Genomic DNA, 49809 nt, shown 5'->3' with positions numbered 1-49809 from the left:
ACCACCGCGAGTATTACCATACTTAATTCCAAGATCTAAACATATTTGACGACAACTTCTAGTTCCTGAAATATAATCTTTTGATGCCTTGATTTTATCTTCAAAAGAATATTTATATTGTCTTCCCATAAAAAATACCTCCAAAGTAGATTTTGGTTATTTACCATGTCTACTTTAGAGGTATCATATCAGACTATTATGTTCAGATTCAAAATACCACTTAGATGATATTACATCTTGCTATTTATCGGCACATTTTTCAACGATGGTACAGAAAAATATTATATAAAAGATAAAGATGGAAATGAGCAAGAAATACCTTTAGATGGAAAAGTGGAAAATAGAGATAATGTTGGTTATTATGAATTTAAAGAAGTAGGAGAAAATAAGATAATTGTTTATAGGAATTATGGAGATTCAACAATATATGAAATAGATTTATTTACAAATAAATTAGTAAGTAAATATAGTGTTGAAGGAGAATATATAGAAGATATTGAATATGGTAAAAGAAAATTAACTGTTAGAGGAATACATAAAGGTGAAAAAAATTTAGTAGTTATGCAATCTTTGATGTCAGATAGAAATGAAGAGAATTATTTTGATGGAATATCTATGATTAATAATAGAAAAGCAGTAACTTTCGCGAAAAATAATGGTTATGAGAATACTTCTATAAGTAATAGTGTATATTACTCTATTAGTAATGCTATTGTAAGTATATTTTCCTTAGTAATATTCTTTTTAACACTTATAATGATAATAAAAGAAATGATAACTTTTAAGGAAAAGCCAATAATAAAGATACTTTATGTAGTTTTTGCTTTAATATTTTTAAAATTGTTTCTTATAATTTCTAAAGTAAAAGTAGGAATACCAGTAGATTTGTTGCCTAATCAATGGTCAGATTTTGATTATTGGAGTGAGTTTTACAAACAGTATAGTGAAAAATTTAGATATATAATTTATATGAAGAAATACACATTTGATAGAGTTTATATTGATAATATTATAGGAGCAACATTTTTTGTTATAATTACCTTAATTTTATTTTTTATTATAAGACGATATTTTAAAATTGATACTTGGAAAAAGGTGTTAGTGGCAACAATGATATTATTAGTTTTTTCTTTTTTAAATATTGTGATAGTAAGTAATAAGTATAATGTTAATGTAAATAACTTGGCGTTATGGTTTATTGTGCCGTACTATTTATTTAGTAATTATATAATAAAAAACATATCTTATTCTATAAATAAGTTTATTGAATAATGAAATGGGGGTGTCGCACAAAGGAGTCAGATTAGAGTGCGACATCTTCATTTTTTATAATCATAATATGAAGGTTTAATATTTTTATTATATATATTTGAAAATATTTTAGCAGTGTAATAAGCGTCGTTGAATGCATTATGAAAATCTAAAAGATTTTCTATATTTAGTAGTGCAGTAGCATTTTTTAATCCAATTTTAGATCCTGGCGGAACATTGAAATATTTTGATGTGTAACTTTGTACATCTATATATTTTTTAGAAATCAGAGTGGATGGAATATCATAGAATTCTAATGTTTTAAATAGTTCTTTAATATCAGTTTCACCCCATACACAAAATATAGTATTTTTATTGCCTATAAACTTTAAGAAATCTTGGAATACTTCCTTAAATAACCTGCAAGATGAAACTTTTTCATTGGTTATATTAGTAAGTTCCTCAATGAAAGGGTGAATTATGGGATAGATAGTTGGTTTTATAAGTGAATTAAATGTATCAATTATCTCAAGATTTTTATTTAATTTTATGGCACCAATTTGTATTATCTCAAAAGGATATGTATTAAAGTTATCACGGACAACATCCATTTCCTTAGGATATTTTTGGTTGAATTCTAAATCATATATTATATAGTTCATTTTTCGAAATCTCCCAAATCTATTTATATATATTGATAATATTATATCATTAATATTAATAATAGAAAAAGTACTTCGATTTTAAAAGAATTAATCTATAATAAAAATTATTATGATATAATAATTTTTATTACATAGTATAGAAGGAGAAAAAAATATGAATAATAAGGTAGTATTAACATATGAAAATGGCGAATTTATAGTGTCTATAAATGATAATATAATTAGTAAAAATAGAGATATAGAGAAGTCTTTTTTTAGTTTTAAGCAAATAATAGATAATAATTCTAAAAAAGAAATTATAGAATGGTTAGATATAGAGAAAGAAATGTCCAAAATAGATAATGATAAATTAGAAATTAATAAGGAATATAAAACATTGTCTTTTGGAAAAATAAAATATTTTCATGGTACTGGTAAGCTATTTTATATGAATAATGGAGCGATGATACCACTTATAGGAGGTTATCAATTTTTTAAATTTGTAGTGTCTATGGAGAGCAATAATATAATAGAAGATAGTAATAAACTATTAGAATTATGTAAGGTTATTGTAGGAAATAATGCTACATATAGAGTGGAAGAAGCTTCTTTTGTTGTTTCATCAGCTAAATTTAATTATGGAGAAGCAGGATATAATTTTGCAACAAATAAAATTAATAAAGGTGCATCTACGGAAAATGGTTCTTTTGAAGAATATACAAAATATATTATAGAAATTTTAACTTTATAATCAGTGAATAGAGCTTACTATAGAGTTGTGAAATGTAAAGTTTTTTACTAAAGAGGAGAAGATAATGAGAAAGAGATCAATGAAGGTTGTAGTTATTTTTACAATAATGACTATGATGGTTTGTAATATGGCGCATCCGGTGACACCGATGGTTATTAAGGCTTTAAATTTGCCGTCTTATATGTTTGGAATATTTTTTGCTGCTATGGCCATAGGAAATTTTTTATGTTCACCGTTATGGGGAAAATTATCAGATAAGATGGGGAGAAGAAAGTTTTTAATAATAGGTATATTAGGTTATGGAGTAAGTCAATTAGGATTTGGATATAGTGAAAATCCTATAGTTATAGTAATATATAGATTTTTAGGTGGAGCATTTATTGTAAGTTTTTTAACTGTAATTTTAGCATATATAGCAGATATAACTGATAAGGAAAAAAGATTAAAAGGTATGATGTATTATGGTGCTGCATCTACAGTAGGGTCGGCACTAGGGTCTCTAATAGGTGGAGTAATTGGTAATAATAATTATAAAATTCCTTTTCTAATGCAATTTATATTAGCAATAGTAGTAAGCTTTTTAATATTTCTTTTTATAGAGGAAACTGTAGATAAGGAAAGTATAAATAATATAAAAATAGACAGTGAAATAAAGAAAAATAAAAAAATTACTAAGATTTTAGATAGAAAAATTTTATTTATGATGAGTCAGGTTGCTGTGTTCTATTTTGCAAGTACCAGTTATAATTCTACAATTAATTATTACATAGAGGACGCATTAAACTTACCATCTACTATAAATGGTATATTTTTAGCTTTTGCAGGAGTAGTAGCATTTTTAACGAATTTACTTTTAACTCCGATAGTTGGAAAAAAACTTGGAGAATTAAGAGGACTAAAGATAATGACATTATTACTTTCTGTGTTTATGGCAATAGCATCAATATCTACATCTAATATTATGTTTTTTATATTTATAATAGCATTTGTATCTTCTGCAAGTATATATCTTCCATTGCAGCAAAATATAATTTCTAAGTTATCAGTGAATAATCATGGTGAAGTAGCAGGAATTCAAAATTCATCAAGAGCTATAGGAATGATAATAGGATCTTTATATTCAGGATTTATTTTTGATTTTGGTAATAAGTTACCGTTCTTAACTGTTTCAATAATAACTATGATATCTTTTGTGATTTTGCAGTTTAAAAGCAGTATTTTAGAGTTAAAATAACTTTTCGACAAAAAATAGATTTTCGCAATTTGTGACATGATAATACAATTTATGGTATAATATTTTATAATAAGATCATACTAAGAATATAGTATGGTCTTTATTATAATCAAATATATTATATCTAGAAAGGTTATGAGAAAGATGAAAAAGAATATAATACGTAGTTATAATATAATACAAAAATCTAAAAAAAATAAAGAGTTACTAAAAAAGATTTCTATATATGATAATACATTAGAATATAAAACTTTAAGAGAGAGAGTGGCAATTTGTTTCTATATAATACAAGAATCATGGATGAAAAATGAGATTTCTAGAGCTAAAAATTATATGTCTGAAAAGTTATATAAACTTTATAGTAATAGAATTAATGAGTTAAAGATGAAGAATAGAATAAACATAGCAGAAGATATTATATTAGTAAATTCTAAACCAATAGAAGTAGCTATCGGTGAAAATGGAAATGGTGATTATATATGGATGTATGTAAAAGGAACTAGAAAAAGTTATCAGTTAGATGCAGGCACTAAATCTACCATAAAAGACACTTTGAATAAAGGGGTATTTAAAGAATATTGGAAGTTTATTCGTGGTAGTGAAGGGTGGATTTTAGATGAAACTTTGAAATTGGATGATATAAGTGAAAAGGTATATTTTAAAGAAAGACTATGTAGTTAGATTAAAAACTTCTCTTTAGTAAATACTAAGATAGATTAAAAGTAACTAAGGAGGAGATAAAATGGAGTTTCCCAAATCATTTCCATTGCAGCATCAAAATGTACAGCCAGGAATAGAAAAGGATATGAATCCTAAACCTATATATGATGGAAGCTATATGAAAATAGGAGATGTATTGAAAGATAAGGTAGCACTTATCACTGGTGGCGATAGTGGAATAGGTAAAGCTGTAGCTATAGCATATGCTAAGCAAGGTGCAGATATAGTTATTGTATATTTTAATGAAGATAGTGATGCTAAAGAAACTAAAAAAATAATAGATGAGATAGGACGAAAGTGTACATTAGTTGCAGGAGATATTTCTGATGTTAATTTTTGCAATGATGTTATTGAAAGTACTATTAATGAATATGGGAAAATAGATATTTTAGTGAATAATGCAGCGGTTCAATATCAATGTATGGATATAAAATCACTATCAGATGAACAATTTGATAAAACTTTTAAAACTAATGTTTACGGAAGTTTTTACATTACAAGAGCTGCTATGAAATATTTAAAAGCTGGAGCTTCAATAATAAATACAGCATCAGTAGTAGCATTTAAAGGTAATGATTTGTTAATAGATTATTCAATGACCAAAGGTGCTATCGTTGCTTTTACACGTAGTTTAGCCTTAGCATTAGCCAAAGGAAAAACAGGAATAAGAGTTAATGCAGTAGCACCAGGACCTATATGGACTCCACTTATTCCAGCGAGTTTTGATGAACAAAAAGTGGCTAATCATGGATCGGATACACCTATGGGAAGAGCTGGGCAACCAGTAGAATGTGCCGGTGCATATGTCTTTTTAGCTTCAGAGGCTGCATCGTATATAACAGGTCAAACAATTCATATAAATGGAGGGGAGATTGTAAATAGTTAGAGCGGAAAAAGTAGGATACTAGTATAGTTGAAATTTTAAGTGCTGAACTATGATTTTTCTTTAATAAAGCTTATAGGACGGAGGTGTCGCATTAACACATGAAAAGTAGTTAGCGATATCTCCTTTAATTATGACACAAGGCAGGACACGAGACAAGGCACAGGTTAGATGGCCAAGGCACAAGTAAGGTTAATTTTCCCCTGTGCCTTGTGCCATCATACTTGTGCCTTATGATTTTATTTTGTTGAAAAAACTGCCGCACTCTAATCTGACTTATTTGTGCGACAGTCACGTTTTTTTATAAATTGAGAATTGTGAATATAGTAATAAACACAAATATAGTGCAATAATATTTAAATATAGATAAATAGGGGGTAAATTATGGGGATAAAAATAGATATAGTATCAGGTTTTTTAGGATCAGGAAAAACAACATTAATAAAAAAGATTATAGATGATGCATTTAAGAGAGATAGAGTTGCTATTATTGAAAATGAATTTGGTGAAGTATCTATTGATAGTGAAATTTTAAAGAATAGAAATATTGATATTAAAGAAATTAATTCCGGATGTATTTGTTGTTCTCTTAGTGGGACATTTAAGGATTCTATTGAGGATATAATTGATGACTATAATCCTAATAGAATTATTGTAGAGCCATCAGGTATAGCTAAGCTTTCTGATGTAATAAAAGGATGTAAAGAAATCACAGCAAAAGAATCAATAGCAATTAATAATGTATTTACTGTAATTGATATTTCTAATTTAGATATGTATAAAGAAGAATTTAAAGAATTTTATATAGATCAAATTATAAATGCTAAGACAATAATTTTTACAAGGATAGATATTTGTGACTATAACAAAATTGAAGAGGCTATTGAAGAAATAAGAAAGATAAATAGTACAGCTAGTATAGTTAAGGTGCCCCTTAACATAATAGATGGTTTAGATATTTTAAAAATAGCAGAAAAAGATATAAGTAATATGCAAGAGAAGAAAATAGTAAAGTTAACTTCTAAAAATAAAAAGGGTACAAGGGCAGTAACAGTAGGAAGTAGAATTTTTGATTCTTGGGGAGAAGAAACATCAAAGATTTTTAATATAAATAAGATAGAAGATATATTTACGAAGATAGGTATAACTAAGGAGTGTGGAAATATATTAAGAGGAAAAGGGTTTGTAGAATTAGATAGTGGAAGGTGGATAGAATTTCATTATACACCAAGACAATTTCAGCTAAAAGCGGTGGATAAGCAGAATACAGGAAAAATTGCTATAATTGGTGAAAACATAGATAAAGAAAAATTACATTTATTATTTAAGTAAAGAAATAATTTAATATAGGCTATTAAACAAGGAGGTGTCGCATTAACATAAAAAGTTGTTAGCGATACCTCCTTTTATTATAATATGCAAAAGATTATGTATATTTATAGATGATTTTACGAGTAAAAGTTTACATGGAAATACTAATATTGACAAAGCTGAAATATAGGAGTATTACTATATATAAGGATATAAGCTAAAAATTAGTTAACTTATAATCATGTAATTATATTTATAAAAATTCATAGAATTGGGGGCTTTACAATGAACGGATTACTTATTATTGGAATCTCCATCGTGATTTTAGGTGGAGCATATCTTGTTTATGGTAGATGGCTTGCAAATAAGTGGGGAATTGACCCAAATGCTAAGACACCTGCTTATGAAAAGGAGGATGGAGAGGATTATATACCTACACCAAAGGCGGTAGTTTTCTCGCATCAATTTTCATCTATAGCTGGGGCAGGACCAGTCACAGGACCTATTATAGCAGCAATGTTTGGTTGGGTACCAGTTTTATTATGGATACTTATTGGGGGTATTTTTTTCGGAGCTGTTCATGACTTCGGAGCACTTTATGCATCAGTAAAGAATGAAGGAAAATCAATAGGATGTATAATAGAGCAATATATAGGAAAGACAGGTAAAAAGCTATTTTTACTTTTTGCTTGGATATTTTCATTATTAGTAATTGCAGCATTTGCGGATATAGTTGCAAATACATTTAATGGATTTGATGCTAATGGAAATAAGGTTACACCAAATGCAGCAGCAGCATCAATATCAATGTTATTTATTATAGTTGCAGTTGTTTTCGGATTGTTTATAAAATATAAGAAGCCAAGTCAAAAGCTTCAAGCTATTATTGGAATTGTTTTATTAATTGCTATGTTAGCTGTTGGTATTTTATGTCCACTTTATTTTAGCAAATCAGTTTGGACAGTAGTAGTTTTTATCTATTTATTTCTTGCATCTATAACACCAATGTGGCTTTTAATGCAGCCAAGAGATTATTTAAGTACATTTTTACTTTTGGCAATGATAATTGGTGCAGTTCTAGGTGTAGTAGTAGCACATCCTGCTATGAACTTAAATGCATTTAATGGTTTTAATGTTAATGGAAATCTATTATTCCCAACATTATTTGTAACTATTGCATGTGGTGCCGTTTCAGGATTCCATAGTTTAGTATCATCTGAAACATCATCAAAACAAGTAAAGAATGAAAAAGATATGTTAGGTATTGGATTTGGAGCAATGCTTATTGAATCATTATTGGCAGTTATTGCTCTTGTAGCAGTTGGATCTCTTGCTGTAGGTGGAAAAGCACCAAGTGGAACACCATTTGCTCTTTTTGCCCAAGCTATAGCTGGTTTCCTTGGAAAATTAGGAATACCAAATTATGTTGCAACTTGTGTTATGACAATGTGTGTTTCTGCATTAGCATTAACTTCATTAGATTCTGTTGCTCGTATAGGTCGTATGTCATTCCAAGAATTCTTTATGGATGATTCAAGTGATCCAAAAACAATGACACCATTTAAGAAACTTATGACAAATAAATATTTTGCAACAATAATTACTCTTGTAGTAGGTTTAATCCTTTCACTTGGAGGATATAATAATGTTTGGCCATTATTTGGATCAGCAAATCAATTGCTATCAGCATTGGTATTAATAGCATTGGCAGTATTCCTTAAAACAACAGGACGTTCTGGATTTATGCTATGGGGTCCAATGGGAATAATGTTAGTCGTTACATTTACTGCATTAGTAAGAGCTATTATAAATATTTTTAGTAAGATATTTGTATCTGGCAATTTTGTATTTTTGACAGATGGTCTACAATTAATATTTGCGATATTATTAATGGCATTAGGACTTATGGTAGCGATATCTTGTGGAAAGAAGTTATTTAAAAAAGAAGTGAAAAATGCATAATATAGTATAGAAATTCTTCAGTAATTTCTCAAATTATAAGTGCGGTGATACTAAAATTTGGTGTCACTGCACTTATTTTATATAGTAAAAATGTAAATTGTACCTTTAAGAAAACTTGAATTAGGAATATATATATAATTTCTTACAGACAATATTAATAAAAAGTCATAGTGAGGATTAATATGAGGTATAACATAGCAAAGAAATTAAATTTAAATATATATTCAATGGTTAAGAATGGTACTATAGCAGTTGTTACATTATTAGGCTGTGGAATATTTTTTGGAGTGAAAAATATAATGATAGCATTTCCTATAGCGTTAACTTCAACAGTGATGGGAAGACAAAACTTACAAGTGAAAACTGTAAATAAAATTGTAAAAATAATAATCATTGATATATTTATTGTAGTGGCATCATTTTTATCATCAATAAATATCTATATATCTATTCCAATTAACTTTATATCAATTTTTATTATAATGTATACTATTGTTTCACCATATGATTTAACTTATTATAAACCTTTTATAATGTTATATGTTTTTACTCAATATGCATCAATACCATTGAATCAATTACCTATGAGAATAGCAGCGGTGATTTTTGGAGTATTATTGGTGGCATTGGGCTCTGTTATAAAGAAAAAAGATGAAAAAGAGATTTTAGGAAATAGTATTGTAGAAGTTCTTCAGTTAATAGAAGAGCAATGCAAAAATATAAGCATTAGAAAATTTAATAAAGATATAGAAACACAATGTTCTAAGATAATGAGATCAGTAGCTTACAAGGTATATGTTACAAGGTATAAGAAATATTTAACTACTTATTTAGGAAGAATACAATTTAATTTGTATATAAATGTTGAGTATTTGAATATATCATTAGTAAAAATGTATGAAAAATTAGTATGTAATAAAATTAGTGTTAAAGTAATTAATAATTTTTTAACTATAATAATTCTTATTAATAAATATATAAATACTAATAGCAATGTAGAGGATATATTAAAGGAGATATATGTCTTAGAAGATTCTATAAAGGATAAGACTAATTATCTTGATGAAGAAATGAAGGCTATAGAGAGGATAATAATTAATATAGAAAGGCTTTATAATTTAGATAAGAAAGAAATAAATAAAATATATACTAAGTGGGAAAAAAGTGATGTAGATGATTTTGTTGTATACTTTAAAGAATATTTTAATAAGAGTAGTATAAGATTCAAGTTTTCAATGAGAATGGCGATAACTTTAACAGTATCATTGTATATAGGGGAGAAACTTGGCTTTTATAAAATAATTTGGGCTATCATAACAATTATGTCTATTATGCAACCATACTATGAGGATACTATATTAAGAGCAAGAGAAAGAATAAGAGGAAATATTTTAGCTATTATATTCACTTCAGTAATTATTAATGTAATAAATGAGAAATTTGTAACAATAATTATATTAATAGTTTCATTATATCTTTTGTATGGTTTTAAAGAGTATTATAAAATTTCATTATTTGCAGCAACAGCATCTATCTCTATAGCCTCATTAACAGTAAATATTAATATTTTAGTTTTATATAGAGTTATTTATGTTATTTTAGGGGTAGTTTTTGTAATGATTGCGAATAAGTTTATATTTCCTTATAGATTAGAAGATGGGATAAAACAACTTAAAGATAAAATTGATAGAATGAAGAATAATATTTTAAAAAGTTATAATCTAAAAGATGCGGAGTATGTAAGAGATTTTTTGATTCATTCTGTATTGCTTTGTGAAAAATTATATCTTAGAAATATGCAATATAAAGATGAAGAAGTAGATGATTATATAGTTAGAAGCAATAAATTTATTATTAATTACGGTTATAGTATATTATACAATTCTCGTTAAAGAAATATTATTAATGAAGCGATAATATAAATATAACAAAAACAAAGTATAGATTTACAAGTATTGACATTATATAGAAAATAGTGTTATAGTAATATTCGAAAGGAGATAGTTTTGAGAAAAAAGAGAAACAAAATATTAGTATCAATAGCTTTATTAGTTTGTATAATTATGGTAGGAGCTATTTTTATTAATAAAAAAGAAGAAATAACATATTCAAAAATTTATGGTGGAAAAGTAGAAGAGGATTTTGTAAAAGATATATATATATCAGAGAATAATTACATAGGGGATATGAAAGATATAGTAGAACCATATTTGGAAGATAATATGGAAGAAGGATATTTTAAAGGTAAAAATTCTAGTAAGATACACTATAAAAAATATGTAGTGGAAGATGCTAAAGGTGCTATAGCTATTAGTCATGGATTTTCAGAATCTTTGGATAAGTATACAGAGATAATCTATTATTTTCTAAAAAGAGGATATTCCGTTTTTGCAATGGAACACAGAGGACATGGCTTATCTACTAATTTAGGTAAAGAAGATAAGACACAAATAGATGTAGAAGATTTTGACTATTATGTAGAGGATTTTAAGACATTTTTAGATAAAGTTGTAATGAAGGAAAAAGGCGAAGAAAAGTTATTTCTATTTGCTCATTCTATGGGAGGAGCTATTGGAACATTGTTTCTCGAAAGATATCCAAATTATTTTGATGCAGCAGTACTTAGTTCTCCAATGTTAGAAATTAATACAGGAAGTACTCCAGCACCATTAGCGAAAGTTATCGCAAACTTTTATAATATTATTGGTAAAGGAGATAAATATGTATTAGGTCAAAAACCTTTTGATGGGAAATATAACTTTAATGACAGTGGTACAGATTCTAAAGCAAGATATGATTATAGTTATAATAATGTAATGGAAAACGAAAATTATCAAAAAGGTGGAGCCTCTTTTAGATGGCTTAAGGAATCTTTTGATGCAACAAAAGAAGCAATTAAAAAGGAAAATGCATCAAAAATAAAAGTACCTATTTTACTATTTCAAGCTGATAATGATACATATGTTAGACCTAATGGACAAGCTATCTTAGCTAATTCAGCTAAAAATTGTGATGTAGTTTTTGTAAAAGGTAGTAAGCATGATTTATATAGACATTCTGATAAGTATTTGAAAAACTATCTTAATAATGTATTCAAATTTTATGAAAATAATAATAAATAAAATAAATTTTTTTTTCCAATAAATAATTAAAAGATAGCAAAATACATTTTAAGGGATAAATCTTCACAAAATTTTAATTAGTTTAGTGAAGATTTTTTCTTATTATGAATAAAAAGTAATTATATTCAATATTAAACTATAGTATTAAAATCAAAAAAAAACAAAAAATACGATAAATACAAAATAGTGTATAATAGTTAATGATTTTGCAGAAAGGAAGTGAGGAAAGCGATTAATATAACAATCGCGAAAAAGATATGAAGAAACTTAAAATGAATTTATTAAAATTCCTATCAACTATGGTGATTGCAATTATGTCATTATCAATGATAGGTTATGGAACAGTTAATGCAGAAGAAACAAGTCTACCAGTATCTGAAAAGTTAGGAGATATTTTTATACATGAAGATGATTTTATTGATACTATGAAGACTGTTGTAGAACCTTATTTAGCATCTATTACTAAGTCAGGATATATTGTTGGAGAAAAAGAAGGAAAATTATATTATGAAACTTATACAGTTCCAAATGCTAAAGGAAGTATAGTAATAAGTCATGGTTTTACTGAAAACTTATCAAGATATAGAGAAATGGTATATTACTTTACAAAACAAGGATATTCAGTATATGCTATGGAACATAGAGGACATGGATATTCAGTAAATTTAGGAGTTAAAGATTCAACACAAATTAATGTTGAAAAATTTGATTATTATATTACAGATCTTAAAAAATTCTTAGATGAAATAGTAATGCCATCTAAAGGTGATGGAAAGTTATTATTATATGCTCATTCAATGGGTGGCGGAATAGGAGCTAAGTTCTTAGAAGATTATCCAGAATATTTTGATGCTGCTGTTTTAAGTTCACCAATGTTAGAAGTTAATACAGGAGATGTACCAAGTTGGGTAGCTAAAATTATTGCTAATGGTGCAGTAACTTTTGCAATGGCAGATAAATATGTAAGTGGACAAGGTCCATATGAACAAAAATATGATTTAGAAGCATCAGGTACAACATCAAAGAGTCGTTATGATTATGCATATGAAATCACTTGTAATACAAAAGAATATCAAAAAGGCGGAGCTAGTTATAGATGGTTACAAGAAGCTTTTAATGCAACTAGATCTATAACATGCAAGAAAAATGCATCAAAGGTAAATGTTCCAGTTTTATTATTCCAAGCTGATAATGATACATATGTAAATGATGGAGGACAAAATACATTTGCTAAATACGCAAAGAATTGTGAATTAGTATTTGTACCAGGTTCTAAACATGAATTGTATAAACAATCAGATGATCTTTTAACAGGATATTTAGATAAAGTTTTTGAATTCTATGACAATAATGTACAATAAGTAAAAGTTCCAAAGGTGCTTATAAAGCATCCTTGGAACTTTTTAAATTATTAAAATTACTTTTCTTTAAGATCAGACATTTCAACTTTTATTAGTTGTTCAAGAGGTTGAATACCTATATTATCATCGTTTGTAACATTAGTAATAAAAATAGGAAGGATGATATCAAATTTTGTACCTATATTTTCTATACTAAAAACTTCTATTTTACCATGGTGTAGCTTAACAAGACTATTAACAATGAAAAGACCTAGGCCACTTCCTTCGTTATGTCTACTAAGTGAGTTATCTACTTGATGAAATCTATTAAAAATGGTATCTATTTCATTGTTAGGTATACCAATACCATTGTCTTCAACAGAAATTATTACATTATCATCTTTTTTATGAATAGAAACGTATATTGTTCCTAAACTCTTAGTGAATTTTATAGAGTTGGAGATTAGGTTCAAAATAATACGTTCAATCATAATTCGATCTATAGACATTATTATTTCTTCTTCTTCAGTATCAAAAATTATATTTACGTTATGCTCTTTAGCTAAATCGATTATAGAAAGTGTAGTATTTTCAACAACTTCTACAATATTATCCATAGCAAAGTTAGGTGTCAAAAATCCAGATTCAATTTTTGTTATATCTATGATATTATTTATAATTTTTAAAAGTCTATTAGAGTTATTTTCAATATAATCTAACTTCAGAAGTAAATATTCTTTATCAAGAATAGATTTTTTTATTGAAAGAGAAATAAGTTTTGTTGTACTAATAATTATATTTAATGGAGTTCTTAGTTCATGAGATATAGTTGTTATAAAATCTGTTTTTAACTTATCATTTTCTAAAGCTTGATTTAATAAAATTTTATTCAACGTAGCCGTTTTTTTATCACGGATATATTTAAAAATTGCAAATATGAAAGCAAATAAAATTAGTATTAAGGTAGACCAAGTTAAGTATTTTAAAGGTTTTGGTAACAATAAATCAAATCTATTTTTATTAATATAGAGACTACCTTTTGGAAGTAGTAATGGATTAATATTATAATAGTTTAAAGCATCATAGTTAAATACAGTAACATCGAGGGAGTTATGTATAGAGTTTAAATTTTTTATATTCTCTCCAAGTAGTAATTTGCTAATAATTTCTCCAGCAATATATCCATGATTTTCACCAAATTTCATCACTCCGCCTACTGCTCCAGCATATAAGTATGATGGAACTTTTGTATAAATAGGGACATCGGTAATAGATTTTATTGAATTAATGATGATAGATAAATCAGATATAAGATTTCCATCTGTAGCTTTAAAGTCTCCCATAATTAAAACTGCACTCTGTGGAGAAGTAACTTTTTCTAATTTTGTAAGCACGTTATCTAAATACTCTTCTTCTATAAAATTTATTTCAATAGGTTTTGATGTTAAATAAGATACAGAATTTATATTTTCTTTTATAGTAGATGAATATTTACTTTTATCTGATATAATTATAAGATTTGATAATTCTGGATTTATATCAATAAGCATATTTAAGTATTTTAAGTTGTTTTCTATTTCAAATATTCCAGTTATATATTCATTTTCTTTTTCAGTTAAAGAAAAATTATCATTTATACCTATAGAAACCACAGGAGTTTTATAGGCAAAGCTGTTACTATTAAATATCATAGGCCGTATTAGAGTAAAGGCTTCGTCATCTACAGTTAAAACTAAGTCGATTTTTTTATTACTATATTTTAGGTTTAGCAAGTCTAAAAATCTATTTTCATATTCTTCACTAGAGTTGGTTTTTATATCAAGATATTCTAAATCATAATTTATATTTTCAAATGAGGATAAATTTTTCTTTAATCCATTTAAGATAGATTTTTCCCATTGATTTTCTGAGCTGTAAGAGTTGATAATAAGAATATTATAATCAATATATTCATTATTACAATATACTCTTATAGGAGTTAAAAAAATATATAGTACAAAAAATAAAAGTAAAGTAGTGGTTTTTATACTTTTATAGTGTTGTTTCATAAATTGCACCTACTTCATTACTCAAATTTATAAAGGCCAATGCTTTTTAAAAATTCTCTATCTATCTCATTTTTTATTGGAAGATTATGTTCTTCTCTGTATTCTAAAACTGCTTTTTCAAGAGTATAATCATAAATTCCATCAATATCATCAAAAAAATATCCCATGCTACTAAGGATCCTTTCTACATCATATACATCAGTGCCTTTATCATTAGGTTTTATAGTTCTTACATATGGAGAAAAAAGCCAACTTGGTCCAGCAGATACAACAACAGAAGTTTCATATTCAACTAAAAAAAATAATTCTTTAATATGATGATTGAACATTCTTATACATCCGTTCGAAGCATAGCTACCAATAGAATCAGGTCTACTAGTACCATGGATACCAAAGGTATCCCAAGGTGCATTTAGACCAAGCCAATAACCACCAAAAGGACCATCTTTAAGAGCCTTACTTGTTATTTTCCATGTTCCCATTGGAGATGGTGTAGTTTTTTTACCTAAAGCCACAGGATAGGTTTTAACTATCTCTTCTGTTGATTTATCTATTAATGAAAGAGTAAGACTATTAACATCTATAAAAATTAAATAGTCATCTTTTGAATGGGCAGTTGAAACTAGATTTTCAGCAAATACTTTAGGGGTAAAAAGTGTATTAAACATTATAATAAAAGGAAGTAATATATTAATAAATTTTTTCATACCTTCACCTACATATAAATTTAGTGTCATATATAAGATTAGAAAAAATCCATAAAAATATTCATCATATTGTTTTAAGTAATGTAAAAGGTTAGAAATACTTTTCGTATTTTTAACCTTTTTTAGTGTTGGTAGAAAAATATTAGTTTCATTATAATAATATATTACAAATCTTTTGGGTTATATAATTTACCTTCAAATAGTACCTTTGGTTCTATTTCAATATTAAATTCTCTTTCATAAATTCTTATTGCGGCAAGGTCTCTTTCATTAACGATAGATATGCAAGTTCCAGAAGCATTACCTCTTGCAGTCCTTCCAGCTCTATGTAAATATTCTTTTGCCTTCACAGGAAAATCCAAGTTAAAAATATGAGTGACATCAGCAATATCTAATCCTCTTGCAGCTAAATCAGAAGATACTAATATGTTATATTTTCCATGTCTAAATCCATCTAAAGCATTTTTTCTTTGCTCTTTAGTCATATTTCCATAGATTCCAATAGCATTCTTTTTATGATAATTTAATTTTTGTGTTATAAACTCAATTTCGTGACCTTTATTAAGGAATACAATAGCTTTTTTAGGTTTTGTTGCATTAATAAGTTTTCTTAATGTTTCAAACTTATCTTTTCGCTCACTTAAGATACACATGTGAGTTATATTAGGGTTTAATGATACTTTTGCTTCTGATTTTAATATAACAGGATCTTTCATAAGTTCTTTTGCTGAAGCTAATACTTTATCATTTATTGTAGCAGAGAAAGTCATAAGTTGACGATCTCTCATTGTAGTTTTTATAATTTCTTTTATTGGCGCAATCTTTTCTTCTACTAGAAGAGAATCTGCTTCATCTATAACAATAGTCTTTAATGTATGTGGTTTGAATTTCTTCTTTTTTATAAGATCTAAGATTCTTCCAGCAGAACCAACTACAATATGAGGTTTAGTTTCTTTAATTTTCTTTATTTGCTTTTCAATACTAGCTTCTCCAATTATGCTAAGTGAAGTAACAGGAATTTCAGAATTTTTAGCTAATAGCTTAATTTGTTCAGTTATTTGAATAACTAATTCGTGAGTTGGAGCTAAGATAAGAACCTGTGACTCTCTTTTAGAAGTATCTATTTTTTGAAATAAAGGAGCAACGAAAGCTAAAGTTTTTCCGCTACCAGTGTATGCTTCAGCAATGATATCCTTATTTTCTAAAACATTTGGAATTGCAAGAGATTGTATTTCTGTTGGTGTAGTTATTCCTTGTTTTTCAAGACCTAATATTATATTTGAATTTAAATTTAGTTTATTAAAATTATTTTCCATAAATAATCTCCCTTGTATAAAATCAATAACTCAAATTGTGATTAGTAGTTTACCACAAATATTTTATGATATGTAGTACATTAGTACTTTTCTCAAAATTATATCATGATTTAGTGAAAATATAAATGGAAAACAGTTTTCAGGGCACAGGTTAGAAGGCACAGGGTACAAGTAAGGTTAATTTTACCTAGGGGGAAAATATTATAAGTCCTGCGGACAGCAATTACTTTAAATCCAGAAATTTTAATCCAAGCTATATGAAGGTGCAACCTTCATTAGCCCCCTGTAATGGTTCTGTATCAAATATAATTAATTTAGGAAAACTGATCTATTCTTTGCTCCTAACTTCAGCACTTAAATTCTAAGAAATTCCGCAGGAATTTCCTCCAAAACTATTCACTATTCACTCTTACTTATTCACTAACACTGTGCCCTGATAAAAAAGCCCCATGAAAGTGTAACCTTCAGGAGCCCTTTTACATAAATAAAAATTTATTTAATAAACAACTTATCTAAGTTATAGAACACGGAACAATCATAATCATGGTGTATTTTTACTTCTATAACATCATGAAGTTTCTTTAGCTGTTTAATAATCTGTTCGATAAGTTCATCATCATTAACTAATAAGAACATAGTACTTTTGCTTCCATCGCCTATGCCTCCACATAATATTCCTTCTAAGTTGAAAGCTCTTCTAGCAAAGAGACCTGTTATATGAGACATTACTCCAGGATGATTATTTACTAATAGTTCTATTGTACAGTGTGGCTTAATTTCCATTACATTTTCCTCCAATCATTTCAGTATTTGCAGCTCCAGGAGCTACCATAGGATATACATTTTCAGTTTCATTTATAGGTATTGATATAACATAAGGTCCTTTTTTAGATAAAATTTCTTGTAGTTTTTCTAAAGGATTTTCTTCATTACCAAGGTCGCAAGCTTCAATACCGAATCCTTTGCCTATAAGTGTAAAGTCAGGATTGCTAATGAATTTTGATGCCATATAATGCTTATCATAAAATAACTCTTGTTGTTGTCTAACTAATCCAAGATGACCATTAACGAAAATTATTACTTTAACATTTAAATTGAAGTCTTTTAATGTAGCTAATTCTTGGATGTTCATTAGTATAGAACCATCTCCACTAAAGCAGATAATATTTTTATCATCATTAGCTAAAGCTGCACCGATAGCTGCTGGAAGACCAAAACCCATAGTACCTAATCCGCCAGAAGTTAAAAGGGTACGTGGGATATTAAAAGGATAACTTTGTGCTACCCACATTTGATGTTGTCCTACATCTGTTGTAACAATTGTAGTTTCTGGAACTATATCATGAATATATTTAATTATATTTATAGGATGAAAAGTATCTTCCTTTGGTGGAAGTACAAAAGGATATTTTTCTTTATAACTTTTTACTTCATTAAGCCAGTCAGTTCTAGGATTATCTTTTATATAATGAATAAGATCTTCTAAAACAATTCTAATATCTCCTACAAGGGCATAATAAGTGTCTCTTAGTTTGTTAATTTCAACTTCATCAATTTCTACATGAACTATTTTAGCATTAGGACAAAACTTTCTTATATTACCAGTAGCTCTATCGTCAAAACGTACACCAAATGCTAAAATGACGTCAGCTTCATTGATAAGTAAATTCGTATATCTGCTTCCATGCATACCTACCATTCCAAGATAAAGAGGATCATCAGTAGGAAAAGAACCTAGTCCCATTAAGGTTAGGGCAACAGGGATATTGCTTTTTTTAGCGAGGTTATAAAGTGCATCTGAACCATTGGAATTAATTATGCCACCACCAGCGTATATTATAGGCTTTTTAGAATTATTTATAATTTCAGCTATATCTTGAAGTTGATAATTTTCATTAATGTAATCTTTGTTGTAATTTAAATCAATTTCTGGCCAAGTATCAACTTCAATTTCAGCTAGTTGTACATCTTTTGGTATATCAATAACAATAGGACCTGGACGGCCATCCATAGCTAGCCTAAAGGCTTCAGGAATTATAGTGAAAAGTTCTTCTACGGAACGAATAATATAGTTGTGTTTTGTTATTGGTATAGTAAGTCCATAAGTATCAACTTCTTGGAAAGAATCAGTACCTATGCAGTCATAAGGAACTTGTCCTGTAATTGCAATGATAGGAATAGAATCTAGCTTTGCATCAGCAATAGCTGTTAATAAATTTGTAGCCCCTGGACCTGAAGTTGCGAAACATACAGCTGGTTTTCCAGTAGATCTAGCAACACCTTGAGCCATAAATGCAGCCCCTTGCTCATGTCTTGCTAAAATATGCTTTATATTACTTTTATAAAGTGCATCATATAGAGGAAGAATATATCCACCAGGAATTCCTGCTATTATGTTAATGCCATGTAATTCTAGTAATTTGATTGTAACTTCTGAACCATTATATTTCATAAAATACACCCCTTTTTATTTATAATAAAAAACCCTCCATCCTAATAAAAGGACGAAGGGTTTACTCCGCGGTACCACCAATTTTTGTATAAAATACACACTCAATATAATACAGGTAATATAAACCGATATTATTTCTCTTTTAACGGTGAGATTCCGTTTAAGTCTACTCTTTACTAAGTAAATTTTGATTAAAAACTCTAAGGCTACCTTCTATATATTCTTCATGAGAAATTTCCAGCAAAAACATTCTCTCTCTGTGTTTACGGAATATATATACTCCTCCTTGTCATAGTTTTTACAATATGATCTTGAAAAAATATTACAATAAAAACCTTTTAATGTCAATACAATAATTTAATATGTATAAAAAATACATAAAAAATAAATATTGACATGTAAACGGTGTAGTGTTATTATTGTTACATATTATTTGTAGAGGAGTGTTTAATGTGTATATTAAAGTTTTTAATTAAGTAACTTAATAATTAATTTATAAAGAATAATCATGTCTTTATAAATTGAACTTAATAAAAAACGCCATCATTAGACCTTATTATGAAGATAATAACCGTGCGTTTGCACGGTATTTTTATATCTTCTGAAAGAACGTGTGTTCGTGCGTGTGTGTGATGGTGAGAAGTGGAGGTTTATATGATCAAAGTAGAAAACTTATCGAAGGAATTTAAAACTAATAAAAAGTATCCAGGGTTTAAAGGAGCAATAAAATCATTTTTTTCTAGAGAATATGTTGTTAAAAAAGCAGTAGAAAATATTAGTTTTGAAATAAAAGAAGGGGAAGTAGTTGGATATATTGGAGCTAATGGTGCAGGAAAATCTACAACTATTAAAATGATGACAGGGATTTTAACACCAAGCAGTGGTAAAGTTCTAGTTGATGGATTAATACCTTATGAAAATAGAGAAAAGAATGCTAAAAAGATAGGTGTAGTATTTGGACAGAAAACTCAATTGTGGTGGGACTTACCTATATCAGAAACATTTACTCTTTTAAGAGATATATATGAAGTAAAAGAAGAAGATTTTAAAGAAAGAATGAAATTTTTAAATGATGTATTAGATCTTGAAGAATTTATGCTTACACCAGTTAGATCTCTTTCTTTAGGACAAAGAATGAGAGCTGACATAGCAGCGGCTCTAATACATAATCCTAAAGTAGTTTATCTTGATGAGCCAACAATAGGATTAGATGTTATGGTTAAAGAAAAGGTAAGAAGAGCAATAAAGGAGATAAATGAGAAATTTGGTACAACTATTATACTAACTACTCATGATCTTAATGATATAGAAGAATTATGTAATAGAATCATAATAATTGATAAGGGAAAGAAGATTTATGATGGAGGAATAAAGGAAATAAAAGATAAATATGGAGCAATGACATCGCTGGAGTATCAAGTAAAGGAATTAAATACAACTAATGATATAAAAATAGATACAGAGCAAAAGTTAGAAGAAGATGATTTAATAATTGTGACAAAAGAAAATAAGATTAATATAACATATAACAAAAATAAAGTTTCTTCATCTGAAATAATGAAATCTATTATGAATAAGTTTGAGGTAGTAGATTTTAGAATATCAGAAACAAGTATTGAAGATATAATTAAGAAGATATATAGAACTGGGGTGTAATTATGAAATGTTTAAAAAAGGTGAAAATGTATTTACCCTTTGCTATGAATTCTTTTCAAGCTCAGTTAGCATATAAAGCCAACTCTTTAATGTTTTTTGTTGGACAATCAGTAATTATATTGGTGTCATATTATTTGTGGAAAGCGATATATAGTAGCGCTGAAAATAGTATTATTAGTGGATTTAATTTTAATGAAATGATTATTTATATGTTATTAGCGTTTTTAATTAGTATATTAACAGATATAGATATATCAACAATAATGTATAGAGAAGTTAAGGATGGATCTATTGCAATAAACTTAGTAAGACCAATTAATTATTGTAAAAGAATGTTCTTTCAAGCACTAGGTAATATAATGTTTAACTTTGTATTGGTATTTGCAGTAGGTTTTGTATTAGTTACAGCTTTATTTGTTTCAGTAGAGCATAATTTCAATATACTAAATCTAATTTTATCACTAATTACAATGGTATTTAGTATTATTCTTACGTTTTTTTACAGGTATTGTTTCGGATTACTATCCTTTAAGATAACAAATATGTGGGGACTTGCTCAAATTATGAATGCAATCTTTAGATTATTATCAGGTGCTTTAATTCCATTATCATTTTTTCCAATGATATTGCAGAAAATTTTTGGTTTGTTGCCTTTTTCATCAATAATTTCAACACCAACATTAATATATCTAGGGAAAATAAAAGGGATAGAACTTATATTTTTTATAGGTCTTCAGATAGTATGGATAGGTATATTTATTTTATTATCAAGATGGATGTGGAATAAACTTATCAAGGAGTTAACTATTTTAGGAGGGTGAGTATGAGACGGTATATAAAATTATATATTAGATTTTTAGAGCAGTATATCAAAAGCTTAATGGAATATAGAGCTGATTTTATTTTAGGATTAGTAGGGTTTATACTTATTCAATTTACAGGGGTAATTTTTATTACATTAATATTTAAGGCTGTTCCAAGTTTACAAGGTTGGAGTTTTTATGAAATATTATTTATTTATGGTTTTGCACAAATTCCAAGGGGGATTGACCATGTATTCACAGATTATCTTTGGATTTTTTCTTGGAAAACTATAGTACATGGTGAGTTTGATAAATATCTTTTAAGGCCAATAAATCCATTATTTCAAGTTATATCAGAAAGTTTTCAACCAGATGGTTTAGGTGAAATAATAATAGGCTCTATATTATTAGTTATGTCATCAATAAAACTAGAATTAACTTTTTCAATAGGTAAAATTTTAAGTTTTATAGTAGTAGTTTTATTTGCTACATTAATATATACAGCTATTAAGCTAGCGGTAACATCTATAGCATTTTGGGTTAAGTTTGCACAATCATACTTATTTATGGTGTATCAAATTAGTGATTTTGCTAAATATCCTATGGGTATTTATCCTAATTTCATCAAAGCTATACTTACAGGAATTATTCCATTTGCCTTTACAGGTTATTTTCCAGGAGCATACTTTCTAGGAAAAGGAAGCTTTGTTATGGGGGTATGTCTTACAGTAGTAGTAAGTATATTAGCAATAATAATAGCTTATTCTATTTGGCTAACAGGAATGAAGAGATATGAGAGTTCAGGAAGCTAAAGTAATCAGATGGAGAAAATTAATAGTAAAAGATAAGGAGATATAAATGAGAATAGAAACAGAAAGACTTATTATTAGAAATTATGAATTAAATGATAAAGACGAATTATGTGAATATATGTTACAAAGAGTAAATAGTGAATTTGAAAGATACCCAGATTTTACAGCAGAAAAGGCTGACAGTGAAATAAAGTATCGTATGGAAAGTGATGAGTTCTATGCTGTTGAATTAAAGGATAGTAAAAAGGTAATTGGAAATATATATCTAGGAAAAAGGGATTTTAATAGTAGAGAGCTAGGGTATGTTCTAAATGAAAATTATCATAGACAAGGATATATTACTGAAGGATGCATAGCAGTAATTGAATATATGTTTAAAGCTGGAGTCCATAGAATTTACGCTGAATGTGCACCACAAAATACTCCTTCATGGAAGGTAATGGAGAAGGTTGGAATGGAGAGAGAAGCTCATTTTAGAAAGAATGTTTCTTTTCATAATGATGCTAACGGGGAACCTATTTATTGGGACACTTATGTTTATGCAATATTAAATAATATGTAAATAAGAAAGTTGTGAAAAATGGCAATGTTATTATAGTAACTATTTATTAGCAAATTCAAAGAGGTTTTTTATATCTGGTTAAGTACCATATTGATATACGTTGAATAATTTAATATATCATAATAAATACAATGAGTCTGTTGCACAATGAATTAAAGTTGTGCAACAGCTTTTTTTATAAAAAATAAAATAAAAAAACTATTGAATTAATATATAAAAATATATATAATCTAAAATGTTGTTTAGTAATTTTAAACTTAATGTTTTATATATAATTACATAAAAAGGAGGTGGAAGTTTGCAAATTGGAGAGAAAATAAAAAGACTTAGGATAGAAAAACAACTTACACAGCAAGAGTTAGCTAATAGATGTGAACTTTCTAAGGGATTCATTTCTCAATTAGAAAATGATTTAACATCTCCATCCATAGCTACCCTTGTAGATATATTACAAATATTAGGTACAAATCTAAAGGAATTTTTTAATGATCAAGATAATCATAGAGTAACCTTTAGTAAAGAGGATATGTTTGAGACGGAAGATGAAGAGCTTGGATATAAGCTTATGTGGTTAATTCCTGATGCACAAAAGAATGATATGGAGCCAGTAATGGTAACATTATCTCCAGGTGGACAGTATGTAGAGGAAGAGCCTCATGAAGGTGAAGAATTTGGTTATGTATTAAATGGAACAATAACATTACATATAGGGGATAAAAAGTATAAGGTTAAAAAAGGAGAAAGTTTCTATTTTAAACCAAGAGCAAATCACTTTATTTCAAATAATAGTAAAAGTGAGGCTAAGGTTATATGGATAAGTACTCCGCCATCATTTTAAAGTAGAGGTGTTTATTATGAGTGAGAAGATTATAGAAATTAAAAATTTGTCAAAGACCTTTGGAGATAATACAGTTTTAGATAATTTAACATTAGACATTGAGAAAGATGAATTTCTTACTTTGCTAGGACCTAGTGGATGCGGAAAGACTACTTTATTAAAGATATTAGCAGGGTTTGAATCTGCTGATGAAGGTGAAATATTGTTTAATGGTAGAAAAATAAATGATATACCTTCTTATGAGAGAACTATTAATACAGTTTTTCAAAAGTATGCGTTGTTTTCTCATATGAATGTATATGAAAATGTGGCTTTTGGGCTTAGAATAAAGAAATTACCTAAAAATGAGATAGATTCAAAGGTTAAGGAAATGTTGAAACTTGTAGCTCTTGAAGGTTTTGAAAAAAGAAAAATAGATTCTTTAAGTGGTGGACAGCAACAAAGGGTTGCAATTGCCAGAGCATTAGTAAATGAACCTAAGGTATTGCTTTTAGATGAACCATTAAGTGCATTAGATCTTAAACTTAGAAAAGAAATGCAAATAGAGCTTAAGAAGATACAAAAGAAGGTTGGTATTACATTTATATTTGTAACTCATGATCAAGAAGAGGCACTTACTATGTCAGATAAAATTGTTGTTATGAATAAAGGTGTTATTCAACAAATGGGAACTCCTCAGGATATTTATAATGAACCAGTAAATTCTTTTGTAGCAGATTTCATTGGAGAAAGTAATATTGTACCAGGAGTTATGCTTGAAGATTATAGCGTTAAATTCAACTATCATGTATTTCCATGTGTTGATAAGGGATTTAAAGAAAATGAAGATGTAGAAGTTGTTATAAGACCAGAAGATATAAAGATGGTTAATGAAGATGAAGGTATGCTAAAAGGTAAAGTATTATCATCTATTTTCAAGGGCGTTCATTATGAGATAGAAGTTAAAGGAAATGAAACAACATGGATAATACATAGTACAAAAACATATCCTGTTGGATCAATGATAGGATTAGATATACATCCTGAAGATATTCATATTATGAGAAAAGAGGTAGGTTAAATATGAAAAAGAAATCTTGGATAACTTATCCTTTAGTAGTATGGAGTGTTTTATTTATAGTAGTACCTGTATTATTAGTAATATTTTTTAGTTTTACTGAAAAAGTAGACGATAGTTATATATTTTCTTTAACTCATTATAAAAGATTAATGAATCCTGTATATTTTAATGTATTTTTTAGATCTATATGGCTTGCATTAATATCTACAGTTATTTGTTTACTAATTGGATATCCAATTGCTTATATTTTGGCAAAAAAACCTGAAAATAAGAGAAACTTTTTTCTTTTAGTATTTATTTTACCTATGTGGATGAATTTCTTGCTTAGAACTTATGCATGGATGTCTATACTAGGTAGAAATGGGATTATAAACAGCATTTTAACTACTATAGGACTAAAGCCGTTAGACTTATTATATAGTAATGGAGCAGTTTTACTTGTAATGGTATATAACTTTTTACCATTTATGGTTCTTCCTATATATACATCATTAACTAAGATGGATAAGGATGTTATTAATGCTGCTTATGATTTAGGAGCAAGATCATCTCAAGTATTTAAAAGAGTTATTTTTCCACTTAGTATACCAGGAGTCGTTTCAGGAATAACAATGGTATTTATGCCAGCTGTATCTACTTTTGTAATATCTAGATTATTAGGTGGCGGACAATATATGCTAGTAGGAAATTTAATAGAGCAACAATTTACAACAGTAGGGGATTGGAACTTTGGTTCAGCAATATCTATTTTTATGATGATATTAATTTTAATATCTATGGCTATTATGAATAAATTTACTGATGAAGGAGATAGAGAAGGAGGCGGATTATTATAATGAAAAAATTAACATCAAATATATATTTATTTTTAGTATTTATATTTTTATATGCGCCTATATTTACTATGGCTTTATTCTCCTTTAATAACTCTAAATCTATGTCAAGATGGAATGGGTTTACTTTTAAATGGTATAAAGAACTTTTTCATGATGAAAGAATAATGACAGCGTTATTTTATACTATTGTAGTAGCAATAATAGCAGCAACTATAGCAACAATTATAGGAACATTAGGTGCAATTGGAATAGATAGAATGACAGGTGCTAAGAGAAAGATTATAACTAATATAAATTATTTACCAGTATTAAATCCTGATATAGTTACAGCTGTAGCACTTATGTCTTTATTTGTATTTGTGAAATTAGATTTAGGATTTATAAGTATGCTTTTAGCACATATCACCTTCGATATACCTTATGTAGTTTTAGCAGTGCTTCCAAAGATAAAGCAATTACCTGATAATATCCAAGAAGCAGCTATGGATCTAGGAGCAAAACCAATGTATGCAATAAGAAAAGTAGTAATACCTCAAATAAAACCAGGTATTATGTCTGGATTTTTAATTGCATTTACTATGTCTATAGATGATTTTGTAATAAGTTTCTTTAATACAGGAAATGGTGTTACAAATTTATCAATTGAGGTATATTCTATGGCTAGAATAGGTATAAATCCAGCAATAAATGCATTATCAACTATAATGTTTATTTGTGTATTTATATTATTGGTGGTAGCTAATAGAAAGAAGCCAAATAGAAGAGGTGATATAAATGAGTAAGTATGTTAGAAGTATAAATATATTTTTAATAATTACTTTAGTATTATCATCAATGTTACTTTCAGGATGTGGTGGTAAATCTTCAGCAGATGTACTTAACATATATAATGTTGGAGATTACATAGATGAAGAATTGTTAGATAAGTTTACTAAAGAAACAGGAATTAAAATTATTTATGAAACTTATGATACTAATGAAATAATGTATCAAAAATTAAAAAATGGTGGTAATAAATATGATTTAGTATTTCCATCAGATTACATGATAGAAAAAATGAAGAATGAAGATATGTTGTCTCCTATAGATTTTAATAATATTCCTAATTTTAAAAATATAGACGAGGAATTTTTAAATCAATCTTACGATGTTAATAATGAATATAGTGTTCCTTATTTCTGGGGAACTTTTGGTATACTTTATAATACTACTATGGTGAAAGAAAAAGTGGATAGTTGGGATATACTTTGGGACAAAAAGTATAAGAAAAATATTCTTATGTTTGACTCGGTAAGAGATACTATGGGAATTTCACTTATAAGATTAGGTTACTCACTTAATACAACTAATTATAAAGAGTTAGAAAAAGCTAAGGAAGAATTATTAAAACAAAAGCCATTGGTTTATGCTTATGTAAATGATGAAGGTAAGGATAGACTTATCAATGATGAAGTAGCTATGGGAATAATATATTCTGGTGATGCTGTAACTTTAATGAATGAAAATAAAAACTTAAGATATGCAATTCCAAAAGAGGGAACTAATAAGTGGGTTGATGCTATGTGCATACCAAAAGATGCAGAAAATAAAAAGGAAGCAGAAATGTTTATTAATTTTATGTTAGACCCTGAAAATGCAAAGCAAAATATTGATTATGTAGGATATTCAACACCTAATAGAGCAGCTTATGAGATTTTAGATGAGGAAACAAAGAAAAATGAAGTTGCATATCCTAAAGATTCTGTTATGAAGAATACAGAAGTCTTTAAAGATTTAGGTGATTATATAAAAGTTTATGATGACTTGTGGTTGGAAATAAAATCAAAATAGACTAGTTAAAAATAATGCAGGATAAACTAAGATATGTTTCCAGTAGTAAACTAGTGTATAAAAATCTCCTCTGGGTAAATTAATATTACAAGGCGATAATAAAATCTCTTGTAAAAAGTATTATAATTAGAGGAGGACGAGAGTTATGTCAAGTTCATCACAAAAATTAGTACCAGAAGCAAAGAATGGATTATCAAAATTCAAACAAGAAGTTGCAAGTGAATTAGGAGTTCAATTCACTGATTATAATGGAAACTTAAGCTCTAAACAATGTGGATCTGTAGGTGGAGAAATGGTTAAGAGAATGGTTTCTGAATATGAAAACAAAATAAAATAATTAGTTATATAAACAGAAAAAGTTGTCGTGCAAAAGTGCGGCAACTTTTTTTTACATTAAAATATAAGTTATTGAATATAAATTACTAATCACTATTTTAAGGTTAGGTGTTTATGGGAAAAGAAAAGGTTTCAATAACTATAGAAAATCCAATGATAAATATTGAGGATACAAAAAATATAGATTTGATTGTAAAAATAAAAAATAATATGAATACTAATTTAGAAACTTTATTGATTAAGGAGGAGAGAAACCCGTATATTTCATGGATTAGTGAAAATAAGGAGATGGTTTTAGGAAAGCTAGATAAAGGAGAAAGTACTACCGTTTTGTTACCAGTTTCAATAGTGAATTTACCAGAAGTTATAAACAATCCTTTTAATATTAAAACAGACAGTGGGTATTTAGTAGAATATCAGGAGGTATATCCACCAATAAAATTTAATATAAGAGGGGAATATAGTTATCTAAATAATGATGAAATGTCTATGGATTTTGATTATAGCAACAATATATTAATAGGAAATACTAGTGTGGCAAATACTAGAAGTTATTTTTCTCAGATAATAGAATTGTCTTGTGATGAAAAAAATATAGAGTTTGTAAAGAATGTATCTGTTGAAGAAGAAATAAAAGCTATGGATAAGAAGAAAGAAGTTAAGGGAAAATCAAAAGTTGAGATAGAAGGAAATTTAAAAATAACAATAGATTATAAAGTTGCAAGTGAGGAAAACTTAAGGAGAATTATTAATAATATAAATTTTAAAAAGGTAGTGTTTGTTCCTAAAGATTTTGAAATAGATAAAAGAGCTTTAAATATAAAATTTAATTTGTTAAGTATGACTCATGTTGTAGATAACTTATTCAATTTGGAAGGAATTCTGTTTATAGTTGCTAATGGATATTCAAGGGGGATTATTGATGAGGAAATTAATAGCCAATCAAAATAGTATTTTAGATGATTCATGGGAAAATGAGAAGATAAAGAACATAAATGAATTTTTAAAGGAAATAGGATTTGAAGAAAAGAGTATATTAAAAGGAGTATGTGGAAATATATCATATTATAATAAGGATATAAATATGTTTGTTCCACAGGGAATAGATATTCCAAAAGATTCAATTATATTTTTACATTATCCATGTAATTATCTTGACCCTATAACAATTGAAATTTTAAAAAGTACAAAGGAAGATAGACAAAATAAAATAGTTACTTTAGTGCATCAATTAAATATTTTTAGTTATGATCTTAATTTGTATAATGATGTGGAATTTTTAAATGGTAGTGATTATGTATTTGTTCATACTAATGATATGGGAAGGTTTTTAAAAAAGAATGGATTAAAATCAGAAACAATACCTATCAATGGCTTTGATTATTATGTAGAGGGAGAACTTAAAGAAAGAAAAGATAGGGAAGAAACAGATAAGTATTCCGTAGATTATATATGTGATACAAGAAGTGATGAAGATTATATTCTAAGCAATTTTAATAGAATGAGAATGAAAAATTATTATGTAAATTACTATTCAGCCAAAAGAGGTACAGGAGGAGAACTGGCACCGATAACAGATATAAGATATTTGGGTAAGGTAGACTACAAAAATGTATATAAAGAGTTAAGTGGTGATTTTGGAATAGTGTATCCTATGTGTAATGCCAAATTATCTGATGAAAAGTCATTAAAGTTATTTACGTCAGTAGAAGAAACTATTTATATTCTTAATGGTATGCCATTAATTGTATTTAGTGATAATCCTAATGCATCATTTATAAAGAAAGAAGGCATTGGTATAGTAGTTAATTCTTTAGAGGATATAGATGAATCATTAGGACGTTTATCCAATAGAAGATACAATGAAATGAGAAGAAAAGTTAATAGAATAAGAGATAAATATTCAAGAGGATTTTATATAAAAAGGGCTATGGAAAATTTAGAGTCGATGTTATAAAAGCTTATAGATGCCTATTGGTTTAAAATAACTTTTAATATTATGTTACTTTTCCAAGATAATTATGATAAAATATCGTTGAAGTTTGGAGGAGTTTAATATGAACATGTATGAAGAAAAATATGTAGTAGTATTAGGGGCATCGGTAGTAGATATATTTGGATTTTGTTCTTGTAAGTATAAGCAATATGATTCTACACCAGGGAACATAAAAATGTCTTTTGGGGGAGTAAGCAGAAATATAGCTGAGAATATGGCTAGAATGGGGATAAATACGAAGTTCATCTCAATTTTAGGTGATGATGAAATGGGAAAAAGTATATTAGAACATTCTAAGAAAATAGGATATGATATGAGTGATTCATTGATACTAAAAGATAGTTCTACGCCAACATATTTAGCAATTTTGAATGATGAAGGTGAGATGGTTTCAGCTATTGCAGATATGAAATCAATTGATAAGTTAAATACTGATTTTATTGATAGCAAAGATGAAGTTATAAAAAATGCTGAGTATGTATTCTTAGATGCAGATAATCCTGAAATTTTAGAATATATCTTAAAGAAATATCAAGGAGATACAAAGTTTGTATTAGATCCGATATCAGCTTCAAAAGCTGAAAAAGTAAAACATCTTATAAAATATTTCCATACTATTAAACCAAATAGACATGAAGCAGAAGTACTTTGTGGTTTTAGTATAAATAATTATGAAGATTTAAAAAGAGCTGGTGAATATTTTATATCATTGGGAATAAAGAATGTCTTCATATCTCTAGACTGTGATGGAATATATTATGTTAGTACATGTGAAAGTGGAAAAATAAAAGCTGAAAATGTAGAAGTTAAAAATGTTACAGGAGCAGGAGATGCTTTTGTTGCAGGAATAGGATATGGATATATTAATAACTTAAAGATAAAAGAAATAGTTAAGATTGCAATAACTATGTCTTCTATTACAATTTCACATGAAGATACAATACATCCTTTTATGAATTTAGAATATGTTCTTAATTCTATAGGAAATTATAGTTGGGTTGAAAACTAAATAAATTTTAAAAAATCTATTCAGAAATTATGAGTTTTGAATAGATTTTTTAATATAATCGAAATTAATAAATAAATTTATTTTTTATTATTAAATTCGATAAAATATTTACAAAATAATAAAACTATGATAACATAATCTCAGTATTGATGTACAAGTGTGCGTACAAAACGTTCAGAGGGGCTATTTTCAATAAATATATGAGGTGAGAATAGTATGCAAAAGAAGAAGAAGGGACTTTTCGCAAGGTTCCTAGATGGAGTTGAAAAGGTAGGAAACAAATTACCGCATCCAGTAACAATTTTCTTTTTACTATGTCTTTTAATAATTGGGGTATCTGCAGTACTTGCAGCTTTTGATATATCATTAACATATACAAAGGTAGATACAAAGACTAGTGAAATAATTACAGTTACGGATTCAGTTAAAAGTTTATTATCGGCAGAAGGTATAAGATATATATTAACATCTATGGTTAGTAATTTTACAGGGTTTGCACCATTAGGAGCAGTTCTTGTTCCAATGCTAGGTGTTGGACTAGCTGAACATGTAGGACTTATTTCTGCAATGATTAAAAAGTTAGTTCTTGGTACACCAAAGGGATTAATAACAGCAGTTGTAGTTTTTGCTGGGGTTATGTCAAATGTAGCAGGTGATGCAGGTTATATAGTATTAGTACCACTTGGAGCAATTATTTTTGGTTCTTTTGGAAGAAATCCAATTGCAGGACTTGCAGCAGCCTTTGCAGGGGTTTCTGGTGGATTCAGTGCTAATTTAATATTAGGTACAATAGATCCATTACTTTCAGGTATTTCTACAGAAGCAGCAAAAATAGTAGATCCAGACTATTTTGTATCGCCAATGTCTAATTATTTCTTTATGGCAGTTTCAGTAGTATTAATAGTTGTTTTAGGTACTATTGTTACAGAAAAAATTGTTGAGCCAAGACTTGGAAAATATGAAGGCAAAATAGATGAAAATGAAAGTGTTACTACAATTACTAAAGATGAAAAAAGAGGTTTAAGATTTGCATTAATTTCATTTTTAGCTATAGTTGCAGTAGTTTTATTTATGACTGTTCCTACAAATGGAATCTTAAGAAGTGAAGCTGGAGAGTTAATTTCAGCAGGATCTCCTTTTATGGATTCTATTGTAGTAATAATATTCTTAGTGTTTATTGTACCTGGTATAGCATATGGTATAGGTGCAAAAACTATTAAAAATGATAAGGATGTTGAAAAAGCATTATCAATATCAATAAAATCAATGTCAGGATATGTTGTAATGGTATTCTTTGCAGCTCAATTCGTTAACTATTTTAATTATAGTAATATAGGTACACTTATTGCAGTTAAAGGTGCAGAACTATTACAATCACTTAACTTCCAAGGGTTACCGTTATTAGTTTGCTTTATTTTAATGTGTGGCTTCATAAACTTATTTATGGGATCAGCATCAGCAAAATGGGCAATAATGGCACCAATATTTATCCCAATATTCATGGGAATTGGATTATCGCCAGAAGCAACACAAGTTGCATTTAGAATTGGAGATTCAGTAACAAATCTTATTACACCACTTATGACGTACTTTGCTCTTATAGCAGTAACACTTCAAAAGTATGATAAAAAAGCAGGAATGGGAACACTAATATCAACAATGGTTCCATATTCAGTTGTATTTACTATTGGATGGACAATTCTTCTTATAGTATGGTACTTAATTGGATTACCACTTGGACCAGGAGCACCGATATTTTTAGGATAATGTATATACAGAGAGAGACTTTGTGATATTTGTTTAGATTAAGGAGCTATCGCGTTAACAAATGAAAATTTGTTAGTGATAGCTCCTTTTTTATCAAGGCACAAGTAAGGCTAATTCACAATTCAGTGCACAGTTTCAGTTAATTTTCCCCGATGCGGAAGATATTTTAGTCCTTAGGGCGGCGAGGTAGAATTATCTAGTGCATGTATAAAACTATTATACTTAAGTGTTATTTCTCATAAATCATGAGCTTCTATTTCAAGCTATATGAAGGTGCAACCTTCATTATCCCTTTGTGATAGTTATATATCAAATATAAATATCTTAAGGAAGCTAAAACTTACTATATACCCAAAAATCCATCACTGTGCCTTCATACTTGTGCCCTGACTTCTATTTTGCTGAAAAAACTGCCGCACTCTAATCTATAAGTTCTTTGTGCGACAGTCCCATCAATAACTGTGAACTGAAAACTGTGCACTGATATATACCTGTGCCTTAAAAAGCTGTTACCTTCATATGAAATATGAATCATAATATTATTTTAAATGTGCATAATAAAAGTTGTGTTAAATATGTATGGATATGTTTTGAAATTATTTATAGTATTTTCACATAAATATATTTTAGAGAAAAATGAAAACTTTTTCAAAAAACTAAAAAGATGATTATCAGAATAGTTTAAATTGTTAGAATATTATGATAAAATTTTTTTAGAAGTTATGAAAAGTAAGGAAAAGTTAAGTTTTAGGAGGACGTTATGGAAGTTAGAAATATTGAAGAATTAATGAATAAAATAGAAGAAGTAAGGGACGCACAAAGAGAATTTTCAACATTTACTCAAGAACAAGTAGATGAAATTTTTAGGCAAAGTGCTATGGCGGCTAATAATGCTAGAATTCAATTAGCAAAGATTGCAGTAGAAGAAAGTGGAATGGGGATTGTTGAAGATAAGGTTATAAAAAATCATTTTGCATCAGAATACATTTATAATCAATATAAAGATGAAAAAACTTGTGGGGTAATAGAAAAAGATGAGTTTTTTGGAATTACTAAGATAGCAGAACCAATAGGTGTTGTTGCAGCAGTAGTTCCTACAACAAATCCTACTTCAACAGCGATTTTTAAAGCACTAATAGCTTTGAAAACTAGAAATGGTATAATTTTCTCACCACATCCAAGAGCAAAAGGGGCTACTATTAAGGCTGCAAGAATTGTGTATGAAGCTGCAGTTAAGGCAGGTGCACCAGAAGGAATAATTGGATGGATTGATGAGCCATCAGTAGAACTTTCACAAACACTAATGAGAGAAGCTGATATAACTTTAGCTACTGGAGGACCAGGAATGGTAAGGGCAGCATATTCATCAGGGAAGCCTGCTATTGGTGTAGGTGCTGGAAATACTCCTGCAATTATAGATTCTTCTGCTCATATTAAAATGGCTGTATCATCAATATTATTATCAAAAACTTTTGATAATGGTGTAATATGTGCATCAGAGCAATCAGTAATAGTGTTAGATGATATTTATAACAACGTAAAAAAAGAGTTTCTTGAAAGAGGAGCTTATATATTAAATGAAGAAGAAGTAAATAAAGTTAGAGATATAATTCTTATAAATGGTGTATTAAATGCTAAGATAGTAGGGCAATCAGCAGTTAAAATTGCAGAAATAGCAGGTATTACTGTTCCTGAGAATACAAAAGTGTTAATTGGTGAAGTAGAATCAGTAGAATTAGAAGAGCCATTTTCACATGAAAAGTTATCACCAATTCTTGCAATGTATAAAGTAAAAGATTTTGAGGAAGCTCTAGAAAAAGCAGCTAGACTTGTAGAACTTGGTGGATTTGGTCATACATCAGTTTTATATGTAAATCAAAATGTTGAGAGAGAAAAAATTAAGGCATTTGGAGCGAGAATGAAGACTGGTAGAACAATAGTGAATATGCCTGCAGCACAAGGTGCCATCGGTGACTTATACAATTTTAAGCTTGCGCCATCACTTACTCTTGGATGTGGATCATGGGGTGGTAATTCTGTTTCAGAAAATGTAGGAGTTAAGCATTTATTAAATGTTAAGTCAGTAGCTGAGAGGAGAGAAAATATGCTTTGGTTTAGAGTACCGGAGAAAGTTTATTTTAAATTTGGATGCATGCCTGTAGCATTACAAGAATTAAAAGATATGAAGAAAAGGAAGGCATTTATTGTTACTGATAAAGTGTTATATTCTTTAGGTTATATAGATAAAATTACAGATGTGTTAAGAGATATGGATATAGATTTCAAGGTATTCTTTGATGTTGAACCAGATCCAACTTTAAAAATAGCAAGAAAAGGTGCAGAGGAGATGAAGTCATTTGTTCCAGATACAATTATTGCAGTTGGTGGTGGATCACCAATGGATGCAGCTAAGATTATGTGGGTTTTATATGAACATCCAGAAGTGAAGTTTGAAGATTTGGCTATGAGATTTATGGATATTAGAAAAAGAGTATATAAGTTCCCAACTATGGGAGAAAAGGCTATGATGATAGCTGTGCCTACTTCTGCTGGAACAGGTTCAGAAGTTACACCATTTGCAGTTATAACAGATGAAAAAACTGGAGTTAAGTATCCATTAGCAGATTATGCACTTACACCAGATATGGCTATAATTGATGCTGAACTTATGATGAATATGCCAAAGGGACTTACAGCAGCTTCTGGTATAGATGCGCTAACACATGCTATAGAAGCTATAGCATCAGTGCTTGCATCTGAATACACAAATGGATTAGCATTAGAAGCTATAAGAATAATATTCAAGTATTTGCCACGGGCTTATGATGAAGGAACTACAAATGTTAAGGCAAGAGAAAAAATGGCTCATGCAGCAACAATGGCAGGAATGGCATTTGCTAATGCCTTTTTAGGAATTTGTCATTCAATGGCTCACAAATTAGGTGCATTTCATCATGTTGCACATGGAGTTGCCAATGCTTTACTAATTAATGAAGTAATTAAATTTAATGCTGTAGAAAATCCAAGAAAGCAAGCTGCATTTCCACAATATAAATATCCAAATGTTAAAGCAAGATATGCAAGAATTGCAGACTTTTTAAATCTTGGAGGTAAGGATGATGATGAAAAGATAGAAAATTTAATAAAAGCTATTGATGAACTAAAAGCAAAAGTTGATATGCCAAAGGATATAGCATCAACTGGAATAAGTGAAAAAGATTTTTATGCATCACTAGATGAAATGTGCGAGCAAGCTTTTGATGATCAATGTACAGGAGCTAATCCAAGATATCCGTTAATAAGTGAAATTAAAGAGATGTATATAAATGCGTATAAAATGAAATAGCAATTAAAGGAGGAGGTGGTGATATTGCCTTCTTTTTTATATTAATAACTTGGTTATAAGCTATATTTCAATATGATTAAGGAGTAAGTTTAAGAAGGTAACCTACGTTACGGAAAAAAGTTTCACTATAATATATACTAATGATAGAAAAAGCGAATAAGGAGATATTGATATGAACGCAATAGACTTAATGAAGGAAGAACATAGATATATTGAACGTATGCTTAAAGTTATAAGAGAAGTATCTTTAAGAATTTTAAAAGGAGAAAAAGTGGAATATGATGATTTATATTCTATTATAGGTTTTGTTAGAGAATATGCAGATGGACATCATCATAATAAAGAAGAAGTATTATTATTTAATAGAATGATAGAAAACCTAGGATCTACAGGGGAAGTTATCGTAAGAAATGGTATGCTAGTAGAACATGATTTAGGTAGATTATATATAAAAAATTTAGAAGAGGCTATCGGAAGATTAAAAGATGGCAGTGAAGATGCTAAATTAGATATAATTGCGAACTTGATATCTTATACAGACTTGTTAAAACGTCACATTGACAAAGAAGATAATGTGGTATATAATTTTGCAGCCAGAGGACTAAAAGAAGAAATTCTTATAAAGCTAGATGATAAATGTATAAAATATGAAGTAGAAAATGAAGCAATAAAAGCAAAAAATATATCTTTATTAGAATCATTAGAGAAAAAATATTTATTTTAATAGAATACAGTAAGCTATAAGAAAAGTATTATAAGATAGTGGCATATTTTATAATACTTTTTTGTTGTCTTAAACATGGAAATAAGAAAAAATATAAAAAAATATTAATAAATATGCAAAAAGTGTGTAATTTTATTCATAACAATGATATTATAATAAGTAGGAAAAGATGGTTTCGGATTTTAAAGATGGAAGTATCAACTTGTATTGGGGGAATTAGTCTTGAAGGATGTAAAGTTTAGATTTATAGAAATATATTCAAAAGAATATGAAGAAATAAAAATTATGAGATATGAAGCTCTATTTAAAGATTGTAAAACAAATCATTATCATGAAGCGGCAGATATAGAGTATGACAAAAAAAGTATGCATTTTGCTGGATATGATGGAAATAATTTAGTTGCATATTGTAGACTTACTGTAGAAGGTGATATTGGGAAAATATCAAGGGTATTTGTATCAAAAAAATATTTAAAACAAGGATTTGGAAAGCAATTAATTAATAATCTTATAGATAGATGTTTAGACATGGAAATAAAAAAGCTAGAATTAAACTCAAGAGAAAGTTCATTAAAGTTTTATGAAAAATTAGGATTTTATAGAAGTGGAGAACTTATAGTTTCTAAGGAAAGCATGCTAACATTAATACCTATGGTTAGAGAAGTAAGTAGGTATACAGTTGTAGAGAAGGGTATTAATACAGAAAAAACTATGGTATAATAGGAAGACTATATTTCATAGAAAAGGTGATAAAATAATGATAACAGTTACAAATGTAAGTTTACGTTACGGAGATAAAAAGTTATTTGAAGATGTTAATTTAAAGTTTACTGCAGGTAATTGCTACGGAGTTATTGGAGCTAATGGAGCAGGAAAATCAACTTTCTTAAAGATATTATCAGGTGATGTTGAACCAAACACAGGGGATGTTTCTATAGATCCAGGTGTTAGAATGTCAGTGTTAAAACAAGATCACTATGCATTTGATGAATTTACTGTTTTAGATACAGTTATAATGGGTAATAAAAGATTATTTGAAATAATGAAAGAAAAAGATGAGTTATATGCTAAACCAGATTTTTCAGAAGAAGATGGAATAAAGGCGTCTGAGTTAGAAGGAGAATTTGCTGAACTTAACGGATGGGAAGCAGAATCAGAAGCTGCAATGTTACTTCAAGGTTTAGGAATAGGATCAGATCTTCATTATACTTTAATGAGTGAGTTAGCTGGGGGAGAAAAGATAAAAATCCTTTTAGCTCAAGCATTATTTGGTAAACCTGGTATACTAATTCTAGATGAGCCTACTAACCACTTAGATATAAAATCAATAAATTGGTTAGAAGAATTCTTAATTAACTTTGAAGGTACAGTTATAGTAGTATCTCACGATAGACACTTCTTAAATAATGTATGTACTCATATAGCAGATGTAGACTTTGGTAAGATTAAGATATTTGTAGGTAACTATGATTTCTGGTATCAATCAAGTCAATTAGCTCTTCAATTAGCAAAAGAGCAAAATAAGAAAAAGGAAGAAAAAATTAAAGAACTTCAAAACTTTATTGCTAGATTCTCTGCCAATGCATCTAAATCAAAACAAGCAACTTCAAGAAAGAAAATGCTTGATAAGATTTCTTTAGATGACATTCAACCATCAAGCAGAAGATATCCATTTGTAGGATTTACTCCAACTAGAGAAGTTGGTAATGATATATTAATGGTAGATGGTTTAAGTAAAACTATAGACGGTGTTAAAGTACTAAATAATGTGAGTTTTACTATAAATAAAGATAATAAAGTAGCTTTTGTTGGTGATGAAATATCAGTAACAACTTTATTTAAAATTTTAGCTGGGGAAATGGAACCAGATGAAGGATCAATTAAGTGGGGAGTTACTATAACAACAGCATATTTCCCTAAAGATAACTCAGAATACTTCAATGGTTGTGATTTAAACCTAGTTGATTGGCTTAGACAGTTCTCAGATGAGAAGAGTGAAAGTTACTTAAGAGGTTTCTTAGGTAGAATGTTATTCTCAGGAGATGAGCCATTAAAGAGTGCTTCAGTATTATCAGGGGGAGAAAAGGTTAGATGTATGTTATCTAGAATGATGTTATCTGGTGCTAATGTTCTTATGTTAGATCAACCTACAAACCACTTAGACCTTGAATCAATAACTGCTGTTAATAATGGTCTTGTTAATTATAATAGTGTAGTATTATTTAGTTCTCATGACCATGAATTCTTACAAACTGTTGCAAATAGAGTAATAGAAGTTACTCCAGAAGGATATTTAGATAGATTATCTACTTATGATGAGTTCTTAGAGTTCAAAGGAATGTAATATATTCAAATAAATTGTAAAAAACCGTTGGTAAATACTTGCCAACGGCATTTTTATAAGCGATACTATTTATAGGGAGAAATAAATAAATACGAGGTGAATTGATTTGAATAGAATTTTATTAATTGAGGATGAAACTTTAGTAAGTGATGTAATAAAAAAGTATTTAGAAAAAGAAGGATATGAAGTATATGTTACTGATAATGGGGCAGAAGCATTGAATCTTTTTAGATCTTTAAATCCTTCAATGATAATATTAGATTTAATGTTGCCTGATATGGATGGAGAAGATATATGCAAAGAGATAAGAAGAGAATCAGATGTATATATTATTATGTTAACAGCAAAGAGTTCTTTAGAGGAAAAAATTGAAGGACTAGCTATTGGAGCTGATGATTATTTAGTAAAGCCATTAAGTCCTAGAGAATTAGTTGCAAGAGTAAATGCTGTATTTAGAAGAGTTGGAAAAGAAGATGAAGACGTTATTATTGTCCATGATGGAGAAATCGTTATAAATAATGAAGAAAGACAAGTTTATAAAAAAGGAGAAGCTATAGATTTAACACCAAATGAATTTGACATACTATATACATTAGCAAAAAATAAAGGAAAAGTTTTTTCAAGAGAAATGCTTATAGAAATTGTATTTGGTATGGATTTTGAAGGATATGATAGAACAGTAGATACACATATTAAGAACATAAGAAAGAAAATAGAAGATGACAGTAAAAATCCTAAATATATTCATACAGTAGTAAAGGTAGGATATAAATTTGATGAAAAATAAGACGACATTACAGAGAAGAATGTTATATATTATAATAATCTCTTCTATAATTACTATAATAATCGCTTCTCTTTTAATTAATAAAACTATGAGCAATAAGTTTAATGAATATATTGAACAGGTTGGAGAAAATAGTAATAAAAAAATAGTTGAAAGTATAGAAGCTGAATACAATAAGTATCAGGTTTTAGATGAAAGAGTAGGCGAAGCACTTTATAGAGATGCATATATGGGTAATTATTATTTGACACTAATAAATAAAAATGGTGAAGTAGTGTGGAAAATGGACGAAAATGACATTATCGCTTTGAGTGAAGAAAAAGCTAGTAAAAAAGATTTAGGTGTGTATGATGCACCTAAGTATCAATTAGTAAGTGGTGATAAAGAAGTTGGTTATGTTATTATCGGGAGATATTCATCACTACTTACTTCAGAAAGAGAAGTGAACTTTAAGAGTTCAATAAATAGAAACGTAATAGCCAGTGGATTTATGGCAATACTTATAGCCATTGCTTTGGCGATAATTGAATCTAGACAATTGAGTAAACCAATAGAAGAATTATCAAAAACAGCGGAAGAAATATCGAAAGGTAACTTTTCAGTAAGAAGTTATGAGTTTAGTAATATAAGAGAAATAGAGGCTTTGAGGGAAAGTATAAATAACTTAGGAGAAAGCTTATATAATGGTGAAGTTGTTAGAAAGAGGTTAGTTAGTGATGTATCTCACGAACTTAGGACACCACTTAACATATTACAAAATAACTTAGAAGCAATGATAGATGGAATTATACCTATTTCTACAGAAAAGTTAGAAATAATAAATGATGAAGTTGTTAGATTTTCTAAGTTATTAGATAACTTAAAAGTTCTTAAATCTTTTGAAGAACATTCTATCAAGATGAATTTAAAACATTTAGATTTAAATAAAATTTTAAGAAGTACTTGTGAGAATTTTAGGTTATCATTTGAAGACAGAGAAGTATCTTTAGAATATATAGAAGAAGGCAAAGCAGTAATCATTGGAGATGAAGTTAAAATAAGAGAAGTATTAGTTAATATACTGAGTAATTGTTTGAAATATGTTAGACCAAAAGGCGTAGTAAAAGTACATTTAAAGGAATTAACAGATACCATAGAAGTTATTGTATGGGACAATGGTATGGGCATAAACAAAAATGACTTAAAATTTGTTTTTGAAAGACTTTATAGAGCTGATAAAAGTAGAAACAGTGACGGATTAGGTTTAGGTCTTACAATATGTAAGTCAATTATGGAGTCTCATGGTGGAAAGATATTCTTGGATAGCAAAGAAAACCATTGGACAGAAGTAAAGTTGGTATTTAATAAGATAAAATAATAATATTAAATAGGCAGTCGTTATAGAAATAGGCGAAAGCCTATTTTTAGTGCACTGTTATAGAAATATATAAATAATAAATTGTCATGTATCACATTCTTATGAATATATAATGTAATAGATATTTTTATTTATGGAGGTATATGATGGATTTATTGAAGTATATAACGGATAAGATGATTATACTTATACCTGTATTGTATATCATTGGGATGATAATAAAAGGTACTGAGAAAATAAAGAATAAATATATTCCTGTTATACTTTTACCGCTTGGAATAGTGGGAGCTATAGCAATAGGTGGATTAAATGTGGACTCTATTCTACAAGGTATTTTAATAACAGGGGTAACTGTGTATGGAAATCAATTAATTACACAATATAGGAAGGAAACTTAAAAATTTAAAAGTTAAACAAATGAAAAGGAGAAATGATGAATAAACAGACTAATTTAACTGAAGGAAATATATATAAGGCACTAATAAAGATTGCTTTGCCTATTATGGGTACATCATTTATACAGATGGCTTATAACATGATTGATATGATTTGGATAGGGAAGGTAGGAACTTCCGCAGTAGCAGCGGTGGGAACCGCTGGTTTTTATACTTGGTTTGCTACATCGCTTTTAGTTCTATTTAGAGCTTCTGTTGAGATAAAAGTTTCACAGGAGGTAGGAGCAAAAAATTATAAATCAGCTCAAAAGTACATAACTTCTGGAATAGTAGCAACATTAATCTTATCAGTATTATATATGATTATTATATTGGCATTTACAGGTCCTCTTATTGGATTTTACAATATAAGTGATAAATCAGTAGTAATGATGAGTGAGGAATTTTTAAGAATAATATCACTAGGGATGATATTTACTTTTATTAATCCTGTTTTAACTGGTATATTTAATGGAACTGGTGATAGTAGAACTCCTTTTTATATAAATATAGTTGGATTAATATTTAATATTATTTGTGATCCATTACTTATATTTGGAGTAGGTCCAATAAAAGCTATGGGTGTTGAAGGGGCAGCTATAGCCACAGTTTTGGCACAAGGGATTGTAACTTTATTATTTATAATAATTATTCTAAGAAGTAAAAATAATATTTATAAAGTAAAATTAAGAGAAGATTTTGATTTATCTTATGTGAAAATTCTAGCTAAAATAGGATGGGCGCCGGCATTACAAAATATGTTGTTCACTATATTTTCAATGATACTTGGAAGAATTATTTCAGTATGGGGTGCGGTACCTATAGCTGTTCAAAAAGTCGGATCACAAATAGAGGCTATATCATGGATGACAGCCGGTGGTATTTCTACGGCATTAACTACTTTTGTAGGTCAAAATTTCGGAGCAAAAAAATATAAGAGAATTATTCATGGGTATTATAGTGCCATTGTTATAGCAACTATAGTAGGTGCTTTAGCTACAGTGCTATTTGTCATATTTGGCGAGGAGATTTTTAGTATTTTTATTGGCGAAAGTGAAAGTATAATAGCTGGAGGAGTATATTTAAGAATCTTAGGTTATTCACAAATATTTATGTGTCTAGAAATAACTACGGCAGGGGTGTTTAATGGTTTATCAAGGACTGGTATTCCATCAGCAATAAGTATTATTTTAACAGGAATGAGAGTGCCACTTGCATATATATTATCGAAACCACATATAATGGGATTAGATGGAGTTTGGTGGAGTATATCAGCATCGTCAATAGGTAAGGGTGTTTTGATTATTATAATTTTTGTGAGTTTATATAAAAGTGGAAAGTTATTTACAACTAAAGAAAATCTAATAGAAGCTTAATAATTTAAAGGGCTACTGTATAACAAATTTATTACATCATTAGATGAATAAATGATACATTGTTTATACAGTAGCCTTTACTTGTAAATAGAAATAGTAAATGTTTTGTAGAAATAAGATATTTTAAGTATAACTATTTTTTTTATAGGGAAAAATATTTTAAATTGAATTTGTTATTTCACATAAATTATTTTATATAAATATATATTACATACTTGTCAAAATAAGATAAAAACAATAAAATATTATTATTCAAATTTTTTATGGGGTGAGGAAAATAAAATGGAATCGAGTTTGATTAGAGTGGCAGCTATAGTAATACTAATATTAATTAATGCCTATTTTGTGGCGTTGGAATTTGCAATTGTGCAAATAAGGTCATCAAAAATAGATATGTTAATTCAAGAGGGAAATAAAAAAGCTTTAAAATGCAAAATAGTTAAAGACAATTTAAATTCATATTTATCATCTACACAACTGGGGATTACTTTAGTAGGGTTATTTTTAGGATGGATAGGTGAACCTACAGTATCTGAATTGATAAGTCCAATATTAGATCATATTACCAGTAATAACGGAATAAAAACTACAATTTCTTTTATTTTTTCTTTTGCTTTAATAACTTTACTTGAAGTTGTTTTTGGGGAACTTGTTCCTAAGGCTATGGCACTAGCTAAAACTGAAAAATGTAACTTAATGCTAGATGGTTCTTTAGTTATTTTTCATAAATTAACTTATCCAATTACAATGGCATTTGATAAATTAACAGAACTTTGTTTAAAGCCATTCGGAATGGAAGTAATGGATGAAAGTCAAGAGATATATACTAGAGATGAGTTAGAGATGTTAGTTAATCAAAGCATAGACGATAAAAGAGATCAATTACTTTTAGCTAATGCATTTCAATTTTCTGATTGTAAAGCTGAGGATATAATGATTCATAGAACAAAGATGGTTTGTATAGATGTAAATGATTCTCAAGACGAAATTGTAAAGATTATTACTAATAATGGATATACTCGTTATCCTGTAATAGATAAGGAAAAGGATAATATAATTGGTTTTGTTCATGTTAGAGATATTTATAGAGATATTGTTGCAGATAACAAACTTGACTTACAAGGATGCATAAGAAAAGTAAGTACTTTTACTGAAGATATGAAGATTAGAGATATTTTTAAACAACTAAAAGAGAAGAAAGAACAGATTGCTATAGTAGTAGATGAATTTGGTGGTACAAGTGGATTATTATCTTTAGAAGATATTATAGAAGAACTTGTTGGTGATATAGAAGATGAATTTGATGAATAGAATTAACAATTCATTATGAAATAAATTGTAAAATTATTAAATGTGATGTATAATCAGTATAATATTAGTAAGTTTGTTAAAAGGGGGGGCATAATAATGAAAAAAATACCTATGATAACTCCATTAGTTGAAATGGATGGAGATGAAATGACAAGAATAATATGGAAAATGTTAAAAGATGAATTAATCTTGCCATATGTTGACTTAAACACTGAATATTATGATTTAGGGTTAGAACATAGAAATGAAACAAATGATCAAGTTACTATTGATTCAGCAAATGCAATAAAAAAATATGGTGTTGGTGTTAAGTGTGCTACAATAACTCCAAACCAAGCGAGAATGAGTGAATATGACTTAAAAGAAATGTGGAAAAGTCCAAATGGAACAATAAGAGCAATATTAGATGGAACTGTATTTAGAAGTCCTATTATTGTAAAAAATGTAAAACCATTTGTTAAGACATGGAAGAAACCAATAACAATAGCAAGACATGCATATGGTGATATATATAAAAATGTTGAGATAAAAGTTCCTGGAAAAGGACAAGCAACCTTGTCTTTTACAAATGAAGCTGGAGAGACTGTAAGTGAGGTAATTCATAACTTTGATGGTCCTGGTATTATCATGGGAATGCATAATACAAATAAGTCAATAGAAAGCTTTGCAAGAGCATGCTTTAGTTATGCTCTTGATAGAAAAGAAAATCTTTGGTTCTCATCAAAAGATACTATATCAAAGAAATATGATCATACATTTAAAGATATTTTTGCAGATATATATGATGCTGAATTTAAAGAAAAATATGAAGAGGCAGGAATTGAATATTTCTATACATTGATAGATGATGCTGTAGCGAGAGTTATCAAGTCAGAAGGTGGCTTTGTATGGGCATGTAAAAATTATGATGGAGATGTAATGAGTGATATGGTAGCTACTGCCTTTGGATCTTTAGCTATGATGACTTCTGTTTTAGTATCACCAGAAGGGTATTATGAATATGAAGCTGCCCATGGAACTGTACAAAGACATTATTATAAACATTTAAAAGGTGAAGAAACATCAACAAATTCTATGGCTACAATTTTTGCATGGACAGGCGCTCTAAGAAAAAGAGGAGAACTTGATAAAAATAAAGATCTTATAGCTTTTGCTAATAATTTAGAAAAAGCTTCTATAGATACTATAGAAGAAGGGGTTATGACTAAAGATATGGCACTTCTTGCAGAAGGACAAACTAAAGTTGTTAACACTGAAGATTTTATAAAAGAAATAAGAATAAGATTAGATAGATGTTATAATTAGTAGTAAGTAAAAGGAAACTGTTACACGAAAGTGTGGCAGTTTTTTTTGAGGGCACAGGTATGAGGGCACAAGGCACAGGGATATAACAGGGCACAGTTGTGGATGAAATTCCCTTTGGGGGAATTTCTGAGATTTTAAGTGTGATAATTTTGTGTATAGAATAAGTTAGTTTTTTTAAGGTACTTATATTTGATACAAAACTATTACAAGGGGCTAATGAAAGTTAAACTTTCATGTAGCTTGGACTAGGAACTTTAGATTTGTGAAAAACAACACTTAATCACATAACGTTCCGTTAATATCAAATAGAAGTACATTATAATGTTTCAAAATATAATCACCACCAGTAGTTATCTACAATTATTTTACTACAACTATGGTGGTGAATATATACATAAAATGGAATATTCATTAATAAATCATCTTGAATTTTTTTTCATTTTTAACCAAAGGGATTTCCCTTACTTCATGATATGTAACTTTAGAATATCCATTACCTTTAACAAGTTTATTAGTAAAGTTAAATAGTTCTCTTTCATCGCCTTGAATTTCTAATAAAACATCACCATCATCTAAATTTTTGATCCATCCTGTTATATTAAAGTTAGTAGCTACAGATTCAGCAAAAAATCTAAAGCCTACTTGTTGTACTCTTCCTTCAAATCTTACAGAGAGTCTTTTCATAAAATCACATCCTTTATATTATTATAGAATGAAAATAGTATAAATATCAAAAGAATGCAAATTGATAAAAGTACAAGCTAGGGACGAAAAAACTTACAAATTGTCAATAAAAACAAAAAAACTTGATAAGTTTTATGTAATTTGATAATATTATTAAAAAGATACAAAAGATAAAAAGGAGAAAAGAATGGAGAAGTTTTTAGATAAAATTGATGGAAGCATATCTACATATGTTATGGTTCCATTATTGATTATAGTGGGACTTATTTTTACATTTAGAACAAAGTTTGTACAAGTGATACACTTCAAAGATATGATAAAGCTTTTAACAGAAGGAACATCAAAAGATGATAAAGATGGAATCTCATCATTCCAAGCTTTTTGTATGTCTACAGCATCTAGAGTTGGAACAGGAAATCTTGCAGGAGTAGCACTTGCTATATCAATAGGTGGAGCAGGAGCTATATTTTGGATGTGGTTATTAGCTATTATTGGTGGTGCATCTTCATTTATAGAAAGTACGTTAGCACAGATATATAAAGTTAAAGATGGAGATACATATAGAGGTGGACCGTCTTATTATATACAACAAGGACTTAATCAAAGATGGTTAGGAATTGTTTTTGCAATACTAATTACTATTACTTTCGGGTTAGTATTTAACTCAGCGCAATCAAATACTATATCAGAAGCGTTGATCACAGTTTTTAATAATGATTCTATTAAGCCTATTTATATAGGAATTATATTAGCAATAATAACAGCATTAATTATCTTCGGAGGAGTTAAGAGAATAGCAAAGGTATCTGGAGTTATCGTTCCTATAATGGCAGTTTTATATATAGGAATAGCATTTGTAGTAATAATCTTAAATATAAAAGAAATACCAGCGGTAATAAGTTTGATTTTTAGAAATGCTTTTGGATTTGAAGAGATAGTTGGTGGAACTTTTGGTGGAATGGTTATGATAGGGATCAAAAGAGGACTATTTTCTAATGAAGCAGGTATGGGTAGCGCACCAAATGCTGCAGCTACAGCAGAAGTTTCTCATCCTGTTAAACAAGGGTTAATTCAAACATTAGGAGTATTTACAGATACAATTTTAATATGTACATGTACAGCAATGATAATATTATTGTCAGATGTATATACTGTTGGAGAGGTATCAGGAATAGCTTTAACACAAAAAGCATTATCATCACATATTGGAGGATTTGGAAACATATTTATCGCAGTGTGTATATTTTTCTTTGCTTTTTCATCTATAATTGGTAATTACTATTATGGTGAAACTAATCTAGAGTTTATAAATACTAGTAAAACATTATTAATTGTTTATAGAGTATTTGTAGTAGTTATGGTTATATTAGGAACTATTGCGCCGCTTGGAGTAGTATGGGCCGCTTCAAATATATTTATGAGTCTTATGGCACTTATAAATTTACTAGTGATACTTTTATTAGGAAAGAAAGCTTTAGATGCTTTAGAAGATTATAGAAAACAAAAAAGAGAAGGTAAAAACCCTGTTTTTACAAAGAAATCTATTGAAGGAATAGAAAACGTAGAATGTTGGGATAAATAAGATAAAAGGAGCTGTGGCAATAACGAATGAAATTTCGTGAGCATAGCTCCTTTTTTAATTCACAACGATTATTATTGTTGTGTAATAGTTTCTTTTCTGCTATTTTATAATAAGTAGATTTTGATAAATGGGAGGAAGATTATGATACCTTTTAAGAGTAGTTATTATCAAAATAAGATTGAAGAGTTTGCATCTAAGGTTAAAACAAATGAAGATTTTTCTGTTAATCAATGCAGGATATATTGGGATTTTTATAAAGAAGGAAAACATAAAGGGTATATGCATGTATTCAAGGGAGTCCTTAGAAATGTACCTTGTCTTTATGAAAATGATATGTTATGGATGAGTTTGAATGGAGAAGAGATTGGGGGATATTATGAAGCTTTAAGAAGAGCTAAAGGTATAGTCGGAGTAGTAGGTCTTGGTATTGGATATTTTGTAGAAGAATTAGCATCCAAAGCAAAGGTTGAAAAAGTAATTGTATATGAAAATAATGAAGATGTAATAGAAATTTACAATAAGTTATTTGATAAAAATGAAAAAATAGAAATAGTGAATTGTGATGCTAGAGATGCAAAGGGAGAGAAATTTGATTTTTTCTTTGTAGATATATATAGACATGAGTTTAATGAAGATATTGTAGATGATTATAAATTATTTAATAAAAATCATGATATAAAAGAATATAGTTTCTTTGGTATGGAACATTTTGTTCTTAGTTTAAGAGAAGAAGATATAAAAGAGGCAGTAATGCCAGAATATTGGTTAGCTATGAGTAAAAATGTTGGGGATAAATTTTTTGAAAGTAAATATAAAGATAATTTTATTCCTGTAAGCTATAAAAAGGCTAAAAGTATATATGATAAATTTAAATTAATTTTATTATAAAAAATCTATCGAAAGATTAACTTTCGATAGATTTTTTGTATTAATAAATATAAATATCTGGAATTAACATACGATAATATACAAGGAATAATTAATAGGAATAGATAGTGTAAAGTTTGCTATGAAAAAATAATATAACAAAAAACACTATCTTTTTGAAAATTTAAAGTAGTAAATTAAAGAAATAATTTAAATTTGAGCATGACAAAAAGACCTTTAATGAAGGCAAAAAAATTTATATTTGGTTATATAATCCGTTAGGAAGCATTTTTTTCTTGGATATCTAAAATAGCTTGCTGTCCTAACCTGATTAATATTTGCCATTTGGCAGGCATATTATCGATACCATCAAGAGCTTCAAGTTCATTAAGTGGTTTCCAATAGTTATATGGATGAGGTCTTAGAAAGTTATAATATGCGACCCA

General features: G+C 28.3%; 43 protein-coding genes, 1 pseudogene and 1 other annotated feature. Of the genes and pseudogenes, 36 read left to right on the top strand and 8 right to left on the bottom strand.

The genetic code is table 11. The features are described 5' to 3' along the window. Positions 1–237: 237 nt before the first annotated feature. A complete protein-coding gene (locus tag KQI30_RS10390) occupies positions 238–1272 on the top strand; it encodes a hypothetical protein (protein ID WP_216463238.1) in 1035 nt (344 codons plus the stop codon). Positions 1273–1319: 47 nt separating this feature from the next. On the opposite strand, the gene KQI30_RS10385 is transcribed toward KQI30_RS10390, so the two are convergent. Further along, positions 1320–1913: a 3'-5' exonuclease gene (locus tag KQI30_RS10385; RefSeq protein WP_216463237.1), complete on the bottom strand. Its 594-nt coding sequence runs from the start codon at positions 1911–1913 to the stop codon at positions 1320–1322. A gap of 157 nt (positions 1914–2070) precedes the next feature. On the opposite strand from KQI30_RS10385, the gene KQI30_RS10380 reads away from it, so the two are divergent. From KQI30_RS10380 to KQI30_RS10340, 9 genes are all read left to right on the top strand, one after another. Next, positions 2071–2646, top strand: a complete 576-nt coding sequence (locus tag KQI30_RS10380) for a hypothetical protein (RefSeq protein ID WP_216463236.1) — start codon at positions 2071–2073, stop codon at positions 2644–2646. Between the two features lie 64 nt (positions 2647–2710). Continuing rightward, the gene (locus tag KQI30_RS10375) at positions 2711–3880 is read left to right on the top strand and encodes an MFS transporter (protein WP_216463235.1); all 1170 of its coding nucleotides are present in this window, start codon (positions 2711–2713) and stop codon (positions 3878–3880) included. A 144-nt stretch (positions 3881–4024) separates the two neighbouring features. Beyond that, positions 4025–4561: a hypothetical protein gene (locus KQI30_RS10370; protein ID WP_216463234.1), complete on the top strand. Its 537-nt coding sequence runs from the start codon at positions 4025–4027 to the stop codon at positions 4559–4561. 61 nt (positions 4562–4622) lie between these two features. After that, complete coding sequence (locus KQI30_RS10365; RefSeq protein WP_216463233.1) at positions 4623–5486, top strand: SDR family oxidoreductase; 864 nt, start codon at positions 4623–4625, stop codon at positions 5484–5486. A 381-nt stretch (positions 5487–5867) separates the two neighbouring features. Next, positions 5868–6815: a CobW family GTP-binding protein gene (locus tag KQI30_RS10360; RefSeq protein ID WP_216463232.1), complete on the top strand. Its 948-nt coding sequence runs from the start codon at positions 5868–5870 to the stop codon at positions 6813–6815. 264 nt (positions 6816–7079) lie between these two features. Continuing rightward, positions 7080–8756 carry a carbon starvation CstA family protein gene (locus tag KQI30_RS10355; RefSeq protein WP_216463231.1) on the top strand — a complete coding sequence of 559 codons (1677 nt, stop codon included), beginning with the start codon at positions 7080–7082 and terminating at the stop codon, positions 8754–8756. Between the two features lie 182 nt (positions 8757–8938). Then, positions 8939–10648, top strand: coding sequence for an FUSC family protein (locus KQI30_RS10350; protein ID WP_253287469.1), 1710 nt, complete (start codon positions 8939–8941; stop codon positions 10646–10648). A 114-nt stretch (positions 10649–10762) separates the two neighbouring features. Then, on the top strand, positions 10763–11878 hold the full coding sequence (locus KQI30_RS10345) for an alpha/beta fold hydrolase (RefSeq protein ID WP_216463230.1): 1116 nt from the start codon (positions 10763–10765) through the stop codon (positions 11876–11878). A 272-nt stretch (positions 11879–12150) separates the two neighbouring features. Next, complete coding sequence (locus KQI30_RS10340; RefSeq protein ID WP_253287468.1) at positions 12151–13239, top strand: alpha/beta fold hydrolase; 1089 nt, start codon at positions 12151–12153, stop codon at positions 13237–13239. 56 nt (positions 13240–13295) lie between these two features. Here KQI30_RS10340 and KQI30_RS10335 read toward each other — a convergent pair whose 3' ends face one another. The 5 genes from KQI30_RS10335 to ilvB form a co-directional block, all read right to left on the bottom strand. Then, positions 13296–15266: a sensor histidine kinase gene (locus tag KQI30_RS10335; protein WP_216463228.1), complete on the bottom strand. Its 1971-nt coding sequence runs from the start codon at positions 15264–15266 to the stop codon at positions 13296–13298. A 17-nt stretch (positions 15267–15283) separates the two neighbouring features. After that, on the bottom strand, positions 15284–15973 hold the full coding sequence (locus KQI30_RS10330) for a L,D-transpeptidase family protein (RefSeq protein ID WP_216463227.1): 690 nt from the start codon (positions 15971–15973) through the stop codon (positions 15284–15286). 164 nt (positions 15974–16137) lie between these two features. Further along, positions 16138–17289 carry a DEAD/DEAH box helicase gene (locus KQI30_RS10325; RefSeq protein WP_216463226.1) on the bottom strand — a complete coding sequence of 384 codons (1152 nt, stop codon included), beginning with the start codon at positions 17287–17289 and terminating at the stop codon, positions 16138–16140. Between the two features lie 492 nt (positions 17290–17781). Next, positions 17782–18072, bottom strand: coding sequence for an acetolactate synthase small subunit (gene ilvN, locus KQI30_RS10320; protein WP_216463225.1), 291 nt, complete (start codon positions 18070–18072; stop codon positions 17782–17784). Further along, positions 18062–19741 (bottom strand): biosynthetic-type acetolactate synthase large subunit, encoded by a 1680-nt coding sequence (ilvB, locus tag KQI30_RS10315; protein ID WP_216463224.1) that lies wholly within the window; start codon positions 19739–19741, stop codon positions 18062–18064. Before ilvB ends, ilvN begins: the two co-directional genes overlap by 11 nt. A gap of 45 nt (positions 19742–19786) precedes the next feature. Further along, positions 19787–20043, bottom strand: a binding site (T-box leader). A 352-nt stretch (positions 20044–20395) separates the two neighbouring features. On the opposite strand from ilvB, the gene KQI30_RS10310 reads away from it, so the two are divergent. The 24 genes from KQI30_RS10310 (at position 20396) to KQI30_RS10195 (ending at position 46230) form a co-directional block, all read left to right on the top strand. Continuing rightward, complete coding sequence (locus KQI30_RS10310) at positions 20396–21397, top strand: ABC transporter ATP-binding protein (protein ID WP_216463223.1); 1002 nt, start codon at positions 20396–20398, stop codon at positions 21395–21397. 2 nt (positions 21398–21399) lie between these two features. Then, entirely contained in the window at positions 21400–22218 is an 819-nt protein-coding gene (locus KQI30_RS10305; protein ID WP_216463222.1) for an ABC transporter permease, read from the top strand. 2 nt (positions 22219–22220) lie between these two features. Then, positions 22221–23012, top strand: a complete 792-nt coding sequence (locus KQI30_RS10300; RefSeq protein WP_216463221.1) for an ABC transporter permease — start codon at positions 22221–22223, stop codon at positions 23010–23012. 46 nt (positions 23013–23058) lie between these two features. Next, positions 23059–23574, top strand: a complete 516-nt coding sequence (locus KQI30_RS10295) for a GNAT family N-acetyltransferase (RefSeq protein WP_216463220.1) — start codon at positions 23059–23061, stop codon at positions 23572–23574. A 298-nt stretch (positions 23575–23872) separates the two neighbouring features. After that, positions 23873–24412, top strand: coding sequence for a helix-turn-helix domain-containing protein (locus tag KQI30_RS10290; protein WP_216463219.1), 540 nt, complete (start codon positions 23873–23875; stop codon positions 24410–24412). Between the two features lie 16 nt (positions 24413–24428). Next, positions 24429–25472, top strand: a complete 1044-nt coding sequence (potA, locus tag KQI30_RS10285) for a spermidine/putrescine ABC transporter ATP-binding protein (protein WP_216463218.1) — start codon at positions 24429–24431, stop codon at positions 25470–25472. A gap of 2 nt (positions 25473–25474) precedes the next feature. Beyond that, a complete protein-coding gene (locus KQI30_RS10280) occupies positions 25475–26308 on the top strand; it encodes an ABC transporter permease (protein ID WP_216463217.1) in 834 nt (277 codons plus the stop codon). Beyond that, positions 26305–27090, top strand: a complete 786-nt coding sequence (locus KQI30_RS10275; RefSeq protein ID WP_367397847.1) for an ABC transporter permease — start codon at positions 26305–26307, stop codon at positions 27088–27090. Before KQI30_RS10280 ends, KQI30_RS10275 begins: the two co-directional genes overlap by 4 nt. Next, positions 27083–28138, top strand: a complete 1056-nt coding sequence (locus KQI30_RS10270; RefSeq protein WP_216463215.1) for an ABC transporter substrate-binding protein — start codon at positions 27083–27085, stop codon at positions 28136–28138. Before KQI30_RS10275 ends, KQI30_RS10270 begins: the two co-directional genes overlap by 8 nt. Positions 28139–28283: 145 nt before the next feature. Then, on the top strand, positions 28284–28475 hold the full coding sequence (locus tag KQI30_RS10265) for an alpha/beta-type small acid-soluble spore protein (RefSeq protein WP_216463214.1): 192 nt from the start codon (positions 28284–28286) through the stop codon (positions 28473–28475). A 113-nt stretch (positions 28476–28588) separates the two neighbouring features. Next, a complete protein-coding gene (locus tag KQI30_RS10260; RefSeq protein ID WP_216463213.1) occupies positions 28589–29425 on the top strand; it encodes a hypothetical protein in 837 nt (278 codons plus the stop codon). Next, on the top strand, positions 29397–30431 hold the full coding sequence (locus KQI30_RS10255) for a hypothetical protein (RefSeq protein ID WP_216463212.1): 1035 nt from the start codon (positions 29397–29399) through the stop codon (positions 30429–30431). The genes KQI30_RS10260 and KQI30_RS10255 overlap by 29 nt, the downstream gene beginning before the upstream one ends. A gap of 100 nt (positions 30432–30531) precedes the next feature. After that, positions 30532–31479 (top strand): carbohydrate kinase family protein, encoded by a 948-nt coding sequence (locus KQI30_RS10250; protein WP_216463211.1) that lies wholly within the window; start codon positions 30532–30534, stop codon positions 31477–31479. Positions 31480–31695: 216 nt separating this feature from the next. Beyond that, positions 31696–33246, top strand: a complete 1551-nt coding sequence (locus KQI30_RS10245) for an AbgT family transporter (protein ID WP_216463210.1) — start codon at positions 31696–31698, stop codon at positions 33244–33246. Positions 33247–34006: 760 nt separating this feature from the next. After that, a complete protein-coding gene (gene adhE / locus KQI30_RS10240) occupies positions 34007–36592 on the top strand; it encodes a bifunctional acetaldehyde-CoA/alcohol dehydrogenase (protein WP_216463209.1) in 2586 nt (861 codons plus the stop codon). 172 nt (positions 36593–36764) lie between these two features. Then, the gene (locus KQI30_RS10235) at positions 36765–37316 is read left to right on the top strand and encodes a hemerythrin domain-containing protein (protein ID WP_216463208.1); all 552 of its coding nucleotides are present in this window, start codon (positions 36765–36767) and stop codon (positions 37314–37316) included. A gap of 222 nt (positions 37317–37538) precedes the next feature. Continuing rightward, positions 37539–38036, top strand: a complete 498-nt coding sequence (locus tag KQI30_RS10230; protein WP_216463207.1) for a GNAT family N-acetyltransferase — start codon at positions 37539–37541, stop codon at positions 38034–38036. Positions 38037–38073: 37 nt separating this feature from the next. After that, positions 38074–39660, top strand: coding sequence for an ABC-F family ATP-binding cassette domain-containing protein (locus KQI30_RS10225; protein WP_216463206.1), 1587 nt, complete (start codon positions 38074–38076; stop codon positions 39658–39660). A 106-nt stretch (positions 39661–39766) separates the two neighbouring features. Then, positions 39767–40447 (top strand): response regulator transcription factor, encoded by a 681-nt coding sequence (locus tag KQI30_RS10220; RefSeq protein ID WP_216463205.1) that lies wholly within the window; start codon positions 39767–39769, stop codon positions 40445–40447. Further along, positions 40437–41804 carry a HAMP domain-containing sensor histidine kinase gene (locus KQI30_RS10215; RefSeq protein ID WP_216463204.1) on the top strand — a complete coding sequence of 456 codons (1368 nt, stop codon included), beginning with the start codon at positions 40437–40439 and terminating at the stop codon, positions 41802–41804. Before KQI30_RS10220 ends, KQI30_RS10215 begins: the two co-directional genes overlap by 11 nt. 146 nt (positions 41805–41950) lie before the next feature. Continuing rightward, entirely contained in the window at positions 41951–42202 is a 252-nt protein-coding gene (locus tag KQI30_RS10210; RefSeq protein WP_216463203.1) for a phage holin family protein, read from the top strand. Positions 42203–42237: 35 nt separating this feature from the next. Beyond that, the gene (locus KQI30_RS10205) at positions 42238–43614 is read left to right on the top strand and encodes an MATE family efflux transporter (protein ID WP_216463202.1); all 1377 of its coding nucleotides are present in this window, start codon (positions 42238–42240) and stop codon (positions 43612–43614) included. Between the two features lie 282 nt (positions 43615–43896). Continuing rightward, the gene (locus KQI30_RS10200) at positions 43897–44925 is read left to right on the top strand and encodes a hemolysin family protein (RefSeq protein ID WP_216463201.1); all 1029 of its coding nucleotides are present in this window, start codon (positions 43897–43899) and stop codon (positions 44923–44925) included. A gap of 96 nt (positions 44926–45021) precedes the next feature. Then, complete coding sequence (locus KQI30_RS10195) at positions 45022–46230, top strand: NADP-dependent isocitrate dehydrogenase (RefSeq protein WP_216463200.1); 1209 nt, start codon at positions 45022–45024, stop codon at positions 46228–46230. Positions 46231–46641: 411 nt separating this feature from the next. On the opposite strand, the gene KQI30_RS10190 is transcribed toward KQI30_RS10195, so the two are convergent. Then, complete coding sequence (locus tag KQI30_RS10190) at positions 46642–46914, bottom strand: acylphosphatase (RefSeq protein WP_216463199.1); 273 nt, start codon at positions 46912–46914, stop codon at positions 46642–46644. 187 nt (positions 46915–47101) lie between these two features. On the opposite strand from KQI30_RS10190, the gene KQI30_RS10185 reads away from it, so the two are divergent. Both KQI30_RS10185 and KQI30_RS10180 read left to right on the top strand, forming a co-directional pair. Then, positions 47102–48496: an alanine/glycine:cation symporter family protein gene (locus KQI30_RS10185; RefSeq protein ID WP_216463198.1), complete on the top strand. Its 1395-nt coding sequence runs from the start codon at positions 47102–47104 to the stop codon at positions 48494–48496. Positions 48497–48637: 141 nt separating this feature from the next. Continuing rightward, a complete protein-coding gene (locus KQI30_RS10180) occupies positions 48638–49384 on the top strand; it encodes an rRNA adenine N-6-methyltransferase family protein (RefSeq protein ID WP_216463197.1) in 747 nt (248 codons plus the stop codon). 257 nt (positions 49385–49641) lie between these two features. Here KQI30_RS10180 and KQI30_RS17680 read toward each other — a convergent pair. Continuing rightward, positions 49642–49809, bottom strand: a pseudogene (locus KQI30_RS17680) (transposase); the annotation flags it as partial.

It is taken from the genome of Clostridium bornimense, assembly GCF_018917145.1.
GTDB lineage: Bacteria > Bacillota > Clostridia > Clostridiales > Clostridiaceae > Clostridium_AN > Clostridium_AN bornimense_A.
Note: the sequence above shows the minus strand (reverse complement) of the source record. Positions and strands in the feature narration are given on the sequence as shown.

Excerpts from the sequence above, each read along its gene's own strand:
- KQI30_RS10385 (WP_216463237.1), bottom strand. The coding sequence starts at position 1,913 with ATGAACTATATAATATATGATTTAGAATTCAACCAAAAATATCCTAAG.
- KQI30_RS10380 (WP_216463236.1), top strand. The coding sequence starts at position 2,071 with ATGAATAATAAGGTAGTATTAACATATGAAAATGGCGAATTTATAGTG.
- KQI30_RS10375 (WP_216463235.1), top strand. The coding sequence starts at position 2,711 with ATGAGAAAGAGATCAATGAAGGTTGTAGTTATTTTTACAATAATGACT.
- KQI30_RS10370 (WP_216463234.1), top strand. The coding sequence starts at position 4,025 with ATGAAAAAGAATATAATACGTAGTTATAATATAATACAAAAATCTAAA.
- KQI30_RS10365 (WP_216463233.1), top strand. The coding sequence starts at position 4,623 with ATGGAGTTTCCCAAATCATTTCCATTGCAGCATCAAAATGTACAGCCA.
- KQI30_RS10360 (WP_216463232.1), top strand. The coding sequence starts at position 5,868 with ATGGGGATAAAAATAGATATAGTATCAGGTTTTTTAGGATCAGGAAAA.
- KQI30_RS10355 (WP_216463231.1), top strand. The coding sequence starts at position 7,080 with ATGAACGGATTACTTATTATTGGAATCTCCATCGTGATTTTAGGTGGA.
- KQI30_RS10350 (WP_253287469.1), top strand. The coding sequence starts at position 8,939 with ATGAGGTATAACATAGCAAAGAAATTAAATTTAAATATATATTCAATG.
- KQI30_RS10340 (WP_253287468.1), top strand. The coding sequence starts at position 12,151 with ATGAATTTATTAAAATTCCTATCAACTATGGTGATTGCAATTATGTCA.
- KQI30_RS10335 (WP_216463228.1), bottom strand. The coding sequence starts at position 15,266 with ATGAAACAACACTATAAAAGTATAAAAACCACTACTTTACTTTTATTT.
- KQI30_RS10330 (WP_216463227.1), bottom strand. The coding sequence starts at position 15,973 with ATGAAAAAATTTATTAATATATTACTTCCTTTTATTATAATGTTTAAT.
- KQI30_RS10325 (WP_216463226.1), bottom strand. The coding sequence starts at position 17,289 with ATGGAAAATAATTTTAATAAACTAAATTTAAATTCAAATATAATATTA.
- ilvN (WP_216463225.1), bottom strand. The coding sequence starts at position 18,072 with ATGGAAATTAAGCCACACTGTACAATAGAACTATTAGTAAATAATCAT.
- ilvB (WP_216463224.1), bottom strand. The coding sequence starts at position 19,741 with ATGAAATATAATGGTTCAGAAGTTACAATCAAATTACTAGAATTACAT.
- KQI30_RS10310 (WP_216463223.1), top strand. The coding sequence starts at position 20,396 with ATGATCAAAGTAGAAAACTTATCGAAGGAATTTAAAACTAATAAAAAG.
- KQI30_RS10305 (WP_216463222.1), top strand. The coding sequence starts at position 21,400 with ATGAAATGTTTAAAAAAGGTGAAAATGTATTTACCCTTTGCTATGAAT.
- KQI30_RS10300 (WP_216463221.1), top strand. The coding sequence starts at position 22,221 with ATGAGACGGTATATAAAATTATATATTAGATTTTTAGAGCAGTATATC.
- KQI30_RS10295 (WP_216463220.1), top strand. The coding sequence starts at position 23,059 with ATGAGAATAGAAACAGAAAGACTTATTATTAGAAATTATGAATTAAAT.
- potA (WP_216463218.1), top strand. The coding sequence starts at position 24,429 with ATGAGTGAGAAGATTATAGAAATTAAAAATTTGTCAAAGACCTTTGGA.
- KQI30_RS10280 (WP_216463217.1), top strand. The coding sequence starts at position 25,475 with ATGAAAAAGAAATCTTGGATAACTTATCCTTTAGTAGTATGGAGTGTT.
- KQI30_RS10270 (WP_216463215.1), top strand. The coding sequence starts at position 27,083 with ATGAGTAAGTATGTTAGAAGTATAAATATATTTTTAATAATTACTTTA.
- KQI30_RS10265 (WP_216463214.1), top strand. The coding sequence starts at position 28,284 with ATGTCAAGTTCATCACAAAAATTAGTACCAGAAGCAAAGAATGGATTA.
- KQI30_RS10260 (WP_216463213.1), top strand. The coding sequence starts at position 28,589 with ATGGGAAAAGAAAAGGTTTCAATAACTATAGAAAATCCAATGATAAAT.
- KQI30_RS10255 (WP_216463212.1), top strand. The coding sequence starts at position 29,397 with ATGAGGAAATTAATAGCCAATCAAAATAGTATTTTAGATGATTCATGG.
- KQI30_RS10250 (WP_216463211.1), top strand. The coding sequence starts at position 30,532 with ATGAACATGTATGAAGAAAAATATGTAGTAGTATTAGGGGCATCGGTA.
- KQI30_RS10245 (WP_216463210.1), top strand. The coding sequence starts at position 31,696 with ATGCAAAAGAAGAAGAAGGGACTTTTCGCAAGGTTCCTAGATGGAGTT.
- adhE (WP_216463209.1), top strand. The coding sequence starts at position 34,007 with ATGGAAGTTAGAAATATTGAAGAATTAATGAATAAAATAGAAGAAGTA.
- KQI30_RS10235 (WP_216463208.1), top strand. The coding sequence starts at position 36,765 with ATGAACGCAATAGACTTAATGAAGGAAGAACATAGATATATTGAACGT.
- KQI30_RS10225 (WP_216463206.1), top strand. The coding sequence starts at position 38,074 with ATGATAACAGTTACAAATGTAAGTTTACGTTACGGAGATAAAAAGTTA.
- KQI30_RS10215 (WP_216463204.1), top strand. The coding sequence starts at position 40,437 with ATGAAAAATAAGACGACATTACAGAGAAGAATGTTATATATTATAATA.
- KQI30_RS10210 (WP_216463203.1), top strand. The coding sequence starts at position 41,951 with ATGGATTTATTGAAGTATATAACGGATAAGATGATTATACTTATACCT.
- KQI30_RS10205 (WP_216463202.1), top strand. The coding sequence starts at position 42,238 with ATGAATAAACAGACTAATTTAACTGAAGGAAATATATATAAGGCACTA.
- KQI30_RS10200 (WP_216463201.1), top strand. The coding sequence starts at position 43,897 with ATGGAATCGAGTTTGATTAGAGTGGCAGCTATAGTAATACTAATATTA.
- KQI30_RS10195 (WP_216463200.1), top strand. The coding sequence starts at position 45,022 with ATGAAAAAAATACCTATGATAACTCCATTAGTTGAAATGGATGGAGAT.
- KQI30_RS10190 (WP_216463199.1), bottom strand. The coding sequence starts at position 46,914 with ATGAAAAGACTCTCTGTAAGATTTGAAGGAAGAGTACAACAAGTAGGC.
- KQI30_RS10185 (WP_216463198.1), top strand. The coding sequence starts at position 47,102 with ATGGAGAAGTTTTTAGATAAAATTGATGGAAGCATATCTACATATGTT.
- KQI30_RS10180 (WP_216463197.1), top strand. The coding sequence starts at position 48,638 with ATGATACCTTTTAAGAGTAGTTATTATCAAAATAAGATTGAAGAGTTT.